We start from the raw sequence: 54,754 nt of genomic DNA on the forward strand, positions 1-54,754 counted from the left end.
ACGCTCACCCTGCAAGTGGTGGCTGAGATGCAAAAGCAAGGCGGCACCTGCGCCTTCATCGATGCTGAGCACGCGCTGGATGTGCAATACGCGCAAAACCTCGGCGTGAACCTGCAAGACATGCTGATTTCTCAGCCAGACACCGGCGAGCAAGCGCTGGAAATTGTGGACAGCCTCGTGCGCTCCGGCGCGGTGGATCTGATCGTGGTGGACTCTGTGGCCGCATTAACTCCAAAAGCTGAACTCGAAGGCGAGATGGGCGATTCCCTCCCCGGCCTGCAAGCCCGCCTGATGAGCCAAGCTCTGCGCAAGCTCACTGCCACGATCAAGAAAACCAATTGCATGGTGATCTTCATCAACCAAATCCGCATGAAGATCGGCGTGATGTTTGGCTCGCCAGAGACGACCACCGGCGGCAATGCGCTCAAGTTCTACGCTTCTGTGCGCCTCGATATCCGCCGCACCGGCACGATCAAGAAAGCTGAAGTGGCGATTGGCAATGAGACCAAAGTCAAAGTGGTGAAAAACAAAGTCTCGCCTCCGTTCAAAGAAGCGCATTTCGACATCATGTTTGGCGAAGGCATCTCCCGCTTGGGCGAAATCATCGACATGGGCGTGGAGGCCCGCATCATCGAGAAAAGCGGCGCTTGGTATGCCTACGGCGGCGAGAAGATCGGCCAAGGGCGCGATAACACCCGCGAGTTCTTGAAAGAAAATCAGGCTCTGGCGTTCGAGATCGAAAACAAGATTCGTGAGTCTTTGAATATTGCTTTGCTGCCTGCTGATGTGTCGGAAGCTTAAGGTTTAAAGCCGAACAGCCGGACGCCAAGGGCGCAAAAGTTGCGCAAAAGACGCAGAAGAAGCCGTTAAAGAAAAAACGATGGGTTTAATTTCTTCGCATTTATTTTTGGCATTTTTTGCGTCTTCTGCGCAACTTTTGCGCCCTTTGCGTCCGGTATTGAAAATTCTTTGCGTGCTGTAAATGTTCGCCCAACAACAACTCTCCCTCAAAGGCCGCGCCCTCAAAGCGCTGGCTGGGCGGGAGCGTTCTCGGGTGGAGCTGGAGCGCAAACTCGCAAGCTTTGAAGAAGAACCTGGCCAGTTGGCCAAGCTGCTCGACGAGCTGCAAGCCAAGGGCTTTTTAGACGATCAGAGAGCAGCCGATTCGCTCGCCAATCACCGTGGCCGCAAGCTCGGTACAGCCAGAGTCGTGCAGGAGATGAAAGCGCGCGGCATGGATGCAGAAGCCATCGCGCAAACCACTGAGCAACTCAAAGCCACGGAGCTTGAGCGCGCACGCGAAGTGTGGCGTAAGAAATTTGGGGCTGAAGCAGCGGATGCGAGCGAGCGGAGCAAGCAGATGCGCTTCTTGATCACGCGGGGCTTTTCAGCGGAAATCATTCGCCGCGTTGTGGCCAATGATGAGGACTGATCTCGCCATCAAGGTCGCGCATAACCTTCACACAAACCCGAATTGGAGCGACCCCGGCATTCGCGCGTCAGGCGCTTGTCACGCTCAGCTCGCGTTTCGCCACTGCCTTCATAGAAGGTGACGCCACCGCCCTTGCTGCCCTTGGCTTTCTTTTCTTTTTTGGGTTTTTTGGCCTTTGCGCCACTGGGCGTAACGGTTGCTTGCGCAGAGACTATTTGTGATGAAAAAACGCCATTTGTCGGCATAGAATCTGCACGGAATGCTATTGAAAAAAGAGCGAGAGCAAGAAGGGCAGGCGTGTAGTTCATGGGTTATCCTGACGTGAGCTTTTCACATGATAACGAGGCTCCAGCCCCCGCGCCCATAGAGCGCAACCCCTAGGCATTTAGAAGCGCTAATCTAAACAGGCGCGCTTTCAAGGGCTACATTCTGGTCATCACATTTCAATCATTCATCATTTTTTGGAGTTCACCATGGTCAAGAAAGTCAACAAAGCATCTGCTGCAAAATCCGCCGGCTTGAGCCCTGCCGCTTTGGCAGAAAACATCAAAGCTTCTGCTCAGCAAATCTATTTGGCTGGTCTGGCTCAGTTCTCCAAAGCCCAGCAAAACGGTGGCAACGTGTTTGAAACCATGGTCAAAGAAGGCCTGGCCGTTCAGCGTCGCACCCAAGCTGCTGCTGAAGAGCGCATCAGCGAAGTGACCAACCGCGCTGCTGGCGTGGCCAACGAAGTTGCAGCGAAAGCCACTGGCCAGTGGAACAAACTCGAAGACATCTTTGAAGACCGCGTTGCTCGCGCTCTGAACAAGCTCGGCGTGCCATCTGCCAAAGACATCGAGACGCTGATCAAGCGCATCGACTCTTTGAGCAAGCAAGTCGGCACCAAAGGCACGGCCGCTGCTAAGCCAGTGCGCGCTGCTGCCAAGACCGTGAAGGCCAAAGCGGCTACCACCGTGAAGGCTGTGAAAAAAGCTGCTCCAGCGAAACGTGCTCGCAAAGCCGCTTAATTCTGGTCATCTGTAAAAAGGGCGCTCCGTAGCGCCCTTTTTTATGAGATTTTTATGCCTTTTTGGCACCTAACCGGCATAAAATCTGCGCGGGCAGCTATTAAAATAGTAGCAAATCATTTCTACATTCAGTCATGGCTTCTGTGATCAATTTTCCTCGCGTCAGCTCCCAACCTGCAAGCAAGCCTCGCATCGCGCTCTCATTAGCAGGCGGCGGCCCGCTGGGCGCCATCTACGAAATCGGCGCACTCTGCGCTTTGCAAGAAGCACTCGACGGCGTAGATTTCACCCGCCTTGATCATTACATCGGCGTATCAGCAGGCAGCTTCATCGCCGCCTCGCTGGCCAATGGCATGAGCCCACAAGAGCTCTGCAAAAGCTTCATCGACAACACCGAAGCTGAAGTCAACAATACGCAGCACAGCGACCGATTCGATCCCGCTTGGCTGATGCGCCCAGCCTTTGGTGAGTTCGCTCGCCGCGCCATCATGTTGCCTAGCTTGCTGGCCTCTGCTGTTTGGCGCGCCACGGTAGAGCGCAAAAGTATAGTGAGCGCGCTTGAGTTGCTCGGCCCCGCCTTGCCCACAGGCATCTTCTCCAGCGTCGAAGTCAACTCACGCATGGCAGAAATCTTCTCTCAGCCTGGCCGCAGCAATGATTTTCGTACGCTGCAAAAAATGCGCGGCAGCCGCCTCACATTGATCGCCACCAATCTCGATTCCGGCGAATCTGCCCCCTTCGGCGCGCCCGGCTGGGATCATGTCTCCATCTCTCAAGCCGTGCAGGCCAGCTCAGCGCTGCCCGGCCTGTTTCCGCCGGTAGAAATTGGCGATCATTATTTTGTCGATGGCGCACTGAAGAAAACGCTGCATGCCAGCGTCGCACTCGATGAAGGCATGGATCTCGTGATCTGCCTCAACCCCCTCGTCCCCTTCGATGCCCTGAACGCCCGCCCTGCTGTGATGCAGCGCGGTCTGCCCAAAGAGCGCCAGCGCATTCCCCGCATCACAGAAGGCGGCCTGCCAGCCGTGCTCTCGCAAACCTTCCGCTCGATGATCCACTCGCGCCTAGAGATGGGCATGAAGGCCTATGAGCGGCAGTATCCTCAAACAGATATCGTGCTGATCGAGCCCGATCAACGCGACCCAGAAATGTATCTGGCCAATACCTTCAGCTACAGTCAGCGCGCCAGCCTCGCCGAGCACGCCTACCAACAAACCCGCCACCTCCTGCGCGCGCGCCGCAGCTCGCTCACCGCGAAATTTGAAAAGCATGGCATTGTGGTGAACGATGCTGTGCTGAGCGATCCCAAGCGCCAGCTCGTGATGCCAGCGCCTAAGGCAACTGCGGTTGGCAAGGCTGTGCAGCGGCTGGAGGAGACTTTGGAAGATCTTGAGCTGCGGTACGCTTAATTTTTAGCGCGCTAAAGGTTTCTTCTTTTTAGCGCCAATCGCTGGCCATAGAGCGCTAACCACAAACACACAAACTAGCCAGACAACACAACATGAGCTAGAGTGTGGGCAAGACAATACAAGCTCTAAGAGGACACACATGGCCAAAAAAGCGCCGCGCCGCACTGCAGAACGCATCCTAGAAGTCACGCTCGAACTCTTCAACCGCTTTGGCGAGCCCAATGTCTCTACCACGCTGATTTCGGCCGAGCTCAACATCAGCCCCGGCAATCTCTACTATCACTACCCTGCAAAAGACGAGCTGATCAACAGCTTGTTTGACCGCTACGAACGCAGTTTGAGCGAGCTGCTCAATGCCAGCGATGGTGTGCGTAACGTGGAAGACGCATGGTTTTTCCTACACACCTTGTACGAGCTCATCTGGCAATACCGTTTCCTCTACCGCGATTTGAATGATCTGCTCAGTAAAAACCGTCGCTTAGAAACCCACTTCCAATGGGTGCTCAAAAACAAAACGCGCAGCTTGCGCACCTTGCTCGAAGCCATGAACCGCAGCGGCGCGATCACGATTGATTCGCGCGAAATAGAAGGCACGGCCACCTCGATGGTCGTGGTGCTCACCTATTGGCTGAGCTACGAATACGTGCGCGACCCGCGCAATGCGCTGGAGCCCGAGAGCGCGAGCACCGCTCTGGTGCGCGGGGCGCAGCATGTGCTCAATCTGCTTGTGCCTTACCTCGAAGCGGGCCAGAGGCAGCATTTGCTCAACCTCGTGGCAGAGTATTCGGCCAAAACCGCTCCCGTAGCCTGAGTAGATTGCGAATCGGGAAAACCCTGTGCGCATTTTGAGATAAGTATCAGCACAAGCCAAGCGCCTGCGCCTACACTGTTCCTTCAAAGAATTGATTGCCCGAGGAGGCCGCAGTGATCTTAGATTTCATTCAAAAGAATATCCCCAACGTCGTTCCGAAGTCCACGCAATCGGCTGGCTTGGAAATGCTGATGAAAGGCGCGGGCAAAGTCACGCGCTACATCCCCATCCCACAACCTACGCTCATGGTCGGCCCCGGCTCAAGCGCTCGCATGGGTGAAGTCATTGCAGGTTTTGGTCACAGCAAAGTATTGATCGTGACCGATGGTGTGATCTCCAAACTCGGGCTTTTGAAAAGCATTCAAGAAGCGCTGCATTCTGGTGGTACGAAGACTGTCGTGTTCGACAAGATCACGCCTGACGCACCGATTCCGCTGATTGAAGAAGGCTTGGATTTTTGCCAAGAGCATGATTGCGATGCATTGGTCGCCTTCGGCGGCGGCTCCTCCATGGATGCCGCCAAAGCCATTGCGATTGCCATGACCAATCGCAAACCATTTCGCAGCCTCGCGGGTTACTTCAAAGGCCGCAGCAATCCACTGCCGATTTATGCTGTGCCTACCACCGCTGGTACAGGCTCGGAAGTCACGGTGGCTGCTGTGATTTCCGATCCCTCTAAAGAAGACAAAGTGGTGATCATCGATCCGCGCCTCGTGCCCAAAATGGCCGCGCTTGATGCATCGCTCATGACCGGCCTGCCCCCGCATGTGACAGCGGCTACCGGCATCGATGCGCTCACCCACGCCGTGGAATCTTTCGTCGGCAACTGGGCCACGCCCTACACCAATGGCATGGCACTTGCCGCCACTGGCCTGATCTTTGAAAACCTGCGCACCTGCTACCGCGATGGCGGCAACCTCGTCGCGCGCGAAAAAATGTCGCTCGCCTCCACCTATGCAGGTCTGGCCTTCACCCGCGCGAATGTGGGTTATGTGCATGCAATTGCGCATCAGTTTGGCGGCAAATACCACACGCCGCATGGCTTGGCCAACGCCATCATGCTGCCGCATGTGTTGCGCTACTCTGCCCCCGCGATACAAAAGCAACTCGCGCAGCTCGCTGTGCGTGCCAAGCTCGGTGCTGAGAGCGAGAAAGACGACAAGCTCGCTGAAAAATTCCTCTCCGCCGTCGAGCAGCTCAATGATGACTTGGGTATTCCAAAGTATCTGGACAAACTGCAAGAAGCAGATATTCCCGCTCTGGCTAAAGCCGCTTGCCACGAAGCACACACTGGCTACCCTGTACCCAAGTACATGACGCAAAAGCAATGCGAAGCGCTGATTCGGCAAGTGCTGCCGCCGGCGGGTAAAGCTGCCTCGAAAGAAGCCGCCAAACCTGCCGCGAAAAAAGCCCCTGCTAAAAAATCAACCTCCAAGTCAATTTAACTTCACCCTGAGCACGCCATGAAAAAAGTCATCACTGTCACCCTTGGCGCTAAAGCCCAAGATTTTTCGTTCAAAACCAAGTTCTTAGGCGAGGATTTCCAAGTCACGCGCATGGGTGCAGACAACGACACCACCCAAGCCTGGGAACTCTTACGCCGCCATCAGAATTTCGCGGATGCCATGGGCATTGGCGAAATTGGCGACCATTACCAAGTGGGTCTGCGTACGGTCGTGAACAAAGAAACGGAGCGTTTGCTCAACGTTGTTACCCGCGTGCCTGCCACCACGGGCGCAACGCTGCGACGCTTGCTGCAAGTGCGTGCGGTACGCCATGTGCAAAAAGAGTTGGGCGAGTATTTCAACAACAACATCGTGCTGTTTTTAAACGGCATGCGCAATTACGACATGGCCGTGGCTTTGTCAGACTACACACCGAATTTGAATTTCGCCGATGCGCTGTATCAAACCGGCGCACCTGCCATGCTCAGCTCGATTGAGCAGTTGGAGCTTTACGCTAAAGGCACAAAATTCCTGCTCGCAGGCAAACCAGCAGAGCTGCTGGAATCGTCCCTGACTTGGCTCAAGAGCAAGCGTGTAGCCAAAGCAGCTGAAGAAGCGCATTTGATTGTCGGCACCTTTGCTGAATTGAAAGCCATCGGCAGCTCCAGCAATCTCGCTGGCAAGACGCTTATCACCTCCGCAGTCGATGACGACCGCATGGAGTTCTTCAAGAAGTGCAAGGTCAATCTGGTGATTGATGTGTCGCCCAAGCTGTTTGACCATGTGGTGGGTATCAACACATTGGAAGCGATGATCTTGGCCTCGCTGAACCGCCCGAAAGAAGAAGTGTCGGATGATGATTTTGAAGAGATCTTGGACGAACTCAAAATCACGCCTCGCCTCTTGCACCCCACGGGCAGCTTCCGCAATATTCGCCGCTTTGCTTTTGTGATTCACCCGCTCTCGCAAGATTTCATTCGCAAAGGTTTCCCCATTCCGAAAAGCACACCCAAGTTCATCATGGACAAGGTGGAGACGATTGCTGCGCACATGCCGCCCATGGTCTATTGCAAGATGGACAACATCATCTCGCCCACCGGGGCAGAAGCCGAGGGTTGGTTGATCTCTGTCGGAGGCACACCGCGTGAAATGCTCTCGCGCAGCCCGGAATTCACCTACCGCCGCTTGCTGCAAGCCGCGAAGATTGCGCAAAATCTCGGTGCGCAAATCATGGGCTTGGGCGCGTTCACCAAAGTGGTGGGCGATGCGGGCGTGACAGTCGCTCGTCGTGCGCCCCTACCGATCACCACAGGTAACAGCTACTCTGCTTCCGGCGCGCTCTGGGCCGCTGCGGATGCCATGAAGCGCATGGGCTTGGTCAAACTGGAGAAAGACGGTAAACGTCTGCACGCCAAGACCATGGTCATTGGCGCGAGCGGCTCGATTGGCTCAGTGAGCGCACGTTTGCTGGCCATGGCTTTTGAAGAGGTGGTGATTGCTGGGCGCGATTTGAAGAAATTGGAAGAGCTCAAGCGCTCGATCTTGATCGACACGCCCGATGCGAACGTGATCTGCTCGATTGATTACGACAGCCTGCTCGGTGACATGGACATGATCGTGACCTCGACCTCGGGCGCAGGCAAGAAGATTCTGGATATCACCAAGGTCAAGCCTGGCTGCGTGATCACTGATGTGGCGCGCCCACTGGATCTACCGCCTGAAGAAGTGGCCAAGCGCCCCGATGTGCTGGTGATCGAATCCGGTGAAATTGATTTGCCGACCAAAGTGCGCGGCATGAAGAGCATCGGCCTGCCACCCAATGTGGTCTACGCTTGTCTTGCAGAAACCATCGTACTCGCGCTCGAAGGCCGCTTTGAGGTGTTCACCGTGGGCCGCGATACCGAGTGGGACAAGGTCAAAGAAATCTACAAACTCGGCCTGCGCCACGGCATGAAGCTCTCGGCGATTTCTGGCGTAAATGGCGCATTCACTGATGAAGACATTGCCAAGGTGGTGGCGCTGGCGAAGAAGGCGCGCCTGAAGTGGAATGGTTCATCCGAAGCCCCAGCCAAATCTTCCAAGCCCGCTAAAACAGCCGCTGCCAAAAAGCCTGCGGCAAAGAAGGCAGCACCAGCGGCTAAAAAAGCAGCTGTCAAAAAACCTGCTGCCAAGAAAGCGGCCTCGAAGAAGGCAGCAAAGTAAAGCCTAAATGCTACAAAAATAGTAGCATTTAGCGCAGTATTCTTGCGGGCTATCTGCCGTTTTCGATCTGAGATTCAAGCAGAAGACGATACTTCGCCTTCCCAAGGTAGCATCAATGTGATCATGCTGAGCTTGGCAAATTCAGGCGCGAATTCGTCAATGATGTCTTGCGGATTGGGGCAGAGCGTGGCATCGGTGATCAGGCCGAATTGCACGCCTCCGCCATAGCTCAAGATACTCACACCCATGCCCACATCACCCGCCTGCGGCACCCAAAACATGATTTCTTCAATCGTGGAGCCGAGGAAAGTGTGCTTCTCGCGTGGGCCAGGCACATTGGTCATCACGGCCGTGGTTTTCTTCGCGTAGAGATTGAGCATGGCATCTTGCACGGGCTTGAGCATCATGCCCGCCACTGCGAGCAAGCTGAAAGCGAGCAAAGGCTGGTAGCTGTTTTTGAGCTCATTCATGCGCTTGCGCACTTCGAATACGCGATCAATCGGGTTGTCGATACCAATCGGCAGCACCAGCGCTGCCAAGCCGAAGCGGTTGCCCAGCTTGTAGGCCTGCTCCATCGGGCGAAGATTCACAGGCACCATGGCGCGGATCTCTTGGCCGCTGACATCATCGCCTTGATTTTTCAGATATTCGCCAATCGCACCTGCCACGCAGGAGAGCAACACATCATTGATCGAGCAGCCCAGCGCCTTGCCCACAGACTTCACATCCTCCAGAGGAATCGGCGCACACCAAGCCACTTGTTTGGTGCGCCCGGGTTTGCCTTTGAGCCGCGTGGGTGAATCATTGGGCATGAGCGCCATGGCTGCCAAATCCTTGGCTAACTTGCCGCCTAAGCGCGCAAGCCCCAAGCCGCCTGCCAGACCTTTTTGCGGGTCAGACAGCATATCCACGGTGCGTGCAGCACTCACGCCAGCGAGGTCGATGGCCCTAGACGCTTGAGCAGTCAGGGGTTTGATCAGATGCTGCGTGATCCAATCTTGCGTTGCTTCTTCCGAGGTTTTTTTCTTGCGCTCGGGTGGCTCCATGCCTCCATCCAGAATGGACATCGTGACTGAAATCAGCGCAATGCCATCGGCGATGCAATGGTGGATACGCGCGATCAGCGCCGAGCCTGTGGTGCCGTCAGCAAGCGGATAGTTTTCAATGAAGTGAAATTGCCACAAAGGTTTCTTGCGATCCAGTGGCGTCATCGTGAGCTCGGCCACGCGTGATTGAAACGCCTGTTGAGCGGTTTGCCCCTTCGCAATGTAAAGCTCTTCGCCAACGACATGCTTTTCGATATCAAATTTGCGATCTGTCACCCAAGTCGCGCCCGCTGTATCTTCCACCACGCATTGCTTGAAGCGCCGGTATTTGAGCAGTTTCTCTTTCACACGTTCTTGCATGGCGGCGAGCTTGACCGGCGGGCGCATCACCCACACGCCCACGATCATCATCAAGTTCTCATTCGTATCCATGCGCAGCCAAGCGGTATCCACCTTGGTCATGCGCTCGCCTGTGATGCCCAAAGTACCGCCCACAGCGTTTTGCATGTTTTGACCCACCTTGGCAGCCGCTTTACCAGCCACAGCAGCCGTCTGCCCCGCATCCGCTGCCTGCCGCGCTACGATTTCAGCAAAATCTTGCGCCAGCAATTCGGCTTCTTGCATGATGAAACGGGTGACCATGGACGGCGCTCTCCAGCAGAGGTTTTGAAATGGGGTTTTGCCCCTATTGTGGCCTGATTGCGTACGCTAAGATAGAACACGCTAACCCTAATTTCTTATCCCCGACTGGAGAACACCATGGCCACCAGCCTCAAAGCCAAATTCGAAAAAGCCGCCGCAGATTCCAAAGATCTCTCCGAGCGCCCCGATAACGCCACCTTGCTGAAAATCTACTCGCTCTACAAACAAGGCAGCGTGGGCGATAACGAAGAGAAAAAACCTGGCTTTACCGATATGGTCGGCCGCGCCAAGTGGGATGCCTGGGACAAGCTCAAGGGCACCGACCCGAAAGACGCGATGCAACAATACATCGACTTGATCGAATCGCTGAAGTGAAGAGATTCCGTCGAGAAAGTATTTTCCCGACCCAGATTGAAAAAATATGCCGGTTTACCGGCATATTTTTTTTGAGCAATCGATTTTTATCGATGCTGGTCAGCCTAGCGATGATGTGAAGAGTTTGGATGTCAGCCAAAAACCAAGCGTGGTAGCTATCAGGCAAAGCAAAACACTTGCGCTGATGTAAATGACGGCATGCCCATAAGCCTGGGAACGCATGAGCATCACTGCTTCCAAAGAGAAGGCTGAGAATGTTGTGAAGCCGCCCAACAAACCTGTCACCAGCAGCACATATCGGTGATCAGATCGGGCTAACAAAGCAGCGAACACGCCGATCAACAATGCGCCTAAAACATTGACGCTCAGAGTACCAAACCAAAAAAGACTGGGGCTGACATGGCGACTGATCACACCCGTCATCATCCAACGAAAAACACCCCCTGCACCTGCTCCCATGAACACAAGTAAGTAGTTGATCCAAGTCATACTTCAGCTTATCAACCGGATGGCAAAGTCCGCATCGAGTGCAAAGCGAAAGCGCTCAGGCCTTTTTCTTTGCTGCGGGTTTTTTGGCAGGTGCTGCGCTCTTGGCCAGTAGATCGTCGAGGTTTTTTTCAATCTCGGATTCGATCTTGCCTTTGAATGCGCCGAGCAAGAAGCCGAGTTTGGCGTGCAGATCAAAGCCAGTGGCGGTGACTTTGAGCGTGCCGTCCACGCCGCTGCGGGTGAACTGCACAACATCCCCCGTCTTGCCTTCTTCGTATGTGCATTCCATATCGAGCTTTTTCTCGCAGTCTTCAGCCCATTTGTAGGCGATCTTGCGTGCGGCGGCAAGGCCGAGGGTATGTTCACGGGAAATTTTGATGTCTGGCATGGCTGTCTCCTAGTGTTGTGGGCTTATTGTGTCATGGCCAAGAGAGCTTTGCGGCGCTCATCTTTGGGCAGCGGCGTGATGGATTGGATGGCTTGGTAAAACTCTTTCCAGTTTTTGCCCTTCTTCTCAAACACGGCCTCAAACTGCGGCACGAGTTCGTCGTAGGCAGCCTGTGCGCCTAAGCTTGCGTTGTTGGCGTTCGCAATGAAACGGTCATAGCCGGCAAATCCACTCCAGCTGGTTTTCAGCTGCGCGTATTCATCACGCAATTGCTGCATCACTTGTAGTTTTTGATTTGCTATTGATTCAGTAGCACTCTGCGCAGATTCCTTGCCGGCGATAGCCGTATTTTGCTTATAAACCTGCGCCAAGCGTTCGCGCGTGCGTAGCGTCAACGTACGGAATTCTCGGCGCTTGCTGTCAAATGCCTCGTACTCCTTGCGCGCGGCTTCTGAGCCGTTTTGCGCAAGCCACTGCTGGCCACCCAAACGCTCCACAGCGGTAGCAAAGGATTCGTTGAACATCGTGTCATCCTTCACATACAGCACCTGATGCGCGAGCTCATGAAAGATCATGCGAGCCAGCTCGCCTTCGGGATAACCGATAAAAGTGGAGAGCAGCGGATCGCCGCCAGCCCAGTTCATATAGCCGAGCGTGGAATAAGCAGGCACGCCGTACACATTCACTTCAAAGCCTTCGGCCTTCACGCGCTCGGCCTCAAGCTTCGCATCCGCTTCGTTGTAATAGCCGCGATAGCCCACGCAACCCACCGCAGCGAAGCACCAGGTTTTAAGCTGCAATGAGAACAAAGGCGCGGCCACCACATTCCACACCACAGCATTGCGCTTCAAATCAGCGTAGCGGCGGTAGCTGGCATTGCTTGGCAGAGCCAGCTCTCGCGAGGCAAATTCACGTATCCGTTGAGACAGCGCCAGGCGGCGCTTGATTGCATCCGGTGTTTGCGCATCATCGAGCCACTCTTGTACTGGCTTGGCCGCATTCATCACTGCCAAATGGCCTTGGGTGTTTTGCCAGTAGTAACCGAGATTGCTACAACCTGTGACGCAAATCACTATGAAAATCATAGCTGCTAGCGCAATAGATATGCCGGCGAACGGCTTCTTTTTCATAAAAAACCAGGCCCTAGGCAGTATCTTTCGCCACATCTGCACTCACCTGAACCGCACAGTCATAAAACACGGGGCCACGCCCCATGTCTGTCAAAAGCTGACTCGTCAATTCGTTCACGTTCTTGCCGTCCAAGCCCATCTTTCGCCACCAAATGCCCAAACCATGAACCACGCCTGGCCGGGCGCGTTGGCTGATCTGCGCTTTGCAGCGGTATGTGCCACGGTCATTGAAGATCTTCACAATGCTGCCGTCTGCAATGCCGCGCTGCTGTGCATCATGCGCAGAGATTTCCAGCAGCGGCTCGCCTTCCATATCGCGAAGGCTTTTGACGTTGACGAAAGTGGAGTTGAGAAAATTACGCGCAGGCGGCGAGATCATGGCGAGTGGATAGCGGGCATCGCTGCTGGCCACTTCGTAATTCGGCAGATGATCGGGCAGACCATATTGCTTGCTCTCAAATTCACACTTGCCAGAGACCGTAGGAAAACCACCGTTGGCAAACGGGGCGTCAGGCACATTCAAAGGCGCGAAGCCATCTTTCAAGAGCACACCAAAATCCACAGCCCCCTCGAACGCCATGCGGCACAGCTGCTCATCACTGTCTGCAAAACAAGGCTCGGCAAATCCCATCAGCGCAGCCAGCTCGCGAAAGATTTGCGTGTTCGGCTTGGCTTCGCCAACCGGCCCGATTGCAGGCTGATTGAGCATCACGTCCGTATGGCCATACGCCAAATGCACATCCCAATGCTCCAGCTGCGTGGTGGCGGGCAAGATGTAATCAGCGTAATCGGCGGTATCGGTTTGAAAATGCTCCAGCACGACGGTGAACACATCTTCTCGCGCGAATCCTTTCACCACTTTGCCGCTCTCGGGCGCAACCGCCACGGGGTTACTGTTGTACACGATCACCGCTTGAATTTTGCTGCCGAATTCTGGCGAGGCTTCGCGAAGCAGATCGTCGCCAATCGTGCTCATATTGATCGTGCGCGGTGTTTTGCCAGCCAGCAAATCAGGGCGATACAAGGCAGCACGATTCACAGGAAACATGCCCGACGAGGAGAGCAGCAGCCCGCCCGCGCGATGCCGCCACGCCCCCACGAGCGCTGGCAGGCAAGCCACCGCACGCGCCGCATTGCCCCCACCGCGCACGCGCTGCATGCCGTAATTCAGCCGAATCGCCACGGGCTCGCCGCGCTTAGCCGCTTGGCCATACTCGCGTGAAATTTGAATGATTTGTGCCGCTGGAACGCCACACACCTGCGCAGCGCGCTCTGGATTCCATAGCAAGGCACGCTCTTTCAGTGCTGGCCAGCCCTGTGTGTGCTGCGCGATGTAATCGTCATCCAGCCCATCATTTCTGATCAGCTCATGCATGATCGCGAGTGCCAGCGCTGCATCTGTTCCGGGCAGCAGCTGAACATGCTCATGGCATTTCTCTGCCGTCTCGCTGCGGCGAGGATCAATGCACCAAATCTTCGCGCCGAGGCGTTTGGCCTCTTGCACATAGCGCCAAAAATGCAAATTGCTCGTGATGGAATTGCTGCCCCAAATGATGATGAGCTTGCTCTCAGCAAAAAACTCCACCTTCATGCCCACTTTGCCGCCCAAGGTGTGAACAAGCCCTTCGGTGCCAGCAGAGGCGCAGATCGTGCGATCCAAGAAAGACGCACCAAGCTTGTGAAAAAACCGAGCCGCCATCCCCTCGCTTTGCGCCAAGCCCATGGTACCGGCATAGCTGTAAGGCAGGATGGCTTGGCTATCCACAGCAGCAATGGCTTTGAGACGCTGTGCAATATCGCTCAAAGCCTCATCCCAAGACACGCGCTCAAACTGCCCAGCGCCTTTCGCACCCACGCGCTTCATCGGATAGAGCAAACGCTCGGGATGGTAGGTGCGCTCTGTGTATTTATTCACCTTCGCGCACAGCGTGCCATGCGTATGCGCATGCGCAGGGTTGCCGCGCACCCTCACCGCAACGCCATCCTGAACCTCGGTAAGCAAGGCGCAGGTATCTGGGCAATCGTGAGGGCATGCGCCTCGAACATGCGTAGGCAAAGTTACTACAGAAGTTGACATCTTGATTCGGGGGAAAACATGGGGGAGAAACAGCGCTTTATTCCGTCATGATACGCGCTGCTTTATAAGATGCCCAATCCCATGAACCACACAACCCGCCGACTTTGTTTATCACTCTCTGTATTGATCTGTACCAGCTTAGCTGTGCATGCGCAAACAGCCAGTGGCGTGAGCAAAACTGCGATCTCTCTGGGACAAACAACTGCCCTCACTGGTGCTTCTTCAGCTTTGGCGCTGCCCTTTCATCAAGGCGCCAAACTGTATTTTGATCGCATCAATGCAGCGGGCGGTATCAATGGCCGCAGCATCAATTTCACAGCACTGGATGACGGTGGCAATCCAGCTACCGCGCGCGCTAATGCACAAAAACTGGTGCAAGGCGGTGTGCTGGCACTCTTTGGTACTTATGGCTCGGCGCAAACCACAGCTGCCTATGAAGCTTTGAAGGCAAGCGATGTCATCTTGTTTGCTCCAATGGCTGCAGCTGACGAGCTGCAAGGCGCGAATTTCCCCAATCTCTACACCATGCGCCCTGGCTACAGCGAGGAAGCTCTGGCCATGGTGCGCCACAGCCAAACCTTGGGCGCACGCAAAATCTCAGTGGCTCATGGGCGCGATGTGGAATCACTCAGCGCCTTGGATGCCAGCAAGCGCACGATGCAAGCGCTAGGGGATTTCTTGGGCGAAGGCACACTGGATAACCTGGACAAACTGCTCAGCTCTCGCCCCGATGCCGTGCTGGTGGTGGGCACGCCGCAAGAAGCTGGCAAAGCGATACGCGAACTACGCAGCAAAGGCTTTCGTGGCGCAATTTATGGCTTCTCCAACACCGGAGAAAGCTTGCTCGCCGAGCAGCTTGGCGGCGCGGGTGCGGGCGTGGTGCTCGCCCGAGTTACGCCACGTTCAGACAATGCCAAAAGCGTGGTCGTGCGCGAGTTGCTCGAAGATGCACAAGCCGCCAAGCTGGGCAAACCCAATGTCTATATGCTGGAAGGCTATATCGCTGCTCGCGCGCTGGCCGATGGCATCCGCAAAGCTGGCAAAGAGCCTACGCCTGCCAAGCTGCGCAAGGCCATTGAAAACATCAATGAATGGGATATGGGCGGCTTTCGTGTGAACTTCGGCGGCGGCCGTAATGGCTCAAAAATCGTGGAGCTGAGTCTGATTGATTCTCAGGGCAAGGTGCGGGAATAGCTAGCCTTTGATTCGCTGCGGCTTGGCTAAACCTTGCAAGAAAGCCTCGCAGCGCGCCAGCTGCTCCAAGCTCACATACTCATCTGGCTGATGCGCCTGCTGGATCGAGCCGGGGCCGCACACCACCGTGTCAATCCCTGCTTGCTTGAACAAACCAGCCTCTGTGCCAAAAGCCACCAGGGTAGATTTCGCCTCACCGCTGAGCTGTTTGGCCAATTGCGTGACAGCGTTCGCATCAGAGCCCAAGAAACTGGGTATCGCGCAGATTTCTTCAAATGTGAAACCCGCATCAGATGCTATATTTTTCATAGCATTTTGCGCAGTATCTGCGCCGGCTAGAACCCTTTTTTGCATCAAATTCACATCTGCAGTGGGTAAATCTCTGAATTCGTAATGAAACCACGCATCGCGCGGCACGACGTTATCTGCAATACCGCCTTGGAATTGCCCGACGCTTGCGGTGGAAAAAGGCACATCAAAGCCTTCATACCGAGGCTCGTGTTCACGCCACTCATCGGCCATACCGCGAATCAGGCTCACCAGCTTTGCAGCTTCCTCAATCGCGTTCACCGAATGCGGCGTGAGCGAAGAATGCGCCTCCTTGCCGCGCACGCAGCAGCGCCAGCGATACACGCCCTTGTGTGCAATCGCAGGAACCATATTGGTCGGCTCGCCCACAATGCAGGCCAGCGGCGTGATGCCTGCGTCTTTCATATCCGCAATCAGCTCTTTCACACCAAAGCAGCCCACCTCTTCGTCATAGGAGAGCGCATAGTGAATCGCATAAGGCAAATCCGCTTCCTGATAACGCTTGGCCTGCACCAGCGCGCAAGCGATGAAGCTTTTCATATCGGCCGAGCCACGGCCATAGAGCTTGCCGTCTTTCACTTCCGCACCCAACGGATCAAGCGTCCAATCCTGCCCATCCCAAGGCACGGTGTCGGTGTGGCCGCTCAAGATCAGACCAGCGGGTTTACCTGCGCCCACAGTCGCAAAAAGATTGGCTTTCGTCTTCTCTGCGTTGAAGGTGAGGCGCACATCCACACCGAAACTACGCAAATGATCAGCCGCCAATTCGATCAGCGGCAAATTGCTGTTGCGGCTCACCGTATTGATGCGGATGAGCTGCTGGGATAGGGACAGGCTTTGGGAAGAAAGGGCTTCAGGCATTCCCTCATTCTCTCCGATACAAAAAGATTTAAACTGTTTGCTCGTTAGAAAGCTGTACACCATGAAAGTCATTGATTCCATCGTCACCCAAGCCGCCAGCATCGCCGCCGTGCGCCGCGATATTCATGCACATCCTGAGCTATGTTTTCAAGAAGTGCGCACTGCGGATGTGGTTGCCAAGCAGCTGGAGAGCTGGGGCATTCCGATCCATCGCGGGCTGGGCACGACCGGCGTGGTGGGCATTGTCAAAGCAGGCACATCGAGCCGCGCCATTGGCCTGCGCGCCGATATGGATGCGCTGCCCATGCAGGAATTCAACACCTTCTCGCATGCGAGTAAGCATGCGGGCAAGATGCATGCCTGCGGGCATGATGGCCACACCGCTATGCTGCTCGCCGCTGCGCAGCATTTCGCCAAGCATCGCAATTTCGATGGCACGGTGTATTTGATTTTCCAGCCGGCAGAAGAAGGCGGCGGTGGCGCGCGGGAGATGATCAAGGAAGGCTTGTTTGAAAAATTCCCAGTCGAAGCTGTATTCGGCATGCACAACTGGCCAGGCCCGCAGGTGGGGCAATTTGCGGTGAGCCCTGGGCCGGTGATGGCGTCCTCCAATGAATTCAAGATTGTGTTTCACGGCAAAGGGGGGCATGCGGCGCTGCCACACAATTCTGTTGATCCGATCGTGATTGCTACGCAGGCGGTGCAAGCTTTCCAGAGCATCATCAGCCGCAATAAGAAGCCGGTGGAAGCGGGCGTGATCAGCGTGACAATGATTCATGCAGGTGAAGCCACCAATGTGATCCCCGACTCTTGCGAGCTACAAGGCACAGTGCGCACCTTCACCACCGAGCTGATTGATCTGATCGAGAAGCGGATGAAAGAAATTTCTGAAGGCTTGGCCAAGGCTTTCGGCGGCACGGTAGATTTCGAATTCGTGCGCAACTATCCACCCACTGTCAACAGCGAAAAAGAAGCGCTCTTCTGCGCTGGCGTGATGGCCGAAATCGTAGGCAAAGAGAATGTGACCGCGCAAGAGCCCACCATGGGCTCAGAAGATTTCGCCTACATGCTGCAAGCCAAGCCCGGCACGTATTGCTTCATCGCCAATGGGGATGGCAGCCACCGAGAAATGGGGCATGGCGGCGGCCCTTGCATGCTGCACAACCCGAGCTACGACTTCAACGACGATTTGATTCCTCTGGGGGCGACGTATTGGGTCCGCTTGGCGGAGAAGTGGCTGGCGGCTTGAGTTTTGCATCTACGCGGTGGGCTGAGCGTTTGGCGCATGAGCCCACACCGAGAGAGCCGAAGTTAAGCGCGCGCTGCTGTTCTCTTTGTGGTTGAAGCCTTTGCTTTGACTCGCGACTTTGGCGCAACTACAGATTTGGCACTCACCAGCTTCAGTTTCGGCTCAGCCTTCAAAGATTCAGAGGTTTCAGCATCCAGAGTCTTCGCAGCAGCCTCTTGCGCTTTGGCGAGCAGCACCTGATGCTCAGAGAGCAAGTAGTCTCCCAAATCCGCCACATCCGGCATCGCCCGGCGGCAAGCAATCAGGCCGTAATCCAAACGGCCTGCATAGCTTTGCACCGTGACATTCAACGCCATGCTGTGAACGGCGATCGATACGGGATAGAAACTCGCCAGCTTCGCACCGGCGAAATACAAAGGCACAGGGCTGCCGGGGACGTTGGAGATGATGAGATTGCTGATCGGTGGGATGCTGTTGAGCAAGCCTGAGCGTGACACCGCAGCTGCCACACCCGACATGAGCCAAGGCGCGCCGAAGAGTGGGAAATCTGTGGGCATCGCGGTTTTGACGCGACTCATCATGCGCTTGTTGGCTTCTGATGCCTCGCGAATCACTGCAAGGCGCTTGACGGGATCAGCGATATCGGTGCCCAGCACCGAGGTGACGAAGCTGACTTGATTGTTGGCCGATGTATCGCCTGCCTCGCGCAAGCTCACAGGAATGGCGGCAAGCAGAGTTTTATCGGGCAGGTTGTTGTGCTCTTTGAGGTAGCGACGCAGCGCGCCAGCCGTGGTGGTGAGCACCACATCGTTGAGCGTGCCGCCAAGTGTCTTGCCGATGAATTTCGTCTCGGCCAGAGGGATGGTTCGGCCAGCGAAGGTGCGTTGATTCGTGATGCTGGTGTTGAGCATCGTGCGCGGGCCAAAGAGCTTGAGGTTTTGCGGCAAACCCCATTGCCGCTTGCCTGTGGCTTCATCGGGCGCAGCAACAACATCTTTCAAGGCGCGCAGCATTTGAGGCGCGGTTTGCGCGAGCTTCACCACTTGCATTGCCGTATTGCGCAAGGCCGCGCCACCTAGCTCTGCCATGCCCAGCTGATAGCGATGGCTGCGCACTTTGGGGCGCGGAGGTTTGACCACGCGGCCTGTGGCCTCCAAATCAAAAATCGCCTGCGCCACTGCAATACCCGCCTGCCCATCCATGCCCGCATGATGCGCCTTGGTGTAGAGCGCCACTTGCCCGCTCTTCAAACCATCAATGATGAAAAATTCCCAGAGCGGGCGGCTGCGATCCAACAAGCTGGAGTGCAAGCGCGCCACATACTGCTGAAGCAAGCGATTCGTGCCCGGCTTGGGCAGTGTCACATGCCGCACGTGGTAATCGATATCGATGTCTTCATCTTCCACCCATACAGGGTTGGATAAATCAAACGGTATCAAAGCGAGTTTGCGCGTGAACAAATCTGCCAAATGCATGCGCTCTGCCACACGCTGCTTGGCATATTCAAAAAAATCATCGCTGGCAAAGCCCTGCGGCAGATCCAACACACACAGCGAGCCCACATGCATGGGCATTTCTGGCGATTCCAGGTGCAAAAAGGTGGCATCTAAGCCGCTCAAATGGTTCATGGTTTTTTTCCTCGATCAATTCGCAGCATGCGCTATTGTGATGAATTTATAGCCTATGGAATACCCGGCATTTGTCTCATGCGTCACAATCTTGAAATGATTCAGATCCCTCAAGCTTTCTCCTCAACCTATGCCCAGGCGCGCGTCAAATTTCTTGAAGCTGCCGCGACAGCAGGGCTGACCATCACCTCCTTTTCTCACCCGCTGCTTGGCAAAGAGGCAGAGGATTTAGCCATGGATGTGGCGCTGGATGGCTCGCCCGATGCGAAGGAGCTACTCATCGTCAGCAGCGCCTGCCACGGCGTAGAAGGCTATTGCGGCTCGGGCGTACAGGTGTTTGCCTTGCACGATCAAGAATGGAGAGACAAAGCAAAAGCCGCTGGCGTTGCCGTGCTCTACATCCACGCGCTCAATCCTTACGGCTTCTCTCATCTGCGCCGCGTGACCCATGAAAACGTGGATTTGAATCGTAATTTTCAAGATTTTTCCAAACCACTGCATGAAGCCACAGCCAATCCCGGCTACACATCTTTGCACGATCTGCTGCTGCCCAAGGAGTGGCCACCTACTCCTGAAAACATAGCAGCTTGCGCAGATTGGATGGCCTCTAGAGCCTTGAAAGACTCTAAAAATCCAGACGAAGCCAGTGGCTTGCGCGCCTTTCAACAAGCCGTCACCAAGGGCCAATACACGCATGCCAACGGTCTCTTCTTTGGCGGCAATGCCCCCACATGGAGCAACCTCACCCTGCGCAAAGTGCTGCGCCAATACGCCCAGAAATGCGAGAAGCTGGCGTGGATTGATTTGCATACGGGTCTGGGCCCCAGCGGTTATGGCGAACGCATCTTTGCCTGCAATGACGATGCCGCCGCTTATGCGCGCGCATCGCGCTGGTGGGGCAATGCTGGCAGCCCAAGCGGCGAAACGCCCGTCACCAGTATCTACAACGGTTCATCGGCATCAGCCTTTCTGACTGGCTTAATGTGGATGGCAGCTTACGAGGAAGCGCCACAAGCTGAATACACCGCCATTGCCATGGAATACGGCACACAACCTGTGAACGAGGTTTTGAGCGCCTTACGCGCCGACCATTGGCTGGCCAATCACCCCGAAGCATCTCCCGAGTTGGCCACGCAAATCAAAGCTCAGCTCCTGGCCGCGTTTTATACCGATACCGATGTGTGGAAGGGGCAGATTGTGAGCCAAGCGCGGCAGTCCATGTTTCAAGCGGTGGACGGCTTGAAAAGTTAATCACTGATTCCGCGAAACTTCGCTACTTCGAGCAGCCCATCGAAAATGAGGTTGTCCACCAGCTCGACATCTTCCAAGCCCAGCCACGGATGCATCTTCCAGCCTGCGCCGCCCGTCATGTAAAGCACGGGGTCTTGGCCGCAGCGGTTTTGCACATGATGGCGCATGCGGCGCACTGCACCTGCAATCGCATAAGTGCCGCCGCTGGTGAGTGCGTCGCTGGTGTTGGTAGGAAATTCTTTCACATCGCCCGTGGGCACATGCAAACCTGCTGTGCCGGATTCCAGCGCCTTGAGCATGATGCCGTGGCCTGGCAAGATAAAGCCGCCAAGGAATTTGCCTTGCGATGTGCCGTCGGGTGCAAGCTGTACACCAATGGCTTCTACAGTCACCGCCGTGCCCACCATCACAACCACCATCGGCTTAGGCGCAGCAGAATGCGTGGCCATCATGCGATGCCAAGCGCCGATCATCGCCACCCAACGATCCGCGCCGAGGCGCATCGGAAAATCGTAACCATTCACGAGGCCGGCTTCTTGCGGGCTAGAGAGTACCCACTGCGGATTCAAATCCCAGCGCTCGAAAATCTGCTCTTGCACGCGCTGCCTGAGTGCATCGCCAGCGACGATACAGCCAATCATTTTGCTGGGTGCGTCTTGCGCGGGGATCGCTGCCCAAGCGCCTTCAGCCAGCGATTCAATGTTTTCCAAAAACTCCGCGCCACTTGCCAAGAGCTTAGCCCCCGGCTGCGCTTGGCTATAAATCGCCCATTTGAGGCGGGTGTTTCCAACGTCGATGGCTAGGAGTGTCATGGCTGAATATTGCTGTTTGTCGCCATTATCACCAATACCATCAGGAGAGCACTGGGGGATTTGTACTAAGTAGTTTGAAGTGTTGGCCTGAGGATTGGGCGCAGCTTTTCATAAGCACGCGCGGCGCGGAGCACGAGCGCATCGGCAAACATAGGGCCGACGATTTGTAATCCGATGGGTAGGCCATCTCGTGTTAAGCCACAGGGGATGGAGCAAGCGGGTTGTTGGGTGAGATTGAAGGGATAGCTAAACGGCGTCCAGCCCAGCATGGCCTCGGGGTTCATCGGGGTATGGCCTGCAGGCTTTGCATCGAAGGCAGGGATGGAGACGGCAGGCGTGATCAGCAGATCGTAGCCCTGAGGGTTGCTCGCCGATTTCATCCATTGGCGCATCTGGCTGCCTAGAGCACCTCGGCGAATGTTGAGCTTTTGGATATCAAGCGCGGAGAGCTTGGCGCCGAGCTCAGCTTCTGCGCGGAAGTCTGGGTCAGTCACTTTCTGCTGCTCAGGCGTGAGCGTGTTCCACACCGTCCATGCGCCGAGAAACCACAGGCCTGTGGTGATCTCCAAAGGATCTTCAAAACCGGGGTCAGCCGGCACAATATGTGCGCCGAGCGCTTCCAAATCTGTAGCGGCTTGTTTGACTGCAGCGGCCACTTCTGGATGCACGTTTTTCACATAGCCGAGCGTGGGCGAGAAGGCGATACGTAGGCCTTTGACACCTGCGTCCAAGTCTTTCAGATAGTCCACGCCGTCATACGGCAGCGATGTCCAATCGCGCGCATCCAGTTGCGTGATCACATTCATCATCAGCGCTGCATCCTGCACGCTCATCGTGTGCGGCCCCAAATGCGCCACGCTGCCAAAGGGCGAGAGAGGATACGCAGGCACGCGGCCAAAGCTGGGCTTCATGCCAAAGTTGCCGCAGAACGCTGCGGGGATTCGCACACTGCCCGCGCCATCCGTGCCTACGCTCAGCGGCCCCATGCCAGCAGCCACAGCAGCCGCTGTGCCGCCACTTGAGCCGCCCGGTGTCTTCGCGGTATTCCACGGGTTGCGCGTGATACCTGTGCGCGGTGAATTCGTCTCGCCTTTGCAGCCGAATTCCGGTGTGGTGGTTTTGCCTAGGATCACCGCACCGGCTTCTTTCAATCGCGCGGTGGCTGGTGCATCAATCTCCCAGGCTTGGTTTGCATCAATCGTGTGGCTGCCACGCAGCGTCGGCATGCCTTGCGTCAAGATAATGTCTTTGATCGAAGTCGGCACGCCTTCCAGTGCGCGTACGGGTGCGCCGCTTCTGCGATGCTCACTCCACATCGCTTCACTTTTGATAGCACTCTGCGCAGATTCTATGCCGGCGATATGGCTAAAAGCTTTCAAAATCGGATTATGAGCATCAATCCGTTTCATCACAGCCGCCTGCGCCTCCACTGGAGACGCTGCGCCAGATTTGAACAAAGCAATCAGCTCAGTCGCTGTGCAATCTGCCAGATCAGAAGGAGAATTCATTCAAATCCTTTCGGTATTTCTTTCGCGTCTTCTGCGTAACTTTTGCGTCTTTTGCGTTCTATTCTTTGACCGCCAACTCAAACCGGCAGAGATGGCGAAATCGTAGGCGAGAGTTTCTTCCAAGGCAAATCTCCCGCATCCGCCGCCATCGGCCCCGCCGCTTTCGCCACGATCACATCGCGCGCAGAGTCTGCCACCAGCGGCGTGAAATCTGCGCGGAAATGATTGGAGCTTTTCACCACGATGATCTTCATCTCTTCCGCGTTGATGCCCACCATGCGAAGCAGCTCGCGGTCGAGCAACTGCGCTTTGCCGCTCACCACAGCCACGCGAATGCCTTCGATATTCAATGCACAGCTCTTTCCAAGATGCGCCGTCACACCCGTCATCATCGGGCCTGTGTAGGTGCACACACCGTCGCTCAGTTGCTCAATGCGGAAGCTGCCTTGCACAGGTGGATCACTCAAAACGCCAGTAAACGTGGGCACAGCTGTCCCCAAGTTCAGATCAATCACTCTGTTTTTAATAGCACTCTGCGCAGATTCCACGCCGACCACATGCTCTTTTTGATCATAAATATGCACTTGATTTGCAGATTCAGGGTCATACAGCATGCCAAGCGCCACGCGATTCGGGAAGCGCTTGCCAGCGCCTTGGCGCAGCAGCTCATGCAACACACCCGTGGTGTTGCTGTCACCGCCCGCGCCGGGATTGTCTTGCGTGTCGGCGATCACAATGGGCTTATCGGATTGTGCTGCGCGCTCTATCGCTATCGCCACAGCTTGCGCCACGGGCAACACACCCGGATCCCACTGCTTTGCTGGCGATGCGCTCGCAAACAATGCGCTCACCGCCATTTCAGCTTTTTCACCATAACCCCAAATCATTGGCGCGCATTCTGCAAAATCTGCTGCTGGGAAGCCCATACAAAAGCTGAGCACCACATTGTTGGCTGCATCACTCGCGATCAACTCGTCATACAAACGCTTGGCCGGTTGCATCCATGTGCTCTGCGCATTCAGCGGAATCATGTAAGCAAAGCGTTGATAGTGCAGTTTCTCTTTGCGCCCCAGTGCGATACGCCGCTCCAGCAATTTCGCAGCTAATCGCCCCGTATCTGCCATGTCGATATGCGGATAAGTGCGGTAGCTCACCAGTGCATCGGCCACGCTCAGCATGCGCTCAGTCACGTTCGCATGCAAATCCAAGCTGCCCACAATCGGCACGGCCTCACCCACGATAGCGCGAATACGCGCGATCAGCTCACCCTCGGAATCGTCGGCATTCTGCGCGACTGCCGCACCATGCAGATCGAGATACACGGCATCAATGCCTTGATTGACCGCTTCGCGCAGGTCTTCACAAATATCACCGCAGATGCGCTCAAAAGCCTCCGTCGTCACATAGCTGGAAGGCGTTGCGCCCGCCCACACAGAAGGCACAAGCTGCCAGCCCTTACCCAAAGCCGCCTGAATGAAGCCGCCCACTGGAATATTGATGTCCTTGAACGTCTCGATCAGCTTCGCGCCGCGCCGATATGCGGGAAACGTGTGCCCTGCATTGAACGCATCCCAATCAGCGAGCGTGGGAGCAAAGGTATTGGTTTCGTGTTGGTAGCCGGCGATGAAGATGCGCATTTAGATGTTCTTGGGTGCTGCGTCAAACAGACGCTTGGTGTAGTCTTGTTTCGGATTCGCATAGAGCTCAGCCGTCTTGCCCTGCTCCACGATTTTTCCTTGGTGCATCACGATCACGCGGTCGCACAGTTGAGCGGCCACTCGTAAATCATGCGTGATGAAGAGAAGGCCAAGCCCCAGCTCGGCTTGCACCTCGCGCAGCAACTGCAAAATCTGCGCTTGCACGCTCACATCGAGCGCGCTCACAGCTTCATCAGCCACGAGCACTTGCGGCTTGCACATGAGGGCGCGGGCAATCGCCAAGCGCTGGCGCTGGCCGCCGGAGAATTGGCTGGGGTAGCGCTCCATGGCTTCTTGAGGAAGCTTTACTTTTTGAAGAATTTGAGCAACCGCCGGGATAACTTCTGTGCGAGATGCTCCGAAATTAATAGCACCTTCACTCAGTGAATCAACGATCTTGCGGCGTGGATTGAGCGAGCGATTCGGGTCTTGGAAGACGACCTGGATATGACTTCTCAAAGGGCGTAGCTCGCTCTCTTGAAGTTGGCAGACTTTGTGTTGCCCCCAGTGGATCGTGCCTTCTGTGGGTTGGAGCAAGCGCATGATGCAGCGAGCAAGTGTGGATTTTCCGCTGCCAGATTCGCCCACGACGCCCACCGTTTCTCCGGCGCGCAGTTGCAACGCAGCATCTTGCAGCGCTTGCGTATGGCGCGCGCGGCCTAGCCAATCGCGTGAGGTGTAGGTCATGCCAACGCGCTCTGCGCGAATCAATGGCTCGCCTGCCGGATCAGGTTTCGGCGCTGGCGGCTGCATGCTCGGCACAGCAGCGAGCAGCATTTGTGTGTAAGCCTGCTGCGGATTTTTCAGCACTTGCGCGGCGCTGCCCAGCTCCACCGCTTGACCTTGGTTCATCACGAGCACATCATCGGCAATCTCAGCTACCACGCCCATATCGTGGGTGATGAAAAGCACAGCGCAGCCTTGTTCGCGTTGCAACTCATCAATCAAGCGCAGGATTTCTTTTTGCGTCGTCACATCCAGCGCCGTGGTGGGCTCATCGCAAATCAAGAGCGCAGGCTTCAAAATACAAGCCATCGCGATCACGATGCGCTGGCGCTGGCCGCCGGAGAGCTGATGCGGATAGCTGCGCATCATGCGCTGCGGCTCTGGCAGCTTGACGCGCTCTAAGATTTTTAAGACTTCATCCTCACGCTTGGATGCACTCCAATCTGTGTGCGTCTTCAGTAGCTCGTCGATTTGATCGCCACAGCGCATCACGGGGTTCAAAGCCGTCATGGGCTCTTGGAAGACCATACCCATGGCTTGGCCACGCAGGCTTCTGAGTTTTTGCTGGCTGGCTGTGAGAAGATTTTCACCATTGAGCGTGATCTCGCCGCTTTGGACTTTCAGCTCTTTGGCGAGCAAGCCCATCACGGCAGTGGCCATCACGGATTTGCCAGAACCGGATTCGCCGACGACGCAGAGTGTTTTGCCGGCTTCGATGCTCAGGGAAATGTTTTCAACGGCGTGGGGGCGGTCTGCTCCCGGGGGTAAGGCAACATTCAAGTTTTCAATGGCGAGAACGGACATAACTGGCTCTCAATCCAAGGAGAACGCAAAAGACGCAGAAGAAACGCAAAAGACGCAGAAGAAAACAAAAAGATTTTTGCGTCTTTTGCGTTCTTTTTGCGTCTTTTGCGTTCCCTTTTCAATCACGCCAATCACCTCTTAGCAAACTTAGGATCAAGTACATCCCGCAGACCATCACCGAGCAAATTGATCGCAAGCACGGTCGGCACGAGGAACATCGCTGGGAAGAGGACGTTGCCGGGGTATTGGGTGAATTGCACGCGGCCTTCGGCCATGATGTTGCCCCAGGTGGGGATGTCTGCAGGCAAGCCGAGGCCGAGGAAGCTGAGCAGGGCTTCGGTGAGCACGGCGCTAGCTGCGACGAAAGTGCCTTGCACAATCATGGGGGCGAGGGCATTGGGCAAAATGTGGCGCAGCAGGATGGTAGGCGTGGGAGTAGCGAGCGCTTTCGCAGCCTCCACAAAAGGCTCTTCACGTAATGTGAGCACGAGCGAGCGCACGAGGCGCGTCACGCGTGGGATCTCTGGAATCGCAATCGCTACCACCACCGTCCACACCTGTGCGCCGAGCGCGGCCACGAGTGCAATCGCGAGCAAGATGGAAGGAATCGCCATCAGGCCATCCATGAAGCGCATCAGGATGGCATCGATGATGCGGAAGTAACCTGCCAGCATGCCGAGCAATGCGCCGATGCTGATGGCGACGAGTGCTGTTGAAAAGCCCACGAGCAGAGAGACACGCGTGCCATACAGCACACGGCTGTAGATATCGCGGCCAAAGCTGTCTGCGCCAAACCAGAAGGTGTGTTTGGGCGAGCTGCCATCGAGCATGGCGAATGCGCCGCGCGCACCGGCTGCGGTGTTGATGTGTGCTGAATCCATCGCCGAGGGGTCGACTGTGCCCAGCCATGGCGCGAAGAGGGAGACAAAAAGCAAGATGCCTAAGACGATCACGCCGAAGCGCACAGCGGAATTTTTTGCGAGCTGTTGCCAAGTGCTTGTCATCTCAGTACCGAATCCTTGGATCAAGGAAGAGATAGCTCACGTCAACGAGCAAATTGATCAACACATAGCTCACGCTGAACAGCAGCACCAAACCCTGAATGACGGGAAAATCTCGGTTGAGTACAGCATCGACAGTGAGTGAGCCAAGGCCTGGAATCGCGTAGACCGTTTCAGTAACGACCACGCCACCAATCAAGAGCGCCACGCCAATGCCCACCATCGTGGCCACAGGTACGGCCGCATTGGCCAGCGCATGCCGCAAGAGCACCGCACTTTCTTTGATGCCTTTGGCGCGCGCCGTGCGTATGTAATCTTCCGTCAAAGCCTCACTCACGCTCGCACGCGTGACGCGTGCAATCAAAGCCACATAAATCGTGGAGAGCGTGATCCAAGGCAAAATCAGCTGCATGATCCACGGCACAAAGCCTTCGGCGATGCGCTTGTAGCCTTGCACGGGGAACCAATCGAGCTTGATGGCGAAGAGCCAAATCAGACAGTAGCCGACCACAAAGATCGGGACTGAAAAACCTGCAACGGAGAACATGGACAAAGCGCGATCTAGCCAGCCGCCCATACGCCAAGCGGCAATCGTGCCCAGCGGAATCGCCACAAAAATCGCAATCGTGATCGTGCCAATCGCGAGCGACAAGGTCGGCTCAATGCGCTGCGCCACGAGTTGCGTGACGGGTTTGTTCAAATAATAAGAAAAGCCCAAATCGCCTTGCAGCACATTGCCGATCCAGATGCCAAATTGCGCCAGCAGTGGCTTGGTGAGGCCGAGTTGCGCGCGGATGCGCTCGATCTCATCATTGGTGGCGCTGTTGCCCGCAATTACCGCCGCCGGATCACCGGGCGTGAGCCGCAGGATCAAGAAAACGACGATGGCCACCACCAGCAAGACTGGGATGATGGCCAACAGACGCTGAAGTAAAAATCGGAGCATTAATGCAGCATGGCTTGAGGTTCAGTCTTGCGTTAATTCTTCGTCACGTTCCAGTAAACCTGCGCGCCTGCGCCGAGCAAGCCCGTCACGTTTTTCCGAATCGCCGCAGGGTTGTTGTATTGACCGAGATGCACATGCGAAGCGGTTTCCATCGCGCGCAGTTGGATTTGCTCGGCGATCTTCTTTTTCTCAGCCTCAGAGCCAGCAGCAATGAATTTCACTTTGAGCTCTTCAATCTGCTTGTCATCTTGCCAGCCAAACCAGCCCTTGTCGCCGGTGGCATTCATCATGGCCATGGTGATGGGGTTCAAAATGTCACCAGCCGTCCACGCCGTCATGAAGGCATTCCAGCCGCCTGCGTTGGGAGCATCTTTCTTGGCGCGGCGTGCTACCAACGTCGCCCAATCGGATTGGGGCATGTCCACCTTGAAGCCTGCTGCTTCGAGCTGCTGCTTAGCAACCAAGGGGAGCTTGGCAATCGCGGCCAAATCGGTGGGGCGCATCAGCACGACGGGTGTGCCATCGTAGCCAGCTTCTTTGAGCATGGCGGCGGCTTTTTTCGGATCCGCCGTGCCGGTGTAGATACCGGTGTTGTCGCTCGCATAAGGCGTGCCGCAGGGATACATGCTCTTGCAGAATTTGAAGAGGCCGGGTGTGCCTACTTGAGTCTTCAAATGCTGCTCTTGGCCGAGCGCGACCATCGCCGCTTGGCGAATCTTCACGTTGTTGAACGGAGGATGCATGTGGTTGAAACGGAAGATGAATTGCGTGCCGGCGGGCGACATGTCAAAAATCTCGATCTCTTTCTGCGTTTTAAGCGAAGCGTATTGCTCAAAGGCAGGTTGCTCAACAATATCCACCTCGCCGGCCACGAGCGCATTGAATTGGGTTTGCGGATCGCGGATGATGACCCACTCCACGCGATCCACCTTCACGACTTTGCCGCCAGTCGTGCCATTGGGCGCTTCGCTGCGCGGCTTGTATTTGTCGTTCTTCGTGTAGATCACGCGCTCGCCGGGTTTGAAATCAGCGGGGTTGAACTTGTAAGGACCTGAGCCGATGTGCTCCTTGATTTGCTCCGTGCCAGGTGTGGCGGCAATGCGGGCGGGCATGATGAAAGGCACGTTCGACGATGGCTTGCCCAAAGCATCAAGCATCACGCCAAACGGCGTTTTGAGTTTGATGGTGAAGGTCTTGGCATCTGGTGTGCCCCAGCTGTCAACGCTGCGCATCAGTGCGCCGCCAAAGCTGTCGCGGCTGCCCCAGCGCTTGAGGGATGCGACCACGTCTTCACTCGTCACGGGCTTGCCATCATGAAACTCGAGGCCATCACGCAGAGTAAATGTCCAATTCAGGTTGTCTTTAGAAACGCTCCATTTATCCACCATCTGTGGCTTGATGGCGCCTTGCAGATCGGTGCCAAAGAGCGTGTCATAGATCATGTAGCCGTGGTTGCGAGAGATGAAGGCTGTTGTCCAGATCGGGTCAAGCACCGTCAAATTGGCGTGCGGAATCACTTTGAGTGTTTTGGCTTGGGCATGCGCGGCCATGGGCGACAGCATGGCAATAGCCAGTGAAGCAGCGGTCAAAGCTGTTGAAAAAATACTGCGTCGTTTCATGATTCCTACACTCCTAATAAAACATGTTCCACAATGTAGCTGATAAAGGATCGCTTTGTGTTATGGAAATTACCAGTTTTGGTGCATCGCACCTCTCCCAGTTGATTTACTCTAAGCAAGTCTCCTGCCAAGAAGTGATGCAGGCCAGCTTGGATCGCATTGCCGTGGTCAACCCTCGTGTGAATGCGATTGTGAATCTGCGCTCAGAAGAGGATCTGCTCAAGGAAGCCGCTGAGCACGATGCCCTGCTCGCGAAAGGTGCCAGCAAAGGCTGGCTGCATGGCATCCCTCAGGCCATCAAAGATATCGCCCCATCGGCTGGCCTGCCCAACACCATGGGCAGCCCTTTGCTCAGAGATTTCATCCCCAAAGAAGATGGCCTGATGGTGCAGCGCATGAAGGCGGCCGGCTGCATCGTGATAGGCAAAACCAATGTGCCGGAATTTGGCCTGGGCTCACATTCTTTCAACGAGGTGTTTGGCGCAACGCGCAATGCTTATGACCTGAGCAAAACGGCTGGCGGCTCAAGTGGTGGCGCAGCAGTGGCTCTCAATACCTGCATGCTCAGCGTGGCCGATGGCTCGGATTTCATGGGTAGCCTGCGTAACCCTGCAGCTTGGGGCAATGTGTTTGGCATGCGCCCAAGCCAAGGCCGCGTGCCAATGTGGCCAGCCACCGATGTGTGGATCAACCAGCTGGGCACAGAAGGGCCGATGGCGCGCGATGTGGCGAGCCTTGCTGCGCTCTTACAAACGCAATCTGGCTACTCACCTCTTGCTCCTCTTTCTATAGCACTTTGCGCAGATTCTACGCCATCAAATGGCCAATTTGGCTTAAAAAATCAACGCATCGGATGGCTGGGCGATATGAACGCACATTTGGCCACGGAGCCCGGTGTATTGGCGCTGTGCGAGCAAGCTTTGCAGCGCATGATGCATGAGGGCGCACACGTATCGCCCTGCACATTGAGCATGCCACCCGCGCAAGTGTGGGAAGCCTGGAGCGTCTGGCGCAAAGCTTTGGTGGGCTCACGGCTTGCACCCTTCATGCTCAGCCCGAGCAACCGAGACAAGATCAAGCCCGAAGCTTTGTGGGAATACGACAGCGCTCAAGATTTAAAAGCTGCAGAGCTGATGCGAGCCAGCGTCTCGCGCACCGCGTTTTACCAAGCCATGCTCCAGCTTTTTGAGCAGCATGATTTCCTCGCCCTGCCAGCTGTGCAAGTCTGGCCATTTCCGATTGAACAGCGATGGCCGAAAGAAATCCTCACTGCCCATGGCGCAAGAGCGATGGACACCTATCACCGCTGGATGGAATGCACCATTTACGCCACATTCGCTGGTTTACCCGCCATCAGCTTGCCTTGCGGCTTCAGCGAGGCGGGCCTACCCATGGGCATTCAAATCATCGGCAAGCCGCAGGCTGACAGCGACTTACTGGCCTTGGCGCAGGCGTATGAAGCCACAGCGCAAGACGTATTGCAACGCAGACCGGCCCTTGGCTGATCAGATCACGCCGTACCAGATGGCGCGCTCCACAGCAGCCAGCTTGTTATCGACGCCGAGCTTGCGCATCGCATTGGATAAGTAGTAATTCACCGTGCGCTCGCTGCAATCAAGTTTTTGCCCCGTCTCGGCAGCAGTCATTCCGTCAAAAGCCAGCGCCAAGCATTCTTTCTCGCGCGGGCTCAAAGGGCAAATCACCTCAGCCATGCCGCGCTTGATGCGCGGCCAGATATTGAGAATGGACCACACGAGTGCGGTGGCTTCACTCTTATCGTGCAGAGCACGTGGCGTCATCAAATAGCATTCCAGCACCTTGCCGCGCGGCATCATGAAGGCCACGCGCACCATGGATTGCAGGCCGTGTGAGAGCGCAAGTACGCGCCAGCGGCTGAGCTCGGCATAGCTGCCGCGCGAAATGTCTTGCCACAGCGCCAGTGGCGAATCGGATTCCACCCAATCGCGGCCAAACTCCTCACTCTCGGCCAGCGCCTGCGCCATCGCCTGCAGGCGTGGCGGATGCACCGCATGCACGCAGCGATGCACGGCAGGCTCCAACACATCAGGTCCGAGTACCACCAGCGCCTCTACGGCCTCCGCTTGCAAGGCAGCCATCCAGTCGGCCAGCAGGCCATCAAGTACCACGCTGTCAAAATTGGCAGGTTGAATCATCCTTTGAGTATGCCTGTGCAAACAAAGAGGCTCACAATAAGATACGTTAAATTTGTCAAAAACCCATCAATCGGATCGTGTTTGTCAAGTTTGAAGACCAAAGTATTCACTTAGTTCCTCATGATGCATTTCACTTGGAAGCAACTCAAAGACTGGATCGTTACGCCAGAGCTTGAGGTGATCCTGCACCCGTCGCGCAGGCGCCTGCAGTGGCTGGGCGTGCTCACGGTCGGGGGGCATTTCCTATTTTGGTGGCTATGGACTTCTGTTTTCCCTCAGCCGTATGAAGATTGGCGCTGGCGCTTGCTCATGGCAAGCACGGGCTTGCCATTGATTTTCCAGCCCAAGGGCAGCTTGGCACATTCGCGAAGCATGAAATGGTATTTCACGTTCGCCTGCTGGATACAGCTGCCATTTTTCTTCGTCTGGATGTACTTCATGAACGTTAACTCGGCGATGTGGATGGCCACTGTGGCCGTCATGATCGTCGTGTACAACAATTTAACGGACTGGCGCCTGGCGACTGTCGGCTTGGCTTTGGGCGCTTTGGCTTCTATTGTTTTGGCGCAATCCATCTTGGGGTACTGGCCACCCATTCCTCCCGAGCATTGGTTGGTGTTTTCTTTTTCTTGGGTTTTTGCTTCATTGCTCGCTTTCTCCAGTGCCAATCTGCGCCGCGAACGCCTGCGTCAATCGCTCACCGTGATTGGCATCATGGCGCATGAGTTGCGTACGCCTTTGGCCACCATGGCTTTGATTGCACAAGCCATCCGCATTGAGTCTATTGCCAAAGACCATCGCCACGAAGCACGGCTGGAGGAACTGGCCACACGGATGGAGGCTCTCTCGCGCACCATCAATCATCACATTGATCTGCAAATGGCCAATGCGCGCTACACCTTTTTGCCAGCGAGCGACGAGCTGATCTCTGCTCGACAGTTGGTCACCAAAGTGATTGAGGATTACCCCTTTGGCTCGCGGCGCGAGCGCCAATGCGTGCAGATCGTGCTGCATGCAGATTTTTGCTTTCATGGCTCTTCACGGCAATTTACTCAAGTGCTCAACAACCTGATCAAAAACGCGATGCATTCCCTCAAAGTTGCACAATCGCGTCATGAGGCTGGTGATTTACGCATTGAGCTGGGTATGCGCGGCTCGGTAGGTCGCATCCAGATCACTGACAAAGGTATCGGCATCAATGCGAGTCAACTGAAACTCATCTTTGAGCCTTTTTTCTCCACCGCCAATGAAACCGGCCACGGGCTCGGCTTGGCTTTTTGCAAGCAGGTGGTCGAGGCATCCCACGGCACGATCATGGTGGCTTCCGAACCCGCCATGGGCGCCACCTTCACGCTGCAATTGCCCTGCCAGCCAGCTCCTTCCCAAGAAAACTCTCACCATGAAGTTTCCCCTTTATCACCGGCCTAGTGCCCTGGTGTTTCTCGATGACGAGACGCCATATTTAGAAATGCTGGCCATTGTCTTGCCGCGCGAGTGGTGCATTCGTTTTCATACGCGCACACGTGATTATTTGGCACAGATCAATTCGCAAGCTACAGGCTGGGAAGAGGACGTTGCCCAGCATCAAGACATCATCAACCAATGGTTCAAAGGCAAGCCACTGCCCGGTTTGGTACTCGACTATTGGCGCTCGCAAGCTCATCGTTATGGCCTGCCCAGCATTGCCGTGGTGGATTACGCCATGCCTGCAGCCACTGGCCTGCAGGTGCTTCAAGCCAGCCCGCCTTGGCCGCCGTATCGCGTCTTGCTCACCGGCAAAGCCGATGAACACACTGCGGTAGCCGCTTTCAACGATGGCCTGATCGATCGCTACGTGACCAAGCAAACACCCGATCTCGTGCAACAACTCACCAGCGTACTGCGCCAGCACTACAACGCACCCATGGATTTTCATGAAGGCATCTGGCGCAATGTGCTGCGGCGCAGCCAGCAGCAGGCGCTGCAAGATCGTGCGGTGCAACAAGGCCTGCTGGATTGGATCAAAGCACTGGACTGCGTGGAATATGTGGTGCTGCCCGAGCCCTTTGGTTTGCTTGCTCTGGACAGCTTCGGCCTAGCACATTGGTTTCAGTTTGAAATGCACAAAGATTTGCCCGCTGCGGTGGACTTGGCCAAGGCTGCCGGGCATGATGATGCGGCCCTGGCATCGATCTCTCAAGGCGAGATGCTCAGTGACGCCGAATGGCTGCAAGCCATAGGAACAGATGCGCCGCCAAAATGCGCCCGTGCTGTTGCTTTGGGCACGGGCGGCCACCTGATGGCCGCCCATTTTCCCCAAAAAGCCTTGGGCGCTATCGGGCTAGGCCATCGTGCCTTTTTGGAAAGCCTACCCGAGCGCGGCGTGGATCTGGATTAATTGAGCCTCCTCATGCCATGGCCAAGGCCTCATTGGCATGTCCAGCGCGTGACATGGCTGCACGCCTGGCAATGGGCCAATCCCAAGGCTTGACCATGGGCGTAATTTCGGCAGCAACATCCAGCACATGATCCATTTCGGCATCGGTCAGCGCGCTGCTCACAGTCAGGCGCACCATCGCGCGGTTTTTGCTGGTTGCTGGCGCACAGAACACAGCGCCGAACACATCACGCGCTTCCAAATGATCACGCAAGACAGCGGTGGCCGGCTCTGTGCCAGCTTCTAGGGCAATGATCTGTTCGGTTCCTTGATGGACTGGGTAGCCCAACTCGGTCAGCCCGTTGCGCAAGCGGCGAGACATGCGGTGCAATCGCACCCGTTCTTGATCACTGCGTTTGACGACTTCCAATGTGGCCGCCAGGCCCGCGATTTCGTGCGGCAGCAAACACGAGCTAAAAATACTTGGATAGCTTTCGCTCAGGAAATAGTGGCGCATGGCCGCGGGCATCGTGAAATAGCCCGCCCGACCTGCGAACGCTTTGGCCAAGCTTGCCGTGATGAAATGCACTTGCTCCGTCAATCCCAGCTGCGCGCACAGGCCAGCACCTTCGTCGCCATGCGTGCCTAAAGAGTGAGACTCATCGACCACGATCATGCAGCCCGCCCGCTGCGATACCTCCACCATATCAGCCAATGGGCAGAGCGCGCCTGTTGTGCTGTAGACCGAATCAACCACGACAACGCCCGGCCCATGCCGCGCGATCAAGCGCGCCAGATGTGCAGGATCGTTATGCCGAAAAGGCTGCGCAGGCGCCTTGGCAGCTCGCGCGCCCTCCCACAAGGAGGTGTGTGCCAAGCTATCGATGTAGACGGGCGTAGAGGCATCTGCGATGCCTTGCAATAAACCTAAATTCGCGGCGTAGCCAGACTGGCAAATCAAACCATCTTCTTTGCCCATCCACTGCGCCAAACCGCGCTCCAGTTGCCTCACGGGATGCTCCCCATGCAAAAACACGCTTGATTGGATGGCGAATTCAGCGTCATGGCGCAGGGCTTGTGCTTGCGCTCTCACGATATCTGGATGCCCAGTGATACCGAGGTAATCGTTGCCATCCAATCGCACAGAGTTGGGTGTTTGCGCTCTGCCATGAAGAATGAATCGGCCCTTCCACTGCTCGTTCCAACGTGCGGCGAAATCACGCTCAATGCGTTGATGCAAATGGGCCGAAATATTGGGGTCACAGGGAAAAACTTCAGATGCTAATGACCAGCTCATGGGAGACCTCTCAAAAAAGACGTTAAGGAGTGCTCCATTTCAACCAATAGCTGAATTTTGGGTAATTTGCCCCGGTAAATTTGACAGTGATTTCTAACGATTTACATCTTTTTTTCACAAATTTACTGTGAATTCAGACATATTCACCTCACATGACGAACACCTCAGCAAAGCAGGGATAATTCAGGGTGGAAGAAAACATGAGCATTACCATCAAAGATCAAGCCGGCGCAGCTGGCATGCGCTTGGCAGGCCGCCTCGCCTCCGAAGTGCTGGATTTCCTCACGCCGCATGTGAAGCCGGGCGTCACCACCGCTGCTTTAGACAAACTCGCGCTGGATTTCATCATCAATGTGCAGGGCTGCAAGTCAGCCACCGTGGGCTACGCGCCGCCTGGCTATCCGCCGTTTCCCGGCTCGATTTGCACTTCGGTGAATCACGTGGTCTGCCACGGTATGCCGAGCGAGAAGGCTTTGAAGAAAGGCGACATCATCAACATTGATGTGACTGTGATCAAAGATGGCTGGCATGGCGATACGAGCCGCATGTTTTTGGTGGGCGATGTATCGCCCTTTGCCAAGCGTTTGTGCGCCGTCACGTATGAATGCATGTGGAAGGGCATTACACAAGTGAAGCCCGGCGCGAAGCTTGGCGATATTGGCCAGGCGATTCAACGCTATGCAGAATCTCAAGGCTACAGTGTGGTGCGCGAATTCTGCGGCCATGGCATTGGCCAAAAATTTCACGAAGAGCCGCAAATTTTGCACTATGGCAAAGCCGGCACAGGCGAGGTGATCGAAGAAGGCATGGTATTCACCGTGGAGCCGATGATCAACATGGGCAAGAAAGATATCCGCGAGCTGGGCGATGGCTGGACGATTGTGACCAAAGACCATTCGCTCTCCGCGCAGTGGGAGCACACCGTGCTCGTCACGCCCACGGGCTATGAGCTGATGACTGTGTCTGCAGGTTCACCACCTCCGCCAGCTTGGGTTTCGGCTTAGTTCAATGCCAAACATTACTTCCGTTCGGCCTGAGCTTGTCGAAGGCTTGTACAAGCGTTTCGACAGGCTCAACGCGAACGGGTTGATTCGTTCTAGTTTCAATTCAATCACTATTGATTTGTGAGCACTCCGCGCAATGAATACGCCGGCAAATAGCTCATTTCGCTCTAAAAAACAACTCGTTTTAGACAAAATCGCAGCCACCGGCGCATCCACGCGCAGCGTGAAGCAGCAATTGCGTGAACTCTCTGGTGTGGCTGATGAGGTGCTGCGCCAGTTGTGGAGCGATGCTCAATTCCCATCTGACTGTGCTCTATTGGCAGTAGGTGGCTATGGGCGTGGCGAGTTGTTCCCACACTCCGATATCGATGTGCTGATCTTGCTGCCTGATAGCGATCAGATGCAAGATGACGAGCATTTCAAAACCAGCGCCAGCAGCTTCATCACCGCTTGCTGGGATGCTGGCTTGGAGATCGGCTCAAGCGTGCGCAGCGTGAGTGAGTGTGTGAGCGAAGCAGAAAAAGATGTGACGGTGCAAACCAGTTTGCTCGAATCTCGCTTGCTCACTGGCGATGCCGCGCTGCATAAAGCCTTCTCAAAAGCCTACCGCGCCGCGCTTGACCCGCAAGCCTTCTTCACTGCCAAAACTTTAGAAGCCAAGCAGCGCCACACCAAGTTTGAAGATACGCCTTATTCGCTAGAACCCAACTGCAAAGAATCCCCAGGCGGCTTGCGCGATCTCCAATTGATCCTCTGGCTCACCAAAGCCGCAGGCTATGGCAAGAGCTGGGATGATCTCGCGCGCAAGGGCTTGGCTACGGCGCGCGAGGTGCGTGAGCTCAAGCGCAACGAAGCCGTGCTCTCCCTCGTGCGCGCACGCCTTCACATCGCAGCCAAGCGCCGCGAAGATCGCCTCGTGTTTGATTTGCAGCATCTCGTGGCCGAGAGTTTCGGCTATCTCGCTGAAGGCGAAAGCCGCTCGCAGCGCAAAGCCAGCGAGCAGCTCATGAAGCGCTACTACTGGGCGGCCAAAGCCGTCACGCAGCTTGCGCAAATTCTGCTGCTCAATATCGAAGAGCGATTGTTCGAGCAGAACCAAACCTTGCACTGGATCAACGAACGCTTTGCCGATAAGGCAGGCATGATCGAAGTGACGAGCGATGAGTTGTATCTGAACAATCCGCATGCGATCCTAGAAACCTTCCACATCTATCAAACCACAGTAGGCGTGAAGGGCCTCTCCGCTCGCACGCTCAGAGCGCTCTACAACGCGCGCGGCATCATGAATGCAGGCTTTCGCAAAGATCCCGCCAACCGCGAGATGTTTCGCAAGATTTTGCAATCGCCCCAAGGCATCACGCATGCCACGCGCCTGATGAACCAAACCTCAGTGCTCGGGCGCTATCTTTGGGTCTTCCGCAAAATCGTCGGGCAGATGCAGCACGATCTGTTTCATGTCTACACCGTGGATCAACACATCCTGATGGTGCTGCGCAATGTGCGCCGCTTCTTCATGGCCGAGCACACGCATGAGTATCCGTTTTGCAGCCAGCTCGCTGCCGGCTGGGATAAGCCTTGGATTCTCTACACCGCCGCCCTCTTTCACGATATCGCCAAAGGCCGAGGCGGCGATCATTCCGATCTTGGTGCGATGGAAGTCAAAACCTTTTGCCGTGAGCATGGCATCAGCAAAGAAGACGCACAACTCATCGCCTTCCTCGTGCAGCATCACCTCGTGATGAGCTCCACCGCACAAAAGCAAGATTTGAGCGATCCGGATGTGATCACCGCATTTGCCAAGAAGGTAGGCAATGAGCGCTATCTCACCGCGCTTTACTTGCTCACCGTCGCCGATATTCGCGGCACAAGTCCGAAGGTATGGAACGCCTGGAAAGGCAAGCTGCTCGAAGACCTCTACAAACTCACGCTGCGCACTTTAGGCGGCCGCGCCCCTGATGCTGGCGCAGAAGTGCAAGAGCGCAAAACCGAAGCGCTGCAAAAGATGGCGCTCTATGCCATGCCGCATGAAGCTGAAAAAGCGCTGTGGAGCACACTGGAGGTGAGCTATTTTCTGCGCCATGATGCCAACGATATTGCTTGGCATGCGCGCCAGCTCTCACGCCATGTAGATATAGATACTATCAAATCAATAGCATCTCGCGCAGATTCTATGCCGGCGAATGAGCAAAAAGAGTCTGAAAATACTACAAAAACTGCCATCGTGCGCTCGCGCCTCTCCCCCATCGGCGAAGGCATCCAAGTGCTGGTTTACACGCCCGATCAAAGCGATCTCTTCGCCCGCATCTGCGGCTTCTTCGACAGCGAAGGCTTCTCCATCCTCGATGCACGCGTGCACACCGCCAACAACGGCTACGCGCTAGACACCTTCCAAGTTATCAGCAACAGCATGGGCGAGCATCACCGCGAGCTCATGCAAATGATCGAAGCCGAGCTACCCCGCGTGCTCGCAGCCCAAGAAGAATTGCCACCGCCTGCGAAGTCAAGAGTCTCCCGAAGAGTCAAGAGCTTCCCCGTCGCCCCCCGCGTCAGCCTCGCCCCCGATGAAAAAGCCCAGCGCTGGCTCTTAACGGTAAGCTGCTCAGATCGCAGCGGCCTCCTCTACTCCATCGCCCGCATCCTCGCCAAACACCGCATCAACCTCCAACTCGCCAAAGTCATGACCCTGGGCGAACGCGTTGAAGACAATTTCTTGATCGACGGCGCAGAGCTGCAGCACAACAAAAAGCAGATTGAGATTGAGACGGAGTTGCTTGAAGTTCTAGGTAGCTAAAGCTCAGTTTTCTTAGTCTTTTGAGATAGAAATCGGCTAGTCGCCGACGTAGAATCTGCGCAGTGCGCTATTGAATTCATAGTGATAGATTTGCCACTTGGTCATCACCCGCCTTCGCACAACCCGCTCGCCTGCCACGTGATGTGCCCGAAAAACCTGAGGGCTTTCCTTCAGGCGCTCTTGCCCGCAAGCTCTAAGCTGCGATCATTTGTAGCATTCAAACCATGGCTGGCCGCGCTCGACGAGGAAATCCCTCAGCTTTTTCAGACCCATCACGCGGCGGATTGATGTGATTGGAGCGTCGTTAGGCTCTGCATTCAGGATTTTTGTGATGTGTTCTGGTTTTCTTCGTGGTTTTCTGGCTGCCCGAAAAGCAGTTTGCCTACCCACCAAATCGCCTGACCAAAATTATCAATCAGCTGCTCGCCCTGCCGCAGAAACGAATTACTCTCGTCGATTCCAGCGAGCTTTAACGCATCTCCAATGCTCGAACTTGTCGGATGTGAATCACCGACTCGCATGTCATATGCTCCAGCAATTACACCAAAGACTTTGCGAGCTTGATCAGCACCAACCTTGTTACTCAAAATGTCCTCAAGAAGTTTATTTGATCCTAGTTCGTTCTTTCTTGCATGATTAGATATCTTGCGAAGTTCACGAACATTAAGCCGATCAGAAAATGCGCGTATGAGCTCTTTAGCTAATCGCAGCAAGGAGGCTTGATCTTTGCTTGCAAAACGCGAGGCATGTTGCTTAATTGATTCGTCATCAATGTCGTGAGTGAACAAAGCAATATGAAAGTGGTACTTAAATCCCTCTTCCAGCATCCGCATACTATCCAAAAGTATTTCTTCCACAGCGTATGTAGAAGCTGGTTGTGCTTTAACCTGTGCTGCCAACAATTCACTTGAGACTTTTCCTTCTGGGGCAACGTTATGGGCAACCCAAATGTGCTGTTCCCATGCAGCCAAGCGGGCAACGTCATAAGCGTAAACGGTGATCAAGTCTATAGAGTTGAGTCCAAAATGAGCAACATATCCAGATGTAGAACGTATGCCACCTGTTTCTGACGTGTACCACTCCAGAGAAAAGCCTCGATGATTAAGCAGCTCATTGACAATACTGGGCCGGAACCACAGCCATCGACCAATGTCTTCGCTATCTAACTCGGCAGATGGCAATCGAGTTCCATCGGTCTCCACAATGAATTGGGGAAGCACATCATTTGCATCCCCTCGAACGCGCGTGCTTAGCTTTTGATGTTCAATCCATTCGTCTCTCCAAAATTCTCCCTCAACTCTGACGCCTGCATAACCGCCTCGATGCCCTCTCGAGTTTTCAGAATCGGTATTACTGTCATTTTCTTGCCCCATCACAGGAGCATCTTCATCCTCATCAACATCAGTGCGCCAGACTCTGACAGAAGCCCAACTACCGCCATAGACATCTTTCAGATTGCGTATACGAAGCTCAAAACGTCCGTGATCTCGCATTTCTCGTTGTTCTGTCAGATTGGCATATGCACTGCTAGCAAGCGCATCTACGTTTTCCACTCGTTGCCTGTAGTAGCTAAGACGAAGAGAGAGATTTCTAGCTGCCAAATAGTCCATGAGAAATTCACGCTTGATTTCTATCAAACGGTGGTGGCCTTCTGCATCTAGGGTTTCGCGAGCCACGATAACAAAGTCCTCTTCTGGCCGTACCCAGTTGTTTCCTTCTTTGATTAGACGAAGAGCAACGACTAGATCTGGATTCAATATCCAAAGTGTCCCCCCAACTACAGGTTGGGGGTGTTCGAAAACTAGATGAACACCAATTGGCTCTCTATCGCCATGCTGAAATTGATCTATTGGGGAATAATAGCCGTCCTCTTTGTATGCATAGGGTTGAACATTACGAACTATTCCTATATCCATCCAACTGAGCTGATCGGCAGTCTGTTTATGTTCCTGTGGAAACGCAACTGATCCGCAGCTAAAAGACTCACTAATGTATCCAATAGACTGAGGCTTGCTTTGTTCATTTCTGTTCGACGCCCTAAGTGGCACCCATGTGGCGTTAGAAAAGGTTCGGCGAGTTTCTCTGCTAAATAGAATCCAATCTTGATCCATGCGCGTGCTCTTTTACTGTTAGTTAACGAATTATGAGTATCTGACTGAAGTCTTGTAATGTAGTGTGGGAGCTGTTCCAAGCCAAGAGATTTCTATCGGTTCGCTTGCCTCTCTCGTGGAGATTGCGTATCTTTGAATGCTTACACACGCAATCGTTATTAGTAGCAAATAGATAACGAACCTGCGTGTCAACCACCTCCATCCGCCGCGTGATGGGTCTGAAAAAGACGAGGCCTTTCTCAGTCGAGCGCGGCCAGCAAAGTACAGAACACTACAAATGATCGCAGCTTAGAGCTTGCGGGCAAGAGCGCCCAACAAGAAAGGCATCGGCTTTTTCGGGCACGTCACGTGGCAGGCGAGCGGGTTGCGCGTAATCACCTCAAGAACGCACAAATTTAAAGAAAACCACATATCGCCGGCATAGAACCTGCGCAGAGTGCTCACAAAAAAATAGCGACTTGAGTTCCCCCAAGTCGCTATTCATTGAAAGATCAGAAAAGCTTATGCAGCCTCGCTGGTCTCCGCAGCCGCATCATCAGAGCCACCGGCCATTTCAGCTGCCTCGGCATCCGCAATCGCGCGGCGCTCGGCGTCGTCCATGGCTTCTTTGACCTTGCGAGCCTTGTGATAGGCCATGCCTGTGCCAGCTGGCACGAGGCGGCCGACGATCACGTTTTCTTTCAGGCCACGCAGCTCGTCGCGCTTGCCCATGATGGCAGCTTCGGTGAGCACGCGGGTGGTTTCCTGGAAGGATGCCGCAGAGATGAAGGAGTCTGTTGACAACGATGCTTTGGTGATACCCAAGAGCAGGTTGGTGAAGGTTGCAGGGATCTTGCCATCGGCGCGCAATGCATCATTGGTGTCGAGCAGCTCAGAGCGCTCGACTTGCTCACCAGCGATGTATTTGGAATCACCGACGTTATCGATCACCACACGGCGCAGCATCTGGCGAACGATCGTCTCGATGTGCTTGTCGTTGATCTTCACGCCTTGCAAGCGATACACATCTTGCACTTCATCGACGATGTAGCGCGCGAGTTCTTCCATGCCCAGCAAACGCAGAATGTCTTGTGGGTCGGCAGGGCCGTCCACAATGTTTTCACCTTTGTTGACCACTTGGCCTTCGTGCACCAAGAGATTCTTCTCTTTCGGAATCAGCTCTTCCCAGACCTTGCCTTCTGGATCGGTGATCTGCAAACGAACCTTGCCTTTGGTTTCTTTACCGAAGGAGATCGTGCCGGTCATCTCAGCCAAGATGCCTTTGTCTTTGGGTGAACGGGCTTCGAACAGCTCGGCCACGCGTGGCAAACCGCCGGTAATGTCTCGCGTCTTCTGGCCTTCGACCGGAATACGCGCGAGCACTTCGCCTGGGCCCACGTCTTGACCATCACGCACTTGAATCAGCGCGCCGACTTGGAAGCCAATCGTCACAGAGTGGTCTGTGCCAGGGATCTTCACTTCTTTGCCAGCAGCATCAATCAGCTTCACCTGTGGGCGCACAACTTTCGTTGCACCACGGCGCTTCGGATCGATAACCACCAGAGTAGACAAGCCGGTGACTTCGTCAACCTGCTTCGCAACCGTCAAACCTTCTTCGACGTTCTCAAACTTGGCTTGACCTGCGAACTCGGTGATCACAGGGCGTGTGAGCGGATCCCAGTTAGCGAGGATCTTGCCGGCCTTGATGGTTTCGTCTGCTTTCACAGCCAACACCGCGCCATAAGGCACTTTGTGGCGCTCGCGCTCGCGGCCATTGTCGTCGGCAATAATGATCTCGCCAGAGCGAGAAATCACCACCAGCTCGCCTTTGCGGTTGCTCACATAGCGCATCGTGCTGTTGAAGCCAATCGAGCCTGCGCTCTTGGCTTCCACGCTGGATGCCACGGCTGCGCGCGATGCGGCACCACCGATGTGGAAGGTACGCATGGTCAGCTGTGTGCCGGGCTCACCGATGGACTGAGCGGCAATCACGCCGACTGCTTCGCCCATGTTGATCAAACCACCACGACCCAGATCGCGGCCATAGCACTTGGCGCAGAGGCCGAAGCGGGTTTCGCAATTGAGCACGGTGCGCACTTTGACTTCGTCCACACCCGAAGCTTCGATCATGTCGATCTCGTCTTCTTCGAGGAGCTTGCCTGCGGGCACGAGGACGGCGCGTGTCTCAGGGTGAATCACATCATCAATCACGGTGCGGCCGAGAATACGGTCACGCAGGGATTCGATGGTCTCACCGCCTTCAACGATAGCGCGCATGACTTGGCCGTTTTGCGTGCCGCAGTCATCTTCAATCACCACCAGGTCTTGCGTCACATCCACCAAGCGGCGGGTGAGGTAGCCAGAGTTAGCTGTTTTCAAAGCGGTATCGGCCAATCCTTTACGCGCACCGTGCGTGGAGATGAAGTACTCCAGCACGTTCAGGCCTTCGCGGAAGTTCGCGGTAATCGGCGTTTCGATGATCGAGCCATCTGGCTTGGCCATCAAACCGCGCATACCGGCCACCTGACGAATCTGCGCTGCAGAGCCGCGAGCGCCGGAGTCGGCCATCATGTAGATGGAGTTGAACGACTCTTGCATCACTTCTTTGCCATGGCGATCCGTGGTCTTCTCTTTGGAGAGCTGGGCATACATCACTTTGGAAACTTCGTCTCCGGCTTTGCCCCAGATATCCACGACCTTGTTGTAGCGCTCACCCGCTGTCACCAAACCTGATGCGTATTGGTTCGCGATCTCTTTCACCTCGCTCTCAGCGCGGGCGATGATGGTGTGCTTCTCTTTCGGCACGAGCATGTCATCAATCGCAATCGAGATACCAGCGCGTGTGGCCAAGCGGAAGCCGCTTTGCAGCAGCTTGTCGGCAAACACGACGGTCTCTTTCAAGCCGCACTTACGGAAGGAGGTGTTGATCAAGCGAGAAATTTCTTTCTTCTTGAGCGCCTTGTCGATGTTCTCGAATGGCAAGCCTTTGGGCAGAATTTCAGAGAGCAAAGCGCGACCCACGGTGGTGGAGCGCAGCTTCACGCCGCTGGTGAATTCGCCGGTGGCTTTGTCTTTGGTGTATTCGACCAAACGCACGTTCACGCGAGCTGTGAGCTCCACGACTTTTGCGTCCAAAGCGCGCTGCAATTCAGCGAGGCCCGTGAAGGTCATGCCTTCGCCTACGCCATTGATACGCTCGCGGGTCGCATAGTACAAGCCCAGCACCACGTCTTGCGACGGAACGATGGATGGCTCGCCAGAAGCGGGGAAGAGCACGTTGTTGGATGCCAGCATCAAAGTGCGAGCTTCCATTTGCGCTTCTACGCTCAGCGGAATGTGAACAGCCATTTGGTCACCGTCGAAGTCTGCGTTGAACGCAGAGCAAACGAGCGGGTGCAATTGGATGGCCTTGCCTTCGATCAGGATCGGCTCAAACGCCTGGATACCCAAGCGGTGCAGGGTTGGCGCGCGGTTCAAGAGCACAGGATGCTCGCGAATCACTTCTTCCAAGATATCCCACACGACTGGCGTGCCGGATTCGACTTCTTTCTTCGCAGCCTTGATGGTGGTTGCAATGCCACGCGCTTCCAGCTGGGCGAAGATGAAAGGCTTGAACAATTCCAGAGCCATGAGCTTTGGCAAACCGCACTGATGCAGCTTGAGTGTTGGGCCCACGGTAATCACGGAACGACCCGAGTAGTCCACGCGCTTGCCCAGCAAGTTCTGGCGGAAACGGCCGCTCTTACCTTTGATCATGTCTGCCAAAGATTTGAGTGCACGCTTGTTGGCGCCCGTCATGGCTTTGCCACGGCGGCCGTTATCCAGCAAGCTATCGACAGACTCTTGCAGCATACGCTTCTCATTACGCGCGATGATTTCGGGCGCTTTGAGTTCGAGCAGGCGGCGCAAGCGGCTGTTGCGGTTGATCACGCGGCGATACAGATCGTTCAGATCGGAAGTGGCGAAACGGCCACCATCCAGCGGCACGAGTGGGCGCAGATCTGGCGGCAGCACAGGCAGCACTTCCAGGATCATCCACTCAGGCTTCATGCCCGATTTCTTGAAGGCTTCCAGCACTTTGAGGCGCTTGGCATTCTTCTTGATCTTGATCTCAGAGCCGGTTAAATCATTGCGTAGCTTTTCGATTTCAATATCGAGATCGAGGCCACCGAGCAATTCTTTGATACCTTCCGCGCCCATCTTGGCTTGGAATTCATCGCCGTATTCTTTCAGCTTGGCGTCGTAATCGTCTTCGGACATGATGCTGAATTTCTTCAGCGGGGTCATGCCAGGATCGGTGACAACATATGCTTCAAAGTACAACACGCGCTCGATATCGCGCAAGGTCATGTCGAGCACGAGGCCGAGGCGCGATGGCAGAGACTTCAAGAACCAGATGTGGGCGCAAGGTGCAGCCAGATCAATATGACCCATGCGCTCGCGGCGCACTTTGGCTTGCGTGACTTCAACGCCGCACTTCTCGCAAATCACGCCACGGTGCTTGAGGCGCTTGTATTTGCCGCACAAGCATTCGTAATCCTTGATAGGGCCGAAAATCTTGGCGCAAAACAGGCCGTCACGCTCAGGCTTGAAGGTGCGGTAGTTGATCGTCTCGGGTTTTTTGACTTCGCCAAAAGACCAGCTGCGAATTTTCTCAGGAGAAGCAATGCCAATGCGGATCGCATCGAAGTGCTCATCAGGAGTGAACTGCTTGAATAAGTCGAGTAAGGATTTCATGTTTCCAGTTCCTTCCGATTAGTTACGCTCAAGTTCAATGTCGATGCCCAAAGAGCGAATCTCTTTGACCAAGACGTTGAACGACTCAGGCATGCCCGCCTGGATGGTGTGCTCGCCCTTGACGATGTTTTCGTACACCTTGGTACGGCCTTGCACGTCGTCGGATTTCACAGTCAGCATCTCTTGCAAGACGTAAGAAGCGCCATAGGCTTTGAGTGCCCACACCTCCATCTCGCCGAAACGCTGGCCACCGAATTGCGCCTTGCCGCCCAACGGTTGCTGAGTGACCAAGCTGTAAGGGCCAGTAGAACGTGCGTGCATCTTGTCGTCCACCAAGTGGTGCAGTTTCAAGACATGCATGTAGCCAACAGTCGTTGGGCGCTCGAATTGCTCGCCAGTGCGGCCGTCATACAGGTAAGCCTGTGTGCGGGTATCGGTGAGGCCTTTGGCCTTCGCGATCGCATCTGGGTAAGCGAGTTTGAGCATGCCGCGAATTTCTTCTTCGGCTGCGCCATCAAACACGGGCGTTGCAAAGGTCGCGCCTTTGGAGAGGTTATGAGCCATCTCTTGCACGTTAGCATCAGAGAGCTTGGAAAGGTCTTCTTTGCGGCCAGAGGCGTTGTAGAAAGCTTCCATGTATTTGCGCAGCTCTTCAGCTTTGGCTTGTTGCTGAAGCATGTCGCCAATGCGTTGGCCAATGCCCTTGCCTGCCCAGCCCAAATGCACTTCCAGCACCTGGCCCACGTTCATGCGCGAAGGCACGCCTAGCGGGTTGAGCACGATGTCGCACGGTGTGCCATCGGCCATGTAAGGCATGTCTTCGACCGGAACGATCTTAGAAACCACACCCTTGTTACCGTGACGGCCGGCCATCTTGTCACCAGGCTGCAAGCGGCGCTTAACAGCGAGGTAGACCTTGACCATCTTGAGCACGCCTGCTGGCAGCTCGTCGCCTTGGGTGAGCTTCTTGCGCTTTTCTTCAAAAGCCAGATCAAAGCTATGGCGCTGTTGCTCAATCGCGTTCTTGATGGACTCGAGTTGTGCAGCGACTTCTTCATCCGCAGGGCGGATGTCGAACCAGTGGTATTTCTCCACCGAAGCCAAATAGGCTTTGTCGATCTTGCTGCCTTTGGCGAGCTTCTGTGGGCCGCCGTTAGCAGTTTTACCAGCCAGCAGTTTCTCAATACGGTCAAACGCATCGGCTTCCACAATGCGGAGCTGATCGTTCAAATCGAGGCGGAAGCGCTTCAATTCATCATCAATGATCTGCTGCGCACGCTTGTCGCGTACGATGCCTTCACGGGTGAAGACCTGCACATCAATCACCGTGCCGGAGCTGCCTTGATCAACACGCAAAGACGTGTCTTTCACATCGCTGGCCTTCTCGCCGAAGATGGCACGGAGCAGCTTCTCTTCAGGCGTGAGCGTGGTCTCGCCTTTGGGCGTGACTTTACCCACCAGCGTGTCGCCAGGCTGCACTTCTGCGCCCACATAGATGATGCCGGATTCATCCAAACGGTTGAGCTGCTGCTCAGAGAGGTTGGGGATATCACGGGTGATCTCTTCGCTACCCAGCTTGGTATCACGCGCCATCACGACGAGCTCTTCGATATGGATCGAGGTGTAGCGGTCTTCAGAGACCACGCGCTCGCTGATCAAGATCGAATCTTCGAAGTTGTAGCCGTTCCATGGCATGAAGGCCACGAGCATGTTTTGACCCAAGGCGAGTTCGCCCAAGTCTGTTGATGCACCGTCAGCCACCACATCACCTTTAGCAATCTTGTCGCCACGCTTGACGATAGGACGCTGGTGGATATTGGTGTTTTGGTTGGAGCGCTGATATTGGATCAGGTTGTAGATGTCCACACCCACTTCACCAGCCACAGCCTCTTTATCGTCCACACGCACCACGATACGGGTGGCATCGACATAATCGACCACGCCGCCGCGATTGGCAGTCACAACTGTGCCGGAGTCAACAGCAGCGACACGTTCGATACCTGTACCGACGAAGGCTTTTTCTGGACGCAACACAGGCACAGCTTGACGCTGCATGTTCGCACCCATCAGCGCGCGGTTTGCATCGTCGTGCTCAAGGAAGGGCACGAGAGAAGCCGCGACCGAGACGATCTGCGCAGGAGACACGTCCATGTATTGAATGACGCTTGCGCCAACCAACACGGATTCACCTTTGTCACGCGCAGAGATCAGCTCGCCAGTGAGCTTACCGTCTTTATCGAGCACGGTGTTCGCCTGAGCGATCACGTATTTGCCTTCTTCGATAGCAGAGAGGTAATCAATCTGATTGGTCACCTTGCCATCGATCACGCGGCGATATGGCGTTTCGATGAAGCCATACTCGTTTAAGCGCGCATACAAAGCCAACGAGTTGATCAGACCAATATTCGGGCCTTCAGGCGTTTCGATTGGGCAGACGCGGCCATAGTGCGTAACGTGAACGTCGCGCACTTCAAAGCCTGCGCGCTCGCGGGTCAAACCACCGGGGCCAAGGGCTGAGACGCGACGCTTGTGCGTGATCTCAGACAGCGGGTTGGTCTGGTCCATGAACTGCGAGAGCTGCGATGCGCCAAAGAATTCTTTGAGCGCAGCAGAGATCGGCTTGGAGTTGATCAGATCGTGCGGCATCAAAGGCTCTTGCTCAGCCTGACCCAAACGCTCTTTCACGGCCTTCTCAATACGAGCCAGACCAGTGCGGTACTGGTTTTCAGCCAGCTCGCCCACGCAACGCACGCGGCGATTGCCAAGGTGGTCGATGTCGTCCACTTCGCCACGGCCATTGCGCAGATCAACGAGGATCTTCACAACAGACAAGATGTCTTCGTGAGAGAGCACCATCTCGCCGGTGGAGCCTTCGCGGCCCACGCGGGCGTTGAACTTCATGCGACCGACGCGAGACAGATCGTAGGTGTCTGGGTTGAAGAACAAGCGATGGAAGAGCGCTTGCACAGCATCTTCTGTCGGTGGCTCGCCAGGGCGCATCATGCGATAAATCGCTACGCGAGCGGCCATCTCGTCTTGCGTCTCATCAATGCGCAAGCTTTGAGAGATGTAAGCACCTTGATCGAGTTCGTTGGTGTAGAGGCATTGCAGATCTTGCACGCCAGCAGAGCGCAATTTCTTCAGCAGCGCTTCGGTCAACTCATCGTTGGCCTTGGCAATGATCTCGCCAGTGTCGCTATCTACGATATTGCGAGCCAACACGCGACCAACGAGGAAGTCTTCTGGCACGCTGATATGCGTTGTGCCAGAGCTTTCGAGTTCGCGGGTGTGCTTGGCGGTGATGCGCTTGTCTTTGGCGACAACCACATTGCCTTTTTTGTCGGTGATGTCAAAACGAGCCACTTCGCCACGCAGACGCTCGGCCACAAACTCAAGTTGTGCGCCGCTGTCCATCAAGCGGAAATTGTCGAACACAAAGAAGTTGGCCAAAATCGCTTCAGGCGACATGCCAATGGCTTTGAGCAAAATGGTGACTGGCATCTTGCGACGACGATCCACGCGGAAATACAGCAGATCTTTGGGATCGAATTCAAAATCGAGCCAAGAGCCACGGTAAGGAATCACACGGGCGGAAAACAGCAGTTTGCCGGAACTGTGGGTTTTGCCTTTGTCATGCTCGAAGAACACGCCAGGGCTGCGGTGCAGCTGAGACACGATCACGCGCTCTGTACCGTTGATGATGAAGGAGCCTTTGTCGGTCATCAGGGGCACTTCGCCCATATAGACTTCTTGCTCTTTCACTTCCTTGACCACCTTGGACTGCGGGGTGGAGGATTCACGGTCATAAATAATCAATTGCACACGGGCACGCACAGCAGAGCCGAAGGAGAGGCCACGTGTCTGGCACTCGCGCACATCAAAAGCGGGCTTGGCCAAGTTGTATTCGAGAAACTTCATCTCGACAAAGCCGTTGTGCGACACGATAGGGAAAGCAGCTTCAAAAGCAGCTTGCAAGCCTTCGTGAACACGTTTGGTGGGGGCAACTCCTGATTGCAAGAAGAGCGTGTAAGCATCTTTTTGCATTTGAAGCAGATAAGGCACTTCCAGCACCGCATCGCGAGTACCAAAACTCTTGCGAATGCGTTTGCGTTCAGTGTAGGAATAGGTCGAAGCTTGAGCCATGAGATCTCCGGGGGAAGTCTTGGCGACTGGCAAACTCATCATGCTTTCACACACAACAAGCTCTTGGCGGTTGGCCACTACCAACCGTTGGCGGACAGTGGAGCATTGCGCCCCACCCGAACCAAGTGGTCTTCTGCAGTCACGTCAGAAGACACAAAAAAGTGTTTTGAGCAAAACGCTTTTTTGTGCCTTCTTGAAGAATGAAGCGCTAAAAGCAGCTCATTCTTCAAGCGGCAAAGGCTGGAGGCCTCACGAGCACTCCAGCCTTAGCTTGGGAGATGAATTACTTCAACTCGGCCTTAGCACCAGCTTCTTCGAGCTTCTTCTTCGCGCCTTCAGCGTCAGCCTTAGGCATGGCTTCCTTGATGGTCTTAGGAGCGCCGTCGACCAAGTCTTTGGCTTCTTTGAGGCCCAGGCCAGTGATTTCGCGCACGGCTTTAATCACGGAAACCTTGTTTGCACCTGCCTCGAGGAGCACGACGTTGAAGTCGGTCTTCTCTTCAGCAGCAGCGGCTGCACCGCCACCGCCACCAGCAGCAGGAGCTGCCATTGCTGCGGCGCTCACGCCGAATTTCTCTTCGATGGCTTTCACCAGGTCGTTGAGTTCCATAACCGTCATGCTGTCGAGCGCGGTCAGGAAGCTGTCTTTATCAAATGCCATGATATTTTTCCTAAACTTGAATTAATTGATCTCAAGGTGTGCGGCGAATTACGCTGCAGCGCCTTCCTTCTTTGCCGCCAACGCGCCCAGCACAACGGCGGTACGCGAAATGGGGGACTTGAGCAAACCACAAAGCTGTGCGAGTAACACTTCCTTGGATGGAATGTTGGCCAGTTGCTTGACCGCGTTCACATCTAGGGCTTTGCCTGCATACGCACCACCGCGCAACACCAATTTGTCATTGGTCTTGGCGAAGTCAGCGAGCACTTTGGCTGCGCCGACGGCGTCTTCAGAAAAACCATAGATCAACGGGCCAGTCATCTGCTCGGACACGACCTCGAAGGCACTGCCTGCCACAGCACGGCGAGCCAAGGTGTTTTTCAACACGCTTAAAGCAACACCTTTGCTGCGCGCATCAATGCGCAACTTGGTCATGTCTGCCACCGTGATACCACGGTATTCCGCCATGACAAGCGTTTGAGCTTTTGCGGCGAGCCCAGTCACTTCATCAATGACGGCTTGTTTCTCACTGCGATTCAGACTCAACGTCTTTCTCCTTGAACATGTGGTTTCGGTTCACACCTACACCACGCCTAAAGTTCAGCGATCAACTGATCAAAACTTCCAAGCTCTCACTCTTCATTTCTTCTCAGCGGGATCGCCATCTGCGTTGGTTAACTTCCGAAGAAGTTGATTAAGTTTCGGGTTCGAGAACCTTCAACACCAACGGTCTTCGATGGCCTGAGAAATTCATAAGGCTTTCACCTCAGAGCTTCACAGCCCACCATAAAGCTCTTTGCGCCAGACCAGCGCAAAGAGCTTGTTTTGCATCAAGCCGCGAGAGACTGGATGTCCACACGGACACCCACACCCATCGTGGACGAGACAGCCAATTTCTTCAAATACACGCCTTTGCTCGAAGCGGGTTTCGCTTTATTAAGAGCATCAACGAGCGCAGCCAAATTGCCTTGCAACTTAGCAGCATCAAACGAACGACGGCCAATCGTGCTGTGCACGATACCGGCTTTGTCAACACGGAATTGCACCTGACCTGCTTTAGCGTCTCTGACTGCTTTAGCCACATCAGGAGTCACCGTACCAACCTTCGGGTTAGGCATCAAACCGCGAGGGCCGAGGATCTGACCGAGCGTACCCACGATGCGCATAGCATCAGGAGCAGCGATCACCACATCAAAAGGCATATCACCAGCTTTGACGCGAGCAGCCAAATCATCCATGCCAACCACATCCGCGCCAGCAGCTTTGGCTTCTTCAGCCTTAGCGCCTTGAGCGAACACAGCCACACGCTTGGTTTTGCCGGTGCCGTTAGGCAACACGACAGCGCCGCGAACGACTTGGTCAGACTTCTTGGCATCGATGCCGAGCTGTACAGCCACGTCGATGGACTCATCGAATTTAGCGGTTGCTGCAGACTGAACAATGCTCAGTGCATCGGTGATGGCGTACAGCTTGTTGCTGTCCACTTTGCCTTCTTGGGCTTTTTGTTTCTTTGTGAGTGCCATGATTACAGCCCCTCCACCGTGACGCCCATGGAGCGTGCGGAACCTGCCAATGTACGAACAGCTGCATCAATGCTGGCAGCGTTCATGTCTTTGATTTTGCCTTTGGCGATCTCTTCGAGCTGAGCGCGAGTGATCTTGCCAACCTTGTCAACGTGGGGCTTAGCAGAACCCTTGTCAAGCTTGATGGCCTTCTTGATCAAGGTGGTCGCGGGAGGCGTCTTGATGATGAAGGTGAAGCTCTTGTCTGCAAACGCTGTGATCACCACAGGCAATGGCAGACCTGGCTCAACGCCTTGGGTCTGGGCGTTGAACGCCTTGCAGAATTCCATAATGTTCAAACCGCGCTGACCGAGAGCGGGGCCGATAGGTGGCGAAGGGTTCGCTTTACCTGCTGGCACTTGCAGCTTCACGAAGCCGACAATTTTCTTTGCCATGTTTTCTCCTTACGGGTGATAACGCCACTTGGTGGCTCCCCGGGGTTAACAACTCTTTGGACTTTGATCGCGCAGAGTTGAAAGGCGCGAATTTTTCGGGTGAACTTATTTCAAGTCTTTTCGACTTCAGAGAAGTTCAGCTCCACAGGCGTGGCGCGGCCAAAAATCGTGACCGTGACACGCACTTTGTTTTTCTCGTAGTTGACCTCTTCGACCGTGCCGTTGAAGTCAGTGAATGGGCCTTCTTTGACGCGCACAAACTCACCCACGGTGAATTCAACTTTATGGCGCGGCTTATCTGAGCCATCCTTCATTTGGTTGACGATCTTCTGCACTTCAGCTTCAGAAATCGCCACAGGGCGATTGCGTGCGCCACCCACAAAGCCAGTGACCTTGCTGGTGTGCTTGACCAAGTGCCAGGATTCATCATCCATCACCATCTCCACCAGCACATAGCCAGGGAAGAATTTGCGCTCAGTGGTTTTGCGCTGGCCGTTTTTCATCTCCACCACTTCTTCGGTGGGCACGAGGAAACGACCAAATTTGGCTTGCATGCCTGCGCGCGCGATGCGCTCTTGAACATTGCGCTCAACAGCTTTTTCCATGCCGGAGTAGGCCTGCACCACATACCACTGCATGCCAGCGGCCGGAGCCAGCGACTCAGATGCCGGCGTAGCTTCGTCTTGCGCGGCAGCAACAACTTCTTCGTGCAACTCAGACATGATTATCTCCAGCCCAGCAAAAGGTCAAAAATCGCCCACTCGAGGGTTTTATCGGTCAGCCACAGAAAGAGCGCCATCACCACAACAAAGGCAAACACATAGGCCGTCATCTGCATGGCTTCTTTGCGCGCAGGCCAAACAACTTTCTTAGCTTCGCGCACAGCATCGCGGCAAAAAGCAACAAACTCTTTACCCGATTCAGACGACATGAAGATCGCAACAGACGCCACCAAAGCAGCAATCAATGCACCCCATTGCGCCAACGCACCTTGCTTGGTGAGCATGTAGAAACCCACAATGCCAGCGATCACAAGCAGCACAGACGCAGCCAATTTGGCCTTGTCAGCGCCGGTGTTCACAGTTTCAATTTGCTCTGCGGCCATGTTTCACTTCACTTTTTCGCTCGGTTTTCACCGAACGCTTTAAACAGACAAGCCCAGTGCAGTGCACCGGGCTGTTTTTTGGACTGGAGCCAACAGATTCTCTAGAGTCTGTTGGCAGGGGCGGAGGGCCTCGAACCCCCAACCCTCGGTTTTGGAGACCGATACTCTGCCAATTGAGCTACGCCCCTACAGTCCTTAACGACAACTATCTTTAAACTTACTTAACAATCTTAGCCACAACGCCAGATCCAACGGTACGGCCACCCTCACGGATAGCGAAACGCAGACCTTCTTCCATAGCGATAGGCGCAATCAGCTTGACGCTGATGGACACGTTGTCGCCAGGCATGACCATCTCTTTGTCTTTTGGCAACTCAA

General features: G+C 55.1%; 43 protein-coding genes and 1 tRNA gene (1 of these 44 running past the window's edge). 16 read left to right on the plus strand and 28 right to left on the minus strand.

The features are described 5' to 3' along the window. A protein-coding gene (recA, locus tag KIH26_RS16100) for a recombinase RecA (protein WP_213446709.1) crosses the window boundary here: on the plus strand, nucleotides 1-801 show its 3' portion. 255 nt of this gene lie to the left of the window's left edge; 801 of the gene's 1,056 nt are visible here — the last part of the coding sequence; the start codon falls outside the window, past its left edge; the stop codon is at nucleotides 799-801. A gap of 181 nt (nucleotides 802-982) precedes the next feature. Further along, the gene (gene recX, locus KIH26_RS16105; RefSeq protein ID WP_213446710.1) at nucleotides 983-1,432 is read left to right on the plus strand and encodes a recombination regulator RecX; all 450 of its coding nucleotides are present in this window, start codon (nucleotides 983-985) and stop codon (nucleotides 1,430-1,432) included. A gap of 8 nt (nucleotides 1,433-1,440) precedes the next feature. Here recX and KIH26_RS16110 read toward each other — a convergent pair whose 3' ends face one another. After that, complete coding sequence (locus KIH26_RS16110; protein WP_213446761.1) at nucleotides 1,441-1,740, minus strand: hypothetical protein; 300 nt, start codon at nucleotides 1,738-1,740, stop codon at nucleotides 1,441-1,443. A gap of 165 nt (nucleotides 1,741-1,905) precedes the next feature. On the opposite strand from KIH26_RS16110, the gene KIH26_RS16115 reads away from it, so the two are divergent. From KIH26_RS16115 to KIH26_RS16135, 5 genes are all read left to right on the plus strand, one after another. After that, nucleotides 1,906-2,439 (plus strand): phasin family protein, encoded by a 534-nt coding sequence (locus KIH26_RS16115; RefSeq protein ID WP_213446711.1) that lies wholly within the window; start codon nucleotides 1,906-1,908, stop codon nucleotides 2,437-2,439. 134 nt (nucleotides 2,440-2,573) lie between these two features. Further along, nucleotides 2,574-3,851: a patatin-like phospholipase family protein gene (locus tag KIH26_RS16120; protein WP_213446712.1), complete on the plus strand. Its 1,278-nt coding sequence runs from the start codon at nucleotides 2,574-2,576 to the stop codon at nucleotides 3,849-3,851. 139 nt (nucleotides 3,852-3,990) lie between these two features. Further along, nucleotides 3,991-4,662: a TetR/AcrR family transcriptional regulator gene (locus KIH26_RS16125; RefSeq protein WP_213446713.1), complete on the plus strand. Its 672-nt coding sequence runs from the start codon at nucleotides 3,991-3,993 to the stop codon at nucleotides 4,660-4,662. A gap of 113 nt (nucleotides 4,663-4,775) precedes the next feature. Continuing rightward, nucleotides 4,776-6,107, plus strand: a complete 1,332-nt coding sequence (locus tag KIH26_RS16130; RefSeq protein ID WP_349627892.1) for an iron-containing alcohol dehydrogenase — start codon at nucleotides 4,776-4,778, stop codon at nucleotides 6,105-6,107. An 18-nt stretch (nucleotides 6,108-6,125) separates the two neighbouring features. After that, a complete protein-coding gene (locus KIH26_RS16135) occupies nucleotides 6,126-8,309 on the plus strand; it encodes a DUF8754 domain-containing protein (RefSeq protein ID WP_213446714.1) in 2,184 nt (727 codons plus the stop codon). A 74-nt stretch (nucleotides 8,310-8,383) separates the two neighbouring features. Here KIH26_RS16135 and KIH26_RS16140 read toward each other — a convergent pair whose 3' ends face one another. Then, complete coding sequence (locus KIH26_RS16140; protein ID WP_349627893.1) at nucleotides 8,384-9,997, minus strand: wax ester/triacylglycerol synthase family O-acyltransferase; 1,614 nt, start codon at nucleotides 9,995-9,997, stop codon at nucleotides 8,384-8,386. 117 nt (nucleotides 9,998-10,114) lie between these two features. Here KIH26_RS16140 and KIH26_RS16145 point away from each other — a divergent pair, with 117 nt between their 5' ends. Beyond that, on the plus strand, nucleotides 10,115-10,372 hold the full coding sequence (locus KIH26_RS16145) for an acyl-CoA-binding protein (protein WP_213446715.1): 258 nt from the start codon (nucleotides 10,115-10,117) through the stop codon (nucleotides 10,370-10,372). A gap of 99 nt (nucleotides 10,373-10,471) precedes the next feature. Here KIH26_RS16145 and crcB read toward each other — a convergent pair whose 3' ends face one another. From crcB to KIH26_RS16165, 4 genes are read right to left on the minus strand one after another with little or no spacing between them, the layout of a single operon-like run. Then, a complete protein-coding gene (gene crcB / locus KIH26_RS16150) occupies nucleotides 10,472-10,861 on the minus strand; it encodes a fluoride efflux transporter CrcB (protein WP_213446716.1) in 390 nt (129 codons plus the stop codon). 55 nt (nucleotides 10,862-10,916) lie between these two features. Then, the gene (locus KIH26_RS16155) at nucleotides 10,917-11,249 is read right to left on the minus strand and encodes a polyhydroxyalkanoic acid system family protein (protein WP_213446717.1); all 333 of its coding nucleotides are present in this window, start codon (nucleotides 11,247-11,249) and stop codon (nucleotides 10,917-10,919) included. A gap of 23 nt (nucleotides 11,250-11,272) precedes the next feature. Next, nucleotides 11,273-12,334 carry an aminopeptidase gene (locus KIH26_RS16160; protein WP_249661460.1) on the minus strand — a complete coding sequence of 354 codons (1,062 nt, stop codon included), beginning with the start codon at nucleotides 12,332-12,334 and terminating at the stop codon, nucleotides 11,273-11,275. 58 nt (nucleotides 12,335-12,392) lie between these two features. Beyond that, nucleotides 12,393-14,456, minus strand: a complete 2,064-nt coding sequence (locus KIH26_RS16165) for a molybdopterin-containing oxidoreductase family protein (protein ID WP_213446719.1) — start codon at nucleotides 14,454-14,456, stop codon at nucleotides 12,393-12,395. 81 nt (nucleotides 14,457-14,537) lie between these two features. Here KIH26_RS16165 and KIH26_RS16170 point away from each other — a divergent pair, with 81 nt between their 5' ends. Next, a complete protein-coding gene (locus tag KIH26_RS16170) occupies nucleotides 14,538-15,650 on the plus strand; it encodes an ABC transporter substrate-binding protein (RefSeq protein ID WP_249661463.1) in 1,113 nt (370 codons plus the stop codon). Here KIH26_RS16170 and argE read toward each other — a convergent pair whose 3' ends face one another. After that, nucleotides 15,651-16,820 (minus strand): acetylornithine deacetylase, encoded by a 1,170-nt coding sequence (gene argE / locus KIH26_RS16175; RefSeq protein WP_213446721.1) that lies wholly within the window; start codon nucleotides 16,818-16,820, stop codon nucleotides 15,651-15,653. 61 nt (nucleotides 16,821-16,881) lie between these two features. Between argE and KIH26_RS16180 the strand changes: the two genes are divergently transcribed. Then, complete coding sequence (locus tag KIH26_RS16180; protein WP_213446722.1) at nucleotides 16,882-18,069, plus strand: M20 aminoacylase family protein; 1,188 nt, start codon at nucleotides 16,882-16,884, stop codon at nucleotides 18,067-18,069. A 62-nt stretch (nucleotides 18,070-18,131) separates the two neighbouring features. On the opposite strand, the gene KIH26_RS16185 is transcribed toward KIH26_RS16180, so the two are convergent. Then, a complete protein-coding gene (locus tag KIH26_RS16185) occupies nucleotides 18,132-19,697 on the minus strand; it encodes a WS/DGAT/MGAT family O-acyltransferase (protein WP_213446723.1) in 1,566 nt (521 codons plus the stop codon). A gap of 96 nt (nucleotides 19,698-19,793) precedes the next feature. On the opposite strand from KIH26_RS16185, the gene KIH26_RS16190 reads away from it, so the two are divergent. Then, on the plus strand, nucleotides 19,794-20,948 hold the full coding sequence (locus KIH26_RS16190) for a M14 family metallopeptidase (RefSeq protein ID WP_213446724.1): 1,155 nt from the start codon (nucleotides 19,794-19,796) through the stop codon (nucleotides 20,946-20,948). Here the strand turns inward: KIH26_RS16190 and KIH26_RS16195 are convergent. The 7 genes from KIH26_RS16195 to KIH26_RS16225 form a co-directional block, all read right to left on the minus strand. Further along, on the minus strand, nucleotides 20,945-21,760 hold the full coding sequence (locus KIH26_RS16195; RefSeq protein WP_213446725.1) for a type III pantothenate kinase: 816 nt from the start codon (nucleotides 21,758-21,760) through the stop codon (nucleotides 20,945-20,947). The two genes, KIH26_RS16190 and KIH26_RS16195, sit on opposite strands and share 4 nt — an antisense overlap. Nucleotides 21,761-21,825: 65 nt before the next feature. Then, nucleotides 21,826-23,268 (minus strand): amidase, encoded by a 1,443-nt coding sequence (locus KIH26_RS16200; RefSeq protein WP_213446726.1) that lies wholly within the window; start codon nucleotides 23,266-23,268, stop codon nucleotides 21,826-21,828. 77 nt (nucleotides 23,269-23,345) lie between these two features. After that, nucleotides 23,346-24,905, minus strand: a complete 1,560-nt coding sequence (locus tag KIH26_RS16205; RefSeq protein ID WP_213446727.1) for a M81 family metallopeptidase — start codon at nucleotides 24,903-24,905, stop codon at nucleotides 23,346-23,348. Continuing rightward, nucleotides 24,906-26,495: an ABC transporter ATP-binding protein gene (locus tag KIH26_RS16210; RefSeq protein ID WP_213446728.1), complete on the minus strand. Its 1,590-nt coding sequence runs from the start codon at nucleotides 26,493-26,495 to the stop codon at nucleotides 24,906-24,908. Nucleotides 26,496-26,626: 131 nt separating this feature from the next. After that, nucleotides 26,627-27,499: an ABC transporter permease gene (locus KIH26_RS16215; RefSeq protein ID WP_213446729.1), complete on the minus strand. Its 873-nt coding sequence runs from the start codon at nucleotides 27,497-27,499 to the stop codon at nucleotides 26,627-26,629. Between the two features lies 1 nt (nucleotide 27,500). Continuing rightward, entirely contained in the window at nucleotides 27,501-28,442 is a 942-nt protein-coding gene (locus tag KIH26_RS16220; RefSeq protein ID WP_213446730.1) for an ABC transporter permease, read from the minus strand. Nucleotides 28,443-28,474: 32 nt separating this feature from the next. Continuing rightward, nucleotides 28,475-30,061, minus strand: coding sequence for an ABC transporter substrate-binding protein (locus KIH26_RS16225; protein ID WP_213446731.1), 1,587 nt, complete (start codon nucleotides 30,059-30,061; stop codon nucleotides 28,475-28,477). A 62-nt stretch (nucleotides 30,062-30,123) separates the two neighbouring features. Between KIH26_RS16225 and KIH26_RS16230 the strand changes: the two genes are divergently transcribed. Beyond that, the gene (locus KIH26_RS16230) at nucleotides 30,124-31,566 is read left to right on the plus strand and encodes an amidase (RefSeq protein WP_213446732.1); all 1,443 of its coding nucleotides are present in this window, start codon (nucleotides 30,124-30,126) and stop codon (nucleotides 31,564-31,566) included. On the opposite strand, the gene KIH26_RS16235 is transcribed toward KIH26_RS16230, so the two are convergent. Next, on the minus strand, nucleotides 31,567-32,235 hold the full coding sequence (locus KIH26_RS16235) for a helix-turn-helix transcriptional regulator (RefSeq protein WP_213446733.1): 669 nt from the start codon (nucleotides 32,233-32,235) through the stop codon (nucleotides 31,567-31,569). 120 nt (nucleotides 32,236-32,355) lie between these two features. Here KIH26_RS16235 and KIH26_RS16240 point away from each other — a divergent pair, with 120 nt between their 5' ends. Both KIH26_RS16240 and KIH26_RS16245 read left to right on the plus strand, forming a co-directional pair. Continuing rightward, nucleotides 32,356-33,663, plus strand: coding sequence for a sensor histidine kinase (locus KIH26_RS16240; protein WP_213446734.1), 1,308 nt, complete (start codon nucleotides 32,356-32,358; stop codon nucleotides 33,661-33,663). Then, a complete protein-coding gene (locus tag KIH26_RS16245) occupies nucleotides 33,635-34,612 on the plus strand; it encodes a response regulator (protein ID WP_213446735.1) in 978 nt (325 codons plus the stop codon). Before KIH26_RS16240 ends, KIH26_RS16245 begins: the two co-directional genes overlap by 29 nt. Before the next feature lie 10 nt (nucleotides 34,613-34,622). On the opposite strand, the gene cqsA is transcribed toward KIH26_RS16245, so the two are convergent. Continuing rightward, nucleotides 34,623-35,888 carry an alpha-hydroxyketone-type quorum-sensing autoinducer synthase gene (gene cqsA / locus KIH26_RS16250; protein WP_213446736.1) on the minus strand — a complete coding sequence of 422 codons (1,266 nt, stop codon included), beginning with the start codon at nucleotides 35,886-35,888 and terminating at the stop codon, nucleotides 34,623-34,625. Between the two features lie 200 nt (nucleotides 35,889-36,088). Here cqsA and map point away from each other — a divergent pair, with 200 nt between their 5' ends. Next, the gene (gene map / locus KIH26_RS16255) at nucleotides 36,089-36,892 is read left to right on the plus strand and encodes a type I methionyl aminopeptidase (protein WP_213446737.1); all 804 of its coding nucleotides are present in this window, start codon (nucleotides 36,089-36,091) and stop codon (nucleotides 36,890-36,892) included. 136 nt (nucleotides 36,893-37,028) lie between these two features. After that, complete coding sequence (locus KIH26_RS16260; protein WP_213446738.1) at nucleotides 37,029-39,683, plus strand: [protein-PII] uridylyltransferase; 2,655 nt, start codon at nucleotides 37,029-37,031, stop codon at nucleotides 39,681-39,683. Nucleotides 39,684-40,000: 317 nt separating this feature from the next. Here the strand turns inward: KIH26_RS16260 and KIH26_RS16265 are convergent, their stop codons facing one another. The 11 genes from KIH26_RS16265 to KIH26_RS16315 form a co-directional block, all read right to left on the minus strand. Continuing rightward, on the minus strand, nucleotides 40,001-41,794 hold the full coding sequence (locus KIH26_RS16265) for a hypothetical protein (protein ID WP_213446739.1): 1,794 nt from the start codon (nucleotides 41,792-41,794) through the stop codon (nucleotides 40,001-40,003). A gap of 501 nt (nucleotides 41,795-42,295) precedes the next feature. Continuing rightward, nucleotides 42,296-46,510 carry a DNA-directed RNA polymerase subunit beta' gene (gene rpoC, locus KIH26_RS16270; RefSeq protein WP_213446740.1) on the minus strand — a complete coding sequence of 1,405 codons (4,215 nt, stop codon included), beginning with the start codon at nucleotides 46,508-46,510 and terminating at the stop codon, nucleotides 42,296-42,298. A gap of 18 nt (nucleotides 46,511-46,528) precedes the next feature. Beyond that, nucleotides 46,529-50,653, minus strand: coding sequence for a DNA-directed RNA polymerase subunit beta (rpoB, locus tag KIH26_RS16275; RefSeq protein WP_213446759.1), 4,125 nt, complete (start codon nucleotides 50,651-50,653; stop codon nucleotides 46,529-46,531). A gap of 283 nt (nucleotides 50,654-50,936) precedes the next feature. Further along, nucleotides 50,937-51,314 (minus strand): 50S ribosomal protein L7/L12, encoded by a 378-nt coding sequence (rplL, locus tag KIH26_RS16280; protein ID WP_213446741.1) that lies wholly within the window; start codon nucleotides 51,312-51,314, stop codon nucleotides 50,937-50,939. 48 nt (nucleotides 51,315-51,362) lie between these two features. After that, the gene (gene rplJ, locus KIH26_RS16285) at nucleotides 51,363-51,860 is read right to left on the minus strand and encodes a 50S ribosomal protein L10 (RefSeq protein ID WP_213446742.1); all 498 of its coding nucleotides are present in this window, start codon (nucleotides 51,858-51,860) and stop codon (nucleotides 51,363-51,365) included. 284 nt (nucleotides 51,861-52,144) lie between these two features. Then, nucleotides 52,145-52,840 (minus strand): 50S ribosomal protein L1, encoded by a 696-nt coding sequence (rplA, locus tag KIH26_RS16290; protein WP_213446760.1) that lies wholly within the window; start codon nucleotides 52,838-52,840, stop codon nucleotides 52,145-52,147. Next, nucleotides 52,840-53,271, minus strand: a complete 432-nt coding sequence (gene rplK / locus KIH26_RS16295) for a 50S ribosomal protein L11 (protein WP_213446743.1) — start codon at nucleotides 53,269-53,271, stop codon at nucleotides 52,840-52,842. The genes rplA and rplK overlap by 1 nt, the downstream gene beginning before the upstream one ends. A gap of 110 nt (nucleotides 53,272-53,381) precedes the next feature. Beyond that, entirely contained in the window at nucleotides 53,382-53,909 is a 528-nt protein-coding gene (gene nusG, locus KIH26_RS16300; RefSeq protein WP_249661562.1) for a transcription termination/antitermination protein NusG, read from the minus strand. Nucleotides 53,910-53,995: 86 nt separating this feature from the next. Next, nucleotides 53,996-54,376, minus strand: a complete 381-nt coding sequence (gene secE, locus KIH26_RS16305) for a preprotein translocase subunit SecE (protein ID WP_213446745.1) — start codon at nucleotides 54,374-54,376, stop codon at nucleotides 53,996-53,998. 112 nt (nucleotides 54,377-54,488) lie between these two features. After that, nucleotides 54,489-54,564 (minus strand) — tRNA-Trp (locus KIH26_RS16310). Nucleotides 54,565-54,593: 29 nt separating this feature from the next. After that, nucleotides 54,594-54,754 (minus strand): EF-Tu C-terminal domain-related protein (locus KIH26_RS16315; RefSeq protein WP_503005233.1); only part of this gene is annotated, 161 nt, incomplete at its 5' end.

Source organism: Variovorax sp. PCZ-1, from assembly GCF_018413605.1.
Lineage (GTDB): Bacteria > Pseudomonadota > Gammaproteobacteria > Burkholderiales > Burkholderiaceae_C > JANMDU01.

Excerpts from the sequence above, each read along its gene's own strand:
- recX (WP_213446710.1), top strand. The coding sequence starts at position 983 with ATGTTCGCCCAACAACAACTCTCCCTCAAAGGCCGCGCCCTCAAAGCG.
- KIH26_RS16110 (WP_213446761.1), bottom strand. The coding sequence starts at position 1,740 with ATGAACTACACGCCTGCCCTTCTTGCTCTCGCTCTTTTTTCAATAGCA.
- KIH26_RS16115 (WP_213446711.1), top strand. The coding sequence starts at position 1,906 with ATGGTCAAGAAAGTCAACAAAGCATCTGCTGCAAAATCCGCCGGCTTG.
- KIH26_RS16120 (WP_213446712.1), top strand. The coding sequence starts at position 2,574 with ATGGCTTCTGTGATCAATTTTCCTCGCGTCAGCTCCCAACCTGCAAGC.
- KIH26_RS16125 (WP_213446713.1), top strand. The coding sequence starts at position 3,991 with ATGGCCAAAAAAGCGCCGCGCCGCACTGCAGAACGCATCCTAGAAGTC.
- KIH26_RS16135 (WP_213446714.1), top strand. The coding sequence starts at position 6,126 with ATGAAAAAAGTCATCACTGTCACCCTTGGCGCTAAAGCCCAAGATTTT.
- KIH26_RS16140 (WP_349627893.1), bottom strand. The coding sequence starts at position 9,997 with ATGGTCACCCGTTTCATCATGCAAGAAGCCGAATTGCTGGCGCAAGAT.
- KIH26_RS16145 (WP_213446715.1), top strand. The coding sequence starts at position 10,115 with ATGGCCACCAGCCTCAAAGCCAAATTCGAAAAAGCCGCCGCAGATTCC.
- crcB (WP_213446716.1), bottom strand. The coding sequence starts at position 10,861 with ATGACTTGGATCAACTACTTACTTGTGTTCATGGGAGCAGGTGCAGGG.
- KIH26_RS16155 (WP_213446717.1), bottom strand. The coding sequence starts at position 11,249 with ATGCCAGACATCAAAATTTCCCGTGAACATACCCTCGGCCTTGCCGCC.
- KIH26_RS16160 (WP_249661460.1), bottom strand. The coding sequence starts at position 12,334 with ATGATTTTCATAGTGATTTGCGTCACAGGTTGTAGCAATCTCGGTTAC.
- KIH26_RS16165 (WP_213446719.1), bottom strand. The coding sequence starts at position 14,456 with ATGTCAACTTCTGTAGTAACTTTGCCTACGCATGTTCGAGGCGCATGC.
- KIH26_RS16170 (WP_249661463.1), top strand. The coding sequence starts at position 14,538 with ATGAACCACACAACCCGCCGACTTTGTTTATCACTCTCTGTATTGATC.
- argE (WP_213446721.1), bottom strand. The coding sequence starts at position 16,820 with ATGCCTGAAGCCCTTTCTTCCCAAAGCCTGTCCCTATCCCAGCAGCTC.
- KIH26_RS16180 (WP_213446722.1), top strand. The coding sequence starts at position 16,882 with ATGAAAGTCATTGATTCCATCGTCACCCAAGCCGCCAGCATCGCCGCC.
- KIH26_RS16185 (WP_213446723.1), bottom strand. The coding sequence starts at position 19,697 with ATGAACCATTTGAGCGGCTTAGATGCCACCTTTTTGCACCTGGAATCG.
- KIH26_RS16190 (WP_213446724.1), top strand. The coding sequence starts at position 19,794 with ATGATTCAGATCCCTCAAGCTTTCTCCTCAACCTATGCCCAGGCGCGC.
- KIH26_RS16195 (WP_213446725.1), bottom strand. The coding sequence starts at position 21,760 with ATGACACTCCTAGCCATCGACGTTGGAAACACCCGCCTCAAATGGGCG.
- KIH26_RS16200 (WP_213446726.1), bottom strand. The coding sequence starts at position 23,268 with ATGAATTCTCCTTCTGATCTGGCAGATTGCACAGCGACTGAGCTGATT.
- KIH26_RS16205 (WP_213446727.1), bottom strand. The coding sequence starts at position 24,905 with ATGCGCATCTTCATCGCCGGCTACCAACACGAAACCAATACCTTTGCT.
- KIH26_RS16210 (WP_213446728.1), bottom strand. The coding sequence starts at position 26,495 with ATGTCCGTTCTCGCCATTGAAAACTTGAATGTTGCCTTACCCCCGGGA.
- KIH26_RS16215 (WP_213446729.1), bottom strand. The coding sequence starts at position 27,499 with ATGACAAGCACTTGGCAACAGCTCGCAAAAAATTCCGCTGTGCGCTTC.
- KIH26_RS16220 (WP_213446730.1), bottom strand. The coding sequence starts at position 28,442 with ATGCTCCGATTTTTACTTCAGCGTCTGTTGGCCATCATCCCAGTCTTG.
- KIH26_RS16225 (WP_213446731.1), bottom strand. The coding sequence starts at position 30,061 with ATGAAACGACGCAGTATTTTTTCAACAGCTTTGACCGCTGCTTCACTG.
- KIH26_RS16230 (WP_213446732.1), top strand. The coding sequence starts at position 30,124 with ATGGAAATTACCAGTTTTGGTGCATCGCACCTCTCCCAGTTGATTTAC.
- KIH26_RS16235 (WP_213446733.1), bottom strand. The coding sequence starts at position 32,235 with ATGATTCAACCTGCCAATTTTGACAGCGTGGTACTTGATGGCCTGCTG.
- KIH26_RS16240 (WP_213446734.1), top strand. The coding sequence starts at position 32,356 with ATGATGCATTTCACTTGGAAGCAACTCAAAGACTGGATCGTTACGCCA.
- KIH26_RS16245 (WP_213446735.1), top strand. The coding sequence starts at position 33,635 with ATGAAGTTTCCCCTTTATCACCGGCCTAGTGCCCTGGTGTTTCTCGAT.
- cqsA (WP_213446736.1), bottom strand. The coding sequence starts at position 35,888 with ATGAGCTGGTCATTAGCATCTGAAGTTTTTCCCTGTGACCCCAATATT.
- map (WP_213446737.1), top strand. The coding sequence starts at position 36,089 with ATGAGCATTACCATCAAAGATCAAGCCGGCGCAGCTGGCATGCGCTTG.
- KIH26_RS16260 (WP_213446738.1), top strand. The coding sequence starts at position 37,029 with ATGAATACGCCGGCAAATAGCTCATTTCGCTCTAAAAAACAACTCGTT.
- KIH26_RS16265 (WP_213446739.1), bottom strand. The coding sequence starts at position 41,794 with ATGGATCAAGATTGGATTCTATTTAGCAGAGAAACTCGCCGAACCTTT.
- rpoC (WP_213446740.1), bottom strand. The coding sequence starts at position 46,510 with ATGAAATCCTTACTCGACTTATTCAAGCAGTTCACTCCTGATGAGCAC.
- rpoB (WP_213446759.1), bottom strand. The coding sequence starts at position 50,653 with ATGGCTCAAGCTTCGACCTATTCCTACACTGAACGCAAACGCATTCGC.
- rplL (WP_213446741.1), bottom strand. The coding sequence starts at position 51,314 with ATGGCATTTGATAAAGACAGCTTCCTGACCGCGCTCGACAGCATGACG.
- rplK (WP_213446743.1), bottom strand. The coding sequence starts at position 53,271 with ATGGCAAAGAAAATTGTCGGCTTCGTGAAGCTGCAAGTGCCAGCAGGT.
- nusG (WP_249661562.1), bottom strand. The coding sequence starts at position 53,909 with ATGCAGTGGTATGTGGTGCAGGCCTACTCCGGCATGGAAAAAGCTGTT.
- secE (WP_213446745.1), bottom strand. The coding sequence starts at position 54,376 with ATGGCCGCAGAGCAAATTGAAACTGTGAACACCGGCGCTGACAAGGCC.